Source organism: Rhizobium skierniewicense Ch11, from assembly GCF_023757665.1.
Classification (GTDB): domain Bacteria; phylum Pseudomonadota; class Alphaproteobacteria; order Rhizobiales; family Rhizobiaceae; genus Agrobacterium; species Agrobacterium skierniewicense.
In genome coordinates this window covers 1-57,671 of record NZ_RXPG01000008.1, presented here as the reverse complement: position 1 = coordinate 57,671, position 57,671 = coordinate 1, and the positions used below count along the sequence as shown (strand labels likewise).

The following is a 57,671-nucleotide window of genomic DNA, read 5'->3' as shown; positions in this document are numbered from 1 at the left end:
CCTTCCCAGATGGCATTCACGGGCGCTTCGCGGTAATGGCGGGCAATCGGACGGTCTTCGACATAGCCGTTGCCGCCAAGGCTTTCCATCGCTTCATAGATCAAGGCGGGCGCGATCTTGCAGCACCAGTATTTGACGATGGGCGTCATGACGCGGGCGTAGGCTGCTTCTGCGGGGTTGTTGCGGGCGCTATCAAAGGCTGAGGCAAGGCGGAAAGACAGCGCGGTCGCGGCGGCAACGTCCAGCGCCATATCGGCCAGAACGCGGGTCATGATCGGCTGGGTTACCAGCGGTTTGCCGAACACGTTGCGACCACGGGCAAAGTGCACCGCTTCCGCAAGCGATGCACGCATCATGCCCGACGAGGACAGTGCGCAGTCCAGTCGCGTCAGGGTAACCATATCAAGAATGGTGCGGACGCCGGCACCGGGTTCGCCCAGCAGATAGCCGAAAGCATCGGTAAATTCGACCTCCGCTGATGCGTTGGAGCGATTGCCGAGCTTGTCCTTCAGACGCTGGAAATGCAGCCCGTTCGCGGACCCGTCCTCCAGAAAGCGCGGCACCAAGAAGCAGCCCATGCCATCTCCCATCTGCGCCAGCATGACGAAACCGTCGCTCATGGGCGCGGACAGGAACCACTTGTGGCCGGACAGGCGATAGATGCCTTCGCCCACCCGTTCCGCCGTGGTGCGATTGGCACGCACATCCGTGCCGCCCTGCTTTTCCGTCATGCCCATGCCGATGGTCACGGCGGTCTTCTGCATGGCAGGTTTCTGCGAGGAATCATATTTGCGCGACAGGATTTTCGGCGCCCATTCCTGCTGCACGCGCGGCGATGTCATCATCGCGGCAACGGACGCATGCGTCATGGTCAGCGGGCACAGATGCCCAGCTTCGAGCTGCGACGTGAGATAGAGTTTCGTGGCGCGGGCCTTGTGCTCGTTGCCGCGCGTCTCAGGCGTATTTTCCCACGCACCGCTGTGGAGGCCTGACGACATGGACCGGCGCATCAGCGCGTGCCAGGCGGGGTGAAACTCGACCTGATCCAGCCGCTCTCCGCGTGGACCATGGGTGTGCAGTTTCGGCGCGCTGACATTGGCCATGCGCGCCAGTTCCTGCGCCTCCACCGATGTCACATAGCGTCCGATCTGGTCAAACTCATCGCGCAGCGGACGAGACAGACTGGAGGTCAAATCCACGATCAACGGGTCTGAGCGATAGGCATTGATGCCGGACCAGAGGCTGGGCTGGTTCAAATCGGCAAGCTGTTCTTCTGTCCGGTTCATATTCGTCATCGCGTGGCTATATCGGGATTCGCATTTTATTGCATGTATTAGGTCTGGCACGGCTTATCGCATGCTTGCCGACAAAGCCACCTGTCTTTATAGACCCGGTGACTAAAGCCAGAGCCTTGCCACGTGCTCTCTTACGACCCGGAGGACATTTTCCATGGTCTATTTTCCTCACCGCCACCTGCTTGGCATCAAGGGGCTTTCCCATCAGGATATCACCACTCTTCTCGACAAGGCCGACGAGGCGGTGAAAATCAGCCGACAGCGCGAAAAGAAGACCTCGACACTGCGTGGGCTGACACAGATCAACCTGTTCTTCGAAGCCTCGACGCGCACGCAATCATCCTTCGAGCTTGCCGGAAAACGGCTGGGTGCCGACGTGATGAACATGTCGGTGGGCAATTCATCGGTCAAAAAAGGTGAAACGCTGATCGATACCGCCATGACGCTCAACGCCATGCGGCCGGACGTGCTGGTGGTGCGCCATTCTTCGGCAGGCGCCGCCGCTCTTCTGGCGCAGAAAGTGGCCTGCTCGGTGGTCAATGCCGGCGATGGCCAGCATGAACACCCGACGCAGGCACTGCTGGACGCGCTGACCATCCGCCGCGCCAAGGGCACGCTGTCTGGCATGACAGTCGCCATTTGCGGTGACGTTCTGCATTCGCGTGTCGCGCGCTCCAACATCATTCTTTTGAACCAGATGGGCGCGCGGGTCCGGGTCGTTGCCCCGCCAACGCTGCTGCCCTCCGGCATCGCGGATATGAGTGTGGAAGTGTACCATAACATGAAAGAGGGACTGAAAGGCGCAGATGTGGTGATGATGCTGCGTTTGCAGCGCGAGCGCATGTCAGGCTCGTTTGTGCCTTCGGTGCGCGAGTATTTCCATTATTACGGGTTGGACGCGGAAAAGCTGAAGGCTGCGAAAGAAGACGCGCTGGTCATGCACCCCGGCCCGATGAACCGGGGTGTGGAAATCGCCTCGGAAGTGGCTGACGGCCCGCAGAGCGTGATCGAGAGCCAGGTGGAGATGGGTGTGGCCGTTCGCATGGCCGTTATGGAAACCCTTCTCGTTTCACAGAATCAGGGAGAGCGCGTATGAGCACCGGCACCGTTCTCAAAAATGTTCGCATTATCGATCCGTCGCGCAATCTCGATGAGATCGGCACCATCATCATCGGTGCAGACGGCACCATCCTCGCCGCTGGCAGGGATGCGCAGAACCAGGGCGCGCCTGACGGCGCGACGGTGCGTGACGCCAAGGGGCTGGTCGCCGCGCCGGGATTGGTGGACGCACGCGTGTTCGTTGGCGAACCGGGCGCCGAACACCGCGAAACGATCGAATCCGCGTCACGGGCCGCGGCCGCCGGTGGCGTGACCAGCATGATCGTGATGCCGGACACCGATCCCGTCATCGACGATATTGCGCTGGTGGAGTTCGTGAGGAAGACTGCGCGCGACAAGGCGCTTGTCAATATCTATCCGGCGGCGGCCCTGACAAAAGGTCTGCGTGGCGATGAGATGACGGAATTCGGCATGCTGAAGGAAGCGGGTGCCGTTGCCTTCACGAATGGCCGCAAGGCGTTGTCGGATACGGCTGTCCTGCGCCGCGCCATGACCTATGCCCGCGAGCTGGATGCGGTGATTTCGCTGGAAACCCGCGATCAGTATATCGGCCATGGCGACATGAACGAGGGCCTGTTTGCCAGCTGGCTTGGACTATCGGGTATTCCGAAAGAAGCCGAAATCATTCCGCTGGAGCGCGACCTGCGCATTGCGGCGCTGACCCGCGCCAACTACCACGCCGCCAAGATTTCGGTGCGTGAATCGGCCGAGGCGATTGCCCACGCGAAAGCGCGCGGCGTGAAAGCCACCTGCGGTATTTCCATCAATCACCTGACGCTGAACGAAAACGATATCGGCGAGTACCGAACCTTCTTCAAGCTCTCCCCGCCACTGCGGTCCGAAGATGACCGCATGGCCATGGTGGATGCGCTGAAGGACGGCACAATCGACATCATCGTCTCCTCGCACGACCCGCAGGACGTGGACACCAAGCGCCTGCCGTTTTCCGATGCGGCGAGCGGTGCGGTCGGTCTCGAAACGATGCTGGCGGCGGCACTTCGCCTCTACCACAGTGATCAGGTGCCGTTGATGCGCCTGATCGATGCATTATCCACCCGTCCCGCGCACATCTTCGGGCTGGATGCCGGCACGCTGAAACCGGGTGCCAAGGCTGATATCACGCTTGTTGATCTGGACGAGCCATGGCTAGTGTCTGAGAAAAATCTGGTGTCGAGGTCCAAGAACACGCCATTCGAAGACGCCCGCTTTACCGGCCGCGCCACAGCCACCTATGTTGCGGGCAAGCTGGTGTATTCCATCTGATAGAATGACGTGACAGGACTGAGGGGACAAGCAAATGACCGCATTGACTGACTGGCAGACAGCGCCCGCGCTTCTCGCCCTTGCTGCCCTGATCGGCTATCTGCTGGGATCGATCCCGTTCGGATTGATCCTGACGCGTGCCGCGGGCCTTGGCGATGTTCGCCAAATCGGGTCCGGCAATATTGGTGCCACCAATGTCTTGCGCACCGGCAACAAGAAGCTGGCGGCGGCCACATTGCTGCTGGATGCCTTGAAGGGAACGGCTGCGGTTTTGGTTGCTCACACGCTCTGGGGATACGAAGCCTCGCTGATCGCCGGGTTCTTTGCGTTTCTCGGACACCTGTTTCCGGTATGGCTCGGCTTCAAGGGTGGCAAGGGTGTCGCGGTTTATATCGGTGTGCTGTTGGGCGCTGCGCCCCTGATGATGCTGGCCTTTGCGGCGGTCTGGATCGCGACCGCCTTCCTCACGAAATACTCTTCCCTTTCCGCGCTGGTTGCAATGCTTGTCATTCCGGTTGCATTGTGGATAGTAGGACCGGAGAAGACGGCTCTGCTTGTGACGCTGCTCAGCGTTATCTCCTGGTACATGCACCGGGAAAACATCAGGCGGTTGTTGGCGGGTACAGAAAGCAAGATCGGCAAAAAGGGCTGAGGCCATTCCTCTCGCCCTGACGGGGGCGAAACATGCCGCATGACGGGGAAGCCAAGAGTGGCATTGTGCTCAATGACCGGCAAAGGGTTGCCTGGCTGCGGCTGATCCGTAGCGACAATATTGGCCCCGTCACCTTCCGCGAACTGATCAATCACTTCGGCAGCGCGGAAAGAGCGCTGGATGCCCTGCCCGACCTTTCCCGACGCGGCGGATCGGCACGCAGCCCGCGTATTGCAACCGTTGCGGACGTGGAACGGGAAATCGAGGCGGCAACCAAATTCGGCGCGCGGTTCGTGGGCATCGGCGAGCCGGATTACCCGCCGGCACTGCGCGAGATCGACGGCGCACCGCCGATCATTTCCATGAAGGGATCGGGCCGCACCGCGACGCGTCCATCCATCGGGATCGTAGGGTCCCGCAATTCCTCCATCAACGGCTCGAAATTTGCAGCCATGCTGGCGCGCCAATGCGGACAGGCCGGTTATACCATCGCGTCCGGTCTTGCACGAGGCATCGATGCGGCCGCCCACACGGCCAGTCTTTCCACCGGCACCGTTGCCATGCTGGCAGGCGGGCTGGACAAGCCCTACCCGCCTGAAAATCTACGGCTGCTGGATGAGATCTACGACAATGACGGGACGAGTATCAGCGAGATGCCGTTCGGATGGGAGCCTCGCGCGCGCGACTTTCCGCGCCGTAACCGGCTGATCGCGGGCGTTTCCATGGGCGTTCTGATCGTGGAGGCAGCGGATCGTTCAGGCTCTCTGATCACGGCAAGGCTGGCTGGCGAATTTGGACGATTGGTGTTTGCGGTTCCGGGGTCTCCACTGGATGCGCGATGCCATGGCACCAACCGGTTGATCAAGGACGGCGCGATGCTGGTAACGGAAGCCGCTGATATTCTGGACGCGTTGCGACCGTTGATGGAGCCGTCATTGCCCATTCAGCACATCGCCAAGGAAAGTTCCGAAGACATGGAGGTATCACCACCGCGTGATGATGACCGCAGCATTGTTGCTTCGGCGCTTGGGCCATCCCCCGTCGAAACCGACGACATCATCCGCCACACGGGATTACCCGCCTCGACCGTGTATCTCGTGCTGCTGGAACTCGACATCGCAGGACGGTTAAACCGGCATTCCGCGGGGCGGGTTTCGCTTGACATGGCCGACTGAAAGCTTGCGACGGCCTGACTGAATGTCTCCGGCCTCAATATAAGCCATTTCGATAAGATAACATAACATCTCGGCGCCCTCGCGTTCGGCAACGACACGCAGCTCGGAGAGCATTTGCGTGATATAGGCGAGGTTATCCGTTGTTTGTTCAGCCGCGCTACGGCTGTTGTTGTGTGCATTCGCAACCATGTTGACCTCGATAGAGCCGATAAAATGAACGATCTTTAAAAGAGAAGCATCCAATCCGAGCAACCATAACTTGTTTATCTATAATTGCAATAACCATTTAAATCTCTCAAAGGTTGCATCTTGGTGTAATGGCAGAAAAACGTCCCTTGCCTCTTGACCCAAGCGCATTACCTGTCCATGTCGAAATAAAGAGCGCCCTGTTGCGCGCCGAAAAACCGCAGGGCATGTTAACGGGCAAGTTCCGAAAGAAGAAAATATGAATGTCGTCGTCGTAGAATCTCCGGCAAAAGCCAAGACGATCAACAAGTATCTTGGTCCAGGCTACAAGGTGCTCGCATCGTTCGGCCACGTTCGCGATCTTCCCGCAAAAGATGGCTCGGTGCTTCCCGATCAGGATTTCGAAATGCTGTGGGAGGTTGATCCTGCCTCGCAGAAGCGCATGAAGGAAATCGCCGATGCCGTGAAGGCATCCGACGGATTGTTTCTCGCGACCGACCCGGATCGCGAAGGGGAAGCCATTTCCTGGCATGTTCTCGACCTTCTGAAAAAGAAAAAGGTCATCGGCGACAAGCCAGTCAAGCGCGTCGTGTTCAACGCCATCACCAAGAAAGCCGTTCTGGACGCGATGGCTGATCCACGCGACATCGACGTTCCCCTGGTGGATGCGTATCTTGCCCGCCGCGCGCTGGACTATCTCGTCGGCTTCAACCTCTCTCCCGTTCTGTGGCGCAAGCTACCGGGTTCGCGTTCGGCTGGCCGCGTTCAGTCCGTATCGCTGCGTCTGGTCTGCGACCGGGAATCGGAAATCGAGCGTTTCGTATCCGAGGAATACTGGAACATCTCGGCTCTGTTGAAGACGCCGCGTGGCGATGACTTCGAGGCCAAGCTGGTGTCTGCCGATGGCAAGCGCCTGCAGGGTCGATCGGTCAAGACAGGCGATGATGCGACCCGTCTGAAGACATTGCTGGAAGGTGCGACCTACACCGTGGATACGGTTGATGCCAAGCCGGTCAAGCGCAACCCCGGCCCTCCCTTCACGACATCAACGTTGCAGCAGGCCGCATCGTCGCGCATGGGTTTTTCCGCCTCGCGCACCATGCAGGTCGCACAGCGGCTGTATGAAGGTATCGACATCGGTGGTGAGACCGTCGGTCTCATTACCTATATGCGTACCGATGGTGTGCAGATGGCACCAGAAGCCATCGATGCAGCCCGCAGCGCCATTGGCGAACAGTTCGGTGCCCGTTACGTGCCGGAAAAAGCGCGTCTTTATTCCACCAAGGCCAAGAACGCCCAGGAAGCGCACGAAGCCATTCGCCCGACGGACTTTAGCCGCACACCCGACCAGGTGAAAACGTATCTCGATGCCGACCAGTTGCGTCTTTACGAACTTGTCTGGAAGCGCGGCATCGCCAGCCAGATGGCATCTGCGGAAATCGAACGCACTACCGTTGAAATTCTGGCCGACAACAAGGGCGAGAAGGCTGGCCTTCGCGCCGTTGGTTCGGTTATCCGTTTCGACGGCTTCATTGCCGCCTATACCGACCAGAAGGAAGACGGCGAGCAAAGCGACGATAGCGATGAAGATGGCCGTCTGCCGCAGATCAATGTCCGCGAGGCGCTGGCCAAGCAGAAGATCAACGCCAGCCAGCACTTCACCGAGCCGCCGCCGCGCTATTCGGAAGCGTCGCTCATCAAGAAGATGGAAGAACTCGGCATTGGCCGCCCCTCCACCTATGCGGCGACACTGAAAACGCTGAGCGACCGTGAATATATCATCGTCGACAAGCGCAAGCTCGTGCCACACTCGCGCGGACGACTGGTGACAGCGTTCCTCGAAAGCTTCTTCACGAAATACGTGGAATACGATTTCACCGCCGATCTGGAAGAAAAACTCGACCGGATCTCGGCAGGTGAACTGGACTGGAAGCAGGTTCTTCGCGATTTCTGGAAGGACTTCTTCGCCCAGATCGAAGACACCAAGGAACTGCGCGTCACCAACGTGCTGGATGCGCTGAACGAGGTTCTGGCCCCGCTGGTGTTTCCGACCCGCGAAGACGGCTCCGATCCCCGTATCTGCCAGGTTTGCGGCACGGGTAATCTGTCGCTGAAGCTCGGCAAATACGGCGCCTTCGTCGGCTGCTCGAACTACCCGGAATGCAACTTCACCCGCCAGCTGAACTCGGATGGCGCAGAGGCCGATGCCGCCGCGCTGAACGAGCCGAAGGCACTGGGTGCAGACCCGCATACGGGCGAAGAGCTGACATTGCGCTCCGGTCGTTTCGGACCTTACATCCAGCGTGGCGATGGCAAGGAAGCCAAGCGGTCTTCGCTGCCAAAGGGCTGGGCACCTGACGATATCGACCACGAGAAAGCGCTGGCGCTGATCAATCTGCCACGCGATATCGGCAAGCACCCGGAGAGCGGCAAGATGATTTCCGCCGGTCTCGGGCGCTACGGACCGTTTCTGCTGCATGATGGCGGGTATGCCAACCTCGAAAGCATCGAAGACGTGTTCTCCATCGGCCTAAACCGCGCAGTCACGGTGATTGCAGAGAAGAAGGCATCGCCGGGCCGTGGACGTTCGTCCACGCCTGCTGCATTGAAGGAAATGGGCGACCATCCCGATGGCGGTGCGATTACCGTTCGTGACGGCAAGTATGGGCCTTACGTCAACTGGGGCAAGGTCAATGCCACCATTCCCAAGGCGCAGACACCTGACACGGTGACGCTGGATGAGGCCTTGGTGCTGATTGCCGAGCGCATTGCCAAGACCGGCACCGGCAGCAATGGCAAGCCCGTCAAGGCCAAGAAGGCGGCAGTGCCGAAGAAGGCCACCAAGGCTGCCAGCGCCGATGGCGAGACCAAGGCGAAAGCCAAGCCGAAGGCGGCTGCGAAACCGAAAGCGGCTGCAAAGCCCAAAACAGCGGCCAAGGCAAAGGCAGCACCAAAAGCGAAGAAGGCAGAATCTTGAGCAAAGCACCGCGTAAGACATCCGGCTCGGCGGGCGATGGCTTCGGCCGCACCGGTCGCGGGAAAAAAGTTCTCGAATCTGCTGGTATCATCCACGGCCAGGTTCCCCCACGCGACGTGCTCTTAAAGTTCATTGCCGAGCATCCCGACCAGGCCTCCAAGCGCGAAATCGCCAAGGCTTTCGGGTTGAAGGGCGAAACGCGCATCGAGTTGAAGGCTCTCCTCAAGGAGCTCGAAACCGATGGCATGGTGCACAAGAGCCGCAAGTCGCTGATGCGTCCGGGCGGTCTGCCGCCGGTGACTGTTCTCGACATCACCACCCGCGACAAGGATGGCGGTCTGATCGGTCGTCCCGCGGAATGGCCGGACGAAAACGGCGCAGCCCCCGCCGTCATCATCCGCCAATCCTCTGCCGACCGCCAGAAGGGCAAGACCCCTGTGGGCGGCATCGGCGACCGGGTGCTCGCGAAGATTTTCCCATCCAAGGACGTCGGTGGTCCGGCCTATACCGCTCGCATCATCAAGCTGATCGACAGACGGCAGGGCGGATCGCTCGGCGTCTTCAAGGAAACGCCGGGTGGTGGCGGTCGTCTGATGCCGATCGAGCGTCGCGGCGACGAGATGGTTATAGATCCCGATGGCGTCGGTGATGCCAAGGACGGCGATCTTGTCGAGGTGGAAACCTCCCGCAACAGCGGTCGTTACGGCCTGCCGCGTGCCAAGGTTCTGTCCGTCGTCGGTTCCGTTGCGTCCGAAAAGGCGATCTCGATGATCGCCATTCATGCGCATGGTATTCCGCACATTTTCCCGTCAGACGTGCTGGCGGCAGCGGATGCGGCCAAGCCCGCAACGATGGCGCACCGTGAAGACTGGCGCAAACTGCCGCTCATCACCATTGATCCGGCCGATGCCAAGGACCACGACGACGCCGTCTACGCCGAGCTGGACCCCTCGCCCGACAATCCGGACGGCGTGATCGTCACCGTCGCGATTGCAGATGTATCCTATTACATTCGGTCCGGTTCGGCGCTGGACCGCGAAGCCTTGAAGCGCGGCAACTCGGTCTATTTCCCCGACCGCGTTGTGCCGATGCTGCCCGAGCGCATCTCCAACGATCTCTGCTCGCTGAAAGAAGGCGTCGATCGCCCGGCCCTTGCCGTGCGGATGGTGTTTTCCAAGGAAGGCCGCAAGGCCAGCCATACCTTCCACCGCATCATGATGAAGAGTGCGGCAAAGCTTTCGTACCAGCAGGCCCAGGCCGCGATCGACGGCAACCCCGATGACAAGACCGGCCCGATGCTGGAGCCCATCCTGCGGCCTCTCTGGCACGCCTACGAGGTGATGAAGATTGGCCGCGACCGCCGCCAGCCGCTTGAGCTGGATATGCCGGAACGCAAGATCATTCTCAAATCCGATGGCACGGTTGATCGCGTGCACGTGCCGGAACGTCTCGACGCGCATAAGCTGATCGAAGAGATGATGATCCAGGCCAATGTCTGCGCCGCCGAGACGCTGGAACTGAAAAAGCAGCGTCTGGTCTACCGCGTGCATGACGCGCCGACGATCGCCAAACAGGAGGTGCTGCGCGAATTCCTGACCACCATCGGCTATTCGCTGGTGAAAGGCGGACAGGTTCGCGCCAACTCCTTCAACGGCATTCTGGCGCGCGCGGTCGATACGCCGCACCAGATCATCGTCAACGAAATGGTGCTGCGATCCCAGAGCCAGGCGATCTACAGCCCGGACAATATCGGCCATTTCGGCCTGAACCTGATGAAATACGCGCATTTCACCTCGCCTATCCGCCGTTATGCCGACCTTATCGTGCATCGTGCGCTGGTGGGTTCGCTGGGTCTGGGCGAAGGCGGCATCACGCCACAGGAAGAAGCAACGCTGGCCGATGTGGCAGCCGAAATCTCGACCTTCGAGCGGCGGGCAATGGCGGCGGAACGGGATACGGTCAACAGACTGATCGCGCATCATCTTTCCCAGCGTGTGGGCGAAGAGTTCGAAGGCCGGGTCGGCGGTGTCACCAAGGCGGGACTATTTGTCGCGCTTCCGCAATTTGGTGCTGACGGCTTTGTTCCTATATCTACACTGGGTACCGACTACTACATCTACGACGAGGCGCATCAGGCTCTGACGGGTGAGAAGACCGGACTTGGCTATCAACTGGGCGATGCCGTTCAGGTTCGTTTGGCCGAGGCCGTGCCACTTGCCGGCGCCTTGCGGTTCGAAGTGTTGAACGAGGGCAAGAAAATGCCTGCGGCGACACGGTCCTTCCACAAGACGACACGGCGCAGCAGCGGCCCGACACCCGGCACAAGGCCGCCACGCAGACGCAGATAGCTGGTGTAAAAGGATAAGCACATGACGACGACCGAGACGCAGACAGTGCAGTATGGTGGCAAGCCGGAAGACCGTCCGCTGGGTCGCTCCATCATGCGAGGAATTCTCAGCCGTTGCCCGGCCTGCGGCAACGGCCACCTCTTTCGCGCCTGGCTAAAGCCCGTCGATGAATGCGCGTCCTGCGGTGAAGACATGCACCACCAGCGCTCCGACGACCTGCCGCCCTATATCTCGATCATGATTCTCGGCCACGTTGCGGTTGGCGGTTTCATGATGACGGATACGGTGTTTCTGGTGCCGATGTGGGTGCATTTCGCCATCTGGGTACCGATTACCATTCTCGTCGCGCTGTTGACGATCCAGCCCATAAAAGGCGGCGTCATCGGCCTGCAATGGGCCCTGAGGATGCATGGTTTCAGCAACGAACCCGAAAAAGAACAGATCGACGGCTCGTCTCACTGACAGGGTGCGATGACCTTGCCTTCGGAGAAAACACCCTACCTGCGCCCGAAAGACGCCGCGTCCATCCTTCTTCTGGATCGATCGCGCAGCGACGTGCGCGTGCTTGTCGGCAAGCGCTCCAGTCGCCATGTTTTCATGCCTGATGTCTACGTATTTCCCGGCGGCAAGCGCGATCCATCCGACCGTACCCTGCCCTTCGGAACCGATCTCAGGCCGGTTGTCATCGACAATCTGATGCGTGCGGCCTCTCGGCCTATGACACAATCGGGCGCGCGTGCCCTGGCGTTGGCCGCGCTGCGCGAACTTCATGAGGAAACGGGACTGCGCTGCGGCAAAGACCCAGATCGACCCGACCTCTCGCCGTTGCGCTTCATGGCGCGTGCGATCACGCCGCCGGGCCGTGTCAGGCGATTCGACACCCGGTTTTTCTGCTGTTTCACTGACGAGGCGGGCATCGACCCTAAGGGAATCAAGGATTCTGACGAGCTCCAAGAGCTTGAATGGCTTGACATCAAGGACGATTCCAGTCTGAACATGGCACCCATTACACGCATGGTTCTCAAGGATGTCACAAAGTTCATGATAGGTGACCCTTCATTGCAATCCGAAGGCCCGGTGCGACAATATTTCGAGCGTCGCGGCACTTTCATTCGTGGCTTTCTGTAAAGGTCTACATGTCCCATCCGACTAGCGACGCCGACGATATTCACTGGCCATCGCTCATTGCCGCAATCTCCGCTATCAGCGCCGTTGGCATCGCCATCGGCCTCGGTCTGCCGCTTCTGAGCATCATTCTTGAAAAGCGCGGCATCTCGTCAACGATGATAGGCCTCAACACCGCCATGGCTGGCGTTGCCGCCATGATAGCGGCACCGATGACCAGCCGGCTGGCGCACGAATTTGGTGTCGCGCGCACCATGATGACGGCTGTTGTCGTTTCCGCCATCAGCGCGCTGGGATTTTATTTCGCCGAAGCCTTCTGGATGTGGTTCCCCTTGCGGATCGTCTTCCACGGTGCAACGGCCATGCTGTTCATCCTGTCGGAATTCTGGATCAACGCCGCAGCGCCACCCAAGCGTCGCGGATTGGTTCTTGGCATGTATGCGACCGGCATGGCGGTGGGCTTCGCAGGCGGCCCCTTGCTGTTTTCCGCCATCGGCAGCGAGGGAATAACCCCCTTCCTGCTCGGCTCTGCCATCATTCTTCTGGCTGCAATCCCGATCTATCTGGCGCGTCATGAAAGCCCCAGCCTCGACGAAAAGCCCAACCACCATTTCTTCCGTTACATCTGGCTGGTGCCCATGGCCTCGGCTGCCGCCTTCGTTTACGGCTCGGTGCAGGCAGGCGGGCTGTCGCTGTTTCCGGTTTATGCCACGCGTGAAGGTTTCAGCGAATCGCAGGCGGCGCTGCTTTTGACCGTCATGGCTATCGGCAACATGGCGTTCCAGATCCCCATCGGCATGCTGTCCGACCGCATCAAGGACAGGCGTGTGCTACTGGGCCTGATGGCGCTGACCGGCGTGATCGGTACGCTTGCGCTGCCTTTGCTGGTGGATAACTGGGTGCTGCTCTCGTCGCTGCTTTTGCTGTGGGGTGGCTGTGTTTCGGGCATGTATACGGTGGGACTCACGCATCTGGGTTCACGCCTTACCGGCTCAGACCTTGTGGCAGCCAACGCCGCCTTTATCTTCTGTTACGCCATCGGCACCATAGCCGGGCCGCAGACGGTGGGGATTTCCATGGATATTGCCGGAACAGACGGTTTTGCCTGGGCTTTGGCGATGTTTTTCGGGCTCTACGTCGTGCTTTCCATTGCCAGGTCGGTTTTCGGATCAAATCGGACTTGACTTTTCAGGCGCGATCCGTAGTTTCGCGCCAGATTTAGCCGGGGTCCAACAGGGCCGCGGACTCACTATTTGTTAAAGGCAGGACGACTATGGCGAAAGCTACAACAATCAAGATCAAGCTGCTGTCGACGGCCGACACCGGTACTTTCTACGTCACAACGAAGAACAGCCGTACGTTCACGGACAAGATGACGAAGACCAAGTACGATCCAGTCGTACGCAAGCACGTTGAATTCAAGGAAACGAAGATCAAGTAATTTCCTTGGAATCGCATGCAAAAGACGCGCCCTTTGAGGCGCGTTTTTTTATGGTCGCTCTTGAATTGATCAATTCAACAAGCGGCGTGATCCGACGGAATATGAGATGTGGGGGACCGCTGGAAAAGTGGGTCGACCGGGACAGCAATGACAGCACGAGGAACCGTTCAAGAGCGTCGCCGGTCGACCAACCCCAAGACCCAGGAGATGCGGCGGACCTGAGCACCATGGGGTATTCGCAATGCGTTGGTTCTTTAAGCGGAAAGAACCGCCGCTTTCTCCGAACACCGTTCTGCCTCATCTTGGCGACAACGCCTCAGTTCGCAAACCTTGTGTTCTTGACCAAAGCTTTGCTCAAGACGCGAAGAAAATCAACAAATTCTTAACGCGAGACCCAATTGATCGCCCTACATGGTTAAATTTCCCGTCTTGAAACATAGTATTTCATAAATCAGACAATTTCGATACAAAGATAAACTTTGCTTATCGCATGAAACATATTCTGAAAAATTTCTTTCTTATTTCAAAATGGCAGAGCTACTCTGAAAGAGTAGAGCTCATCTCAAAAAATCGCCTGTGTTCCATTATCCGTCACACTGGGGCTATTTTGCACGATGCCAAGCGCGGTTAAACTGGCCCTTTTTTGGCTTTCGCAATAGTGAAGAGATTACACCGTGATCACAAAAGTGATCTTCCAAAGTGATTGCTGTGGATAACCGTCACGAAAGCCAAAGGCGGTGGAATCGTCAGGCCGCAGCGGCACAGACGCGGTTACGGCCGGCGTTCTTTGCCTCGTACAGAGCTTGGTCTGCATGGCGCATCAGCGCATCGGGCGTTTCCACGGAGACAGCATTGCAGGCGATGCCCAGGGAGGCGGTGATGTGCAGTTCGCGACCGGAGCGCAGCACGAAGGGCCTGCTCTCAATGATAAAGCGCAGCCGCTCCGCAACGGACGCCGCCATCTCCATGTCGGTATCCGGCATCACCACCACGAACTCTTCGCCGCCATATCGGCAGGCGAGATCCGCACCACGCACGGTGGAGCGCAGGCGGGCTGCGAACTCGCGTAACACTTCGTCGCCCGCATCGTGGCCGTAGGTGTCATTCACACTCTTGAAACGATCAATGTCTGTCATGCAGACCGACAATGCCCGTCCACGCGTGGCTGCCCGGTTGAACAGAACCTTGAGATGGTTATCGAGATACCGGCGATTGTTGAGACCGGTGAGATCATCGATCACGGCCATTTCCATGGTCTGGTTGAGATTCTCACGCAGGCGCGTGTTGAAGCGCTTCCGCTTGATCTGGGTCAGCGTGCGGGCCACGAGTTCGTTGGTATCCAGCGGACGCACAATGTAATCATTCACGCCGAGTTCCAGCGCGCGCACGATCATGGCCTCGTCGCCCTGTTCCGTCACCAGCAACAGCGGCAGGAAGCGTGTCCGCTCCAGAGAGCGCAGTTGCGAGCACAGGCGCAAGGGATCGAAATCATCGAAATTGGAGTTGACGATGACCATCTCGTAGTCACCCTCCGCCGCTTCGAACAAGGCATTGCCCGGTTCGGCAAGAGCGCAGACTTCGGCAACGGGCTTCAGCGCCTTGATGATACGCTCCTGCGAGCTGGCGCGGCCATCGACAAGCAGAACACGACCGGGCAGTTCGATCTGCGCGTCTTCACAGATGGGCTCACCGACGCCAATCGTCTTGGCGGCTTCGGCACGAATGCGCAGCTCGTCGCTCATGGTCTTCAAACGCACGAGGCTCTTGACGCGGGAGATGAGCTGCAGGTCATTGACCGGCTTGGTCAGAAAATCATCGGCACCGGCTTTGAGGCCGCGGACCCTGTCGCTGGGCTGATCGAGGGCGGTGACCATGACAACCGGGATATGCGCTGTTACCGGGTTGGCCTTCAGACGCTCGCAGACCTCGAAGCCATCCATGTCGGGCATCATGATGTCCAACAGAATGATATCGACCTGCTCGCTGGCGCAGATCGCCAGAGCCTTTGCGCCATTGTCTGCGGAGATGACATCGAAATATTCCGCCGACAAACGCGCTTCGAGAAGCTTCACATTTGCTGCAATGTCATCAACGACCAGAATTCTCGCAGTCATCAGTTCAGCCCTGTTTTACGCGTCGCCCAGATACGTCTTGATCGTCTCGATGAATTTCGGAACGGAAATCGGTTTCGAGACGTAGGCCTCACATCCACCCTGGCGAATGCGCTCCTCGTCACCCTTCATGGCAAAGGCCGTGACCGCGATCACCGGTATGACATGCAGTTCGTCGTCTTCCTTCAGCCATTTCGTGACCTCCAGCCCGGAAACCTCCGGCAGTTGAATGTCCATCAAAATCAGATCGGGACGGTGTTTGCGCGCAAGCTCGAGCGCTTCCATGCCATTGCGGGTCTGGATGGTGGTATAACCGGACGCCTCGATCAGATCACGAAAGAGCTTCATGTTCAGCTCGTTGTCTTCAACTATCATGACCTGTTTGGGCATGGGACCAGTCCTCGTTTCACTTTGAAACCGCTTCATTGACATATAGGGTGCCAGAGAACCGATTCCATTATCCCCCAGGAGCGGACGGTAGCTGGATTTGGTTGAGAAATAGGTAACTTCGGTAAACAAATGTCGCACGGTACAAAAAACGGCACTATCGGCGCTTCAAATGCGCATGAAATAGCAATCGCCATACTTGGCTGGCTCGCCAGCGAGCCGGATATGCTTGCGCGCTTTCTGGCGCTGACCGGGATGCAGCCGAATATGTTGCGCCAGGCCGTCAACGATCCCGGCTTTCTTGCAGGCCTCACGGATTTCCTCATGAGCCACGAACCAGACCTCATGGCGTTTTGCGAGGCAACTGGACGAAAGCCTGAAGACGTGACCGCCGCCTGGCACCATTATTCCGGACCGGGCTTGGCATCCGGGGAGTATTGACGTCGGAACCCGGGGTCAGCGACGCTTGAGAACGGTCTGAGCGTAGGACTCCAAGACAGTGTTCAGCGCGTCTGATATCCCTTGCCGGTTGCCTTGTAGGCTTCAACGACGGATTTCTTGACCCGCAACGTGATCTGCTGCGTTCCTTCAGGTTCGACATATTTGGCGTTTGCCCAGAATGTTTCGTCAAGCTCCGGAATATCGCTGTAGTCGATAGACCCGTCAGGTAAAGCCTTAAGCTGTTCAAGGTTCAGTTCTTTTTCGTATTTCTTCGTCATAACGCCTCCTTTTGCGGCGATTGGCAATCCTGGCCGAAATCATTCTCGTCCTGCCGGAGCGCTCGGTGTGGATGACGGCCAACACCGCGACACCGTCGATTTGGCCGATCGAATGGTATCTGGTTTCTGTGTACTCGCGGCGCTCATCTATCCATGAAAGAACAGGCCCTTCAAAAATTCAGATGGCCAGCGCGAAACCCAATCCGTGCTTCTCAACATTGCGCCTGTTCTTTTGCTCATCCCATTCGAACATATTCATCGCTAAGGAACTACAATTGTAACTCCTTTTTTTAAAAATACCATGTCTTCCATGATCGAAGATTGCCCACTTGAGGACAGAAAAGCAAACGCTTATAGTGACGGATGTTCTCTCTTTGTTTCCGAGCCATGGCCCCTCCACTTTTGAATTACGATCCCGGTTTCTGCCGTGACTGTCTGGCTGGCCAGCCGGAGGGCATCAGGCGTTGCCGAAGGTGCGGCAGCCCTCGCCTTGTCTATCACGCCGAGCTTTATGACCTCTCGATCGCCCATATCGATTGCGATGCGTTTTATGCTTCCGTCGAAAAACGCGACAACCCGGAGCTCGCCGACAAGCCGCTGATTATCGGTGGCGGCAAACGTGGCGTCGTGTCCACGGCATGTTATATTGCCCGCATCCACGGCGTCCGCTCGGCCATGCCCATGTTCAAGGCACTGGAGGCCTGTCCGCAGGCGGTGGTGATCAAGCCGGACATGGAAAAATATGTGAAGGTGGGGCGGGAAATCCGTTCGATGATGCAGGATCTGACGCCTTTGGTCCAACCCATCTCCATCGATGAAGCCTTTCTCGATCTGTCCGGCACCGAGCGTCTGCACCACGATCCGCCCGCTCGTGTTCTCGCCAGCTTCGCGCGGCGTGTTCAAAATGAAATCGGCATTACCGTTTCAGTCGGGCTGTCCTATTGCAAGTTTCTGGCAAAGGTCGCGTCCGACTTGCAAAAGCCTCGGGGGTTTTCCGTCATCGGCGAGAAGGAAGCCATGTCGTTTCTCGGCCCTCGCCCCGTCACCACCATATGGGGCGTTGGAAAAGCCTTCGCGGCAACGCTGGAGGCGGATGGCATCCGTATGATTGCACAGTTGCAGGAGATGGACGAAGGCGACCTGATGCGGCGCTACGGCTCCATGGGGCAGCGCCTGTTTCGGCTGTCTCGCGGCATAGACGACCGCGACGTCCATACCAATGACCCTGCCAAGAGCGTGTCTTCCGAAACCACGTTCTTCAACGACATCTCACGGCACGAGGATCTCGTTTCCATCGTGCGATCCCTTTCCGAAAAGGTGGCGTGGCGACTGAAGAAGAACGGTGTCGCCGGGCATACTGTCGTTTTGAAAATGAAAACGTCCGATTTCAAATCCCGTACCCGCAACAAGAGGCTGGAAGACCCGACGCAACTGGCCGACAAGATTTTTCGTACCGGCATTTCGCTCCTCGAAAAAGAAACCGATGGGACGAAATTTCGGCTCGTGGGTATTGGCGTTACCGATCTGTGCGAGCCGACGCTTGCCGACCCACCCGACCTCGTCGACAAGCACGCGGGAAGACGGGCCGCCGCTGAAGCCGCCATGGACAAGCTGCGCGACAAATTCGGCAAGGGTGCTGTGGAAACCGGCTATACCTTTGGCACAAAAAAATGATCGACTGACACGGTCGTGATCAACATTTAAAAGTTTCCTTAAATCCCAAGCGTTATTCTGCTGCGTGGAACGGGGGTCCTTGCATTTCAGGGCAGCCCCATACGGCTCCTGTGCCTTTCTTCGAAGGGCATTTGTGTATTGCGTTGGAGTAGACATGATGTTGCGTGCGCTTTTGGGAGCTTGCCTCCTGTCGACTTCCGTGCTGGTACAGGCCGCTCTGGCTGGAGATGCCAAGAGCCTGCAAATCATCGTTTCCAAGGAAGAGCAGACGCTATCGCTTTATGAAGACGGCGCGCTGATCGCGACATCAAAAGTGTCGAGCGGCAAGCCGGGTCATGGTACTCCGAGCGGCATCTTTTCCATTCTGGACAAACGCAAATATCACGAATCCAACATTTATTCCGCAGCCCCCATGCCGTTCATGCAACGGCTGACATGGTCGGGTATAGCGCTTCACGAGGGCCATGTTCCAAACTACCCGGCGTCGCATGGCTGTATTCGCCTGCCGTCTAAATTCGCCAAGCAACTCTTCGGCATGACGGCGCGCGGCGTGCATGTCATCGTTTCCGACAAGGCTGTCGTCCCTCGCCTCCTTGAGCACCCTGCCCTTTTGCAGCCGAAGGACGGCCCACGCGACGGTATTCTGCTGTCGGACGTCGAACTTCGGCCGACAAACTTCGATGCATCCTTGAAACTGGTGGAAGTTGCCGTCAATCAGACGACCAACGCGGTGAAGAACAAGGCGACACCAAAGAAGGACGGCGCACCGCTGCGCATTCTGATTACACGGCGCGGCGAGCGCGAAAAGATCATGGATGTGCAGCATCTCTTGACCAGCATCGGCTTCGACACGGGTGTGGCCGATGGATATGCCGGACAGATGACGGTCAGCGCCATCAATGCGTTCAAGCGCTGGAAAGAGATGAAGACCACCGGTCCGCTCGTGACCGACGCTTTCGTCGATGCACTCTATGCCTCTGCTGGTGCACAGGAAGCGCCGAATGGGCAGTTGATGGTTCGGCGGGACTTCAAGCCGCTGTTTGAAGCCCCCATTCACATCAAGAACCCGGACATGGCGCTCGGCACGCATTTCTTCGAGATGATCGATGTGGATGGTAACGGCAAGGCCGAATGGAACGGACTGACACTGGAAAATCATCTGCCAGCCGCTGCGCGCAAACGGCTGGGCATCGAAAGTGACGGACCGGAAGGGTCCGATCAGCTGAGTGCGGTTCTCGATCGTATCGATATTCCAGCTGATCTCCGAAAAAAGCTGGAAGCCGACCTCACGACCGGAAGCTCAATAACCGTTGCCGATCTCAGCCACGGTTTGGAAACCGGCGACGGCACGGATTTCATCACCATCACGCGCGATTGATCGCTGCCGACAGGCAACGCTTCTGTTGAAGGACGCCTTCGCGACCTGTGTGAGGCCGGGAACCCGAATGTCTGCAACGGCGTTCAGGATCTACAACCTGACGCTTGGAGGCGACCGATGAACATCAAATATGTAGCCGCTGCAATTCTTGGACTGGCCTGTGTATCGGCCGCTGAATCCCCCCAAAATTACAGCGTCTATGCGGGTCCCGATGTGACGAGTGACCCTATTCTCGTGCAGGTCTATGACCGGGCGCTTGTGACATGCACCGCAGAAGCCAGCACACCACCACGCGGAACAGCCTACAACACGACGCTCTATTACAACACCGCGCTCCGCGCTTGCCTTTCCCGCCATGGCTTTATCGATCGCGGCAGGAATGCCTACCCGACCAACAGCCTGTTCTGAAACTGAACCGGGTTAGGCGTACAAGCTGTTGATCTCACATCAGATCAACTCAACGTCGATGACGCCATTTGCGGATCTGAATGCCGCCCCGATCTCCGGCGAAATGCGATACTTGCCGGGGAGTTCCACTTCGATTTCGCGTTGGCCATCGTCCTTGATGACGATGAAATAGACAGATCCATCGCCTCTGTTGAGGTGGTGAACGAGGCTTTTCAGAGGCCCGGAATCGCGCACGTAAACGCGAAGCGCCCGTTGCATCTGGACGGATTTTTCTTCAAGAGACTGTGCCGTCTGGATGCGAAGGCCGATGCCTTCGGGACGTTCTTCCGCCTGCACTGTAATCACAAGTGATTTTCCAACCTCCAGCAATTCGCGGTACTGGGCCAGCCCTTCGGAAAACAGCACCGCCTCATATTGGCCCGACGCATCCGAGAAGGTGACGATACCCATCTTGTTGCCGGTTCTGGTCTTTCGCTCCTGCTTGCCGGTGACGGTGCCGGCCAGACGCCCAGCCGTCGCGCCCTGTTTCACTGCTGCCGTGAAATCGGAAATGTTCTGGACACGAAGCTTGTCGAGGATGGCGCGGTAGGTATCGAGCGGGTGGGCTGTGAGATAGAATCCAAGCACCTGATATTCGCGCAGAAGCTTTTCCGATGCGAGCCAAGGCTGAAAGGCAGGCAGAATGAGTTTTTCGGGACCGGTAGCGGCACCTGAGCCGAACATATCATGCTGGCCGGTGACGCGGCTTTCCTGCGCGCGCTGCGAATAACCGATGATGCGGTCGAGCCCGCCCAGGAGTTCGGCGCGATCTCTGCCGAAGCAATCGAAGGCACCGGCGTTGATCAGGCTTTCCAGCACGCGACGGTTCACCTGTTTCGGGTCGATCCGCAGGCAGAAATCCTCAAGGCTGCTGAAGGGCTTTTCGCCGCGTACGTCGACGATGTGATCGACCGCACCCTCACCCACGCCCTTCAGCGCCGCCAGCGAATAGTAGATGCGGTTTTCACCCGGCTCAAACCGGCGGTGAGACGTCTGGACCGACGGCGCGACGATTTCGATCCCCATGCGGCCCGCGTCCTGGCGGAAATCGTTCAATTTTTCGGTGTTGGCCATATCCAGCGTCATGGAGGCAGCCAAGAACTCCACGGGAAAATGCGCCTTCATATAGGCTGTCTGATAAGAGACGATGGCGTAGGCGGCGGCGTGGGATTTGTTGAAGCCGTAATTCGCAAACTTGGCCAGGAGGTCGAAGATGGTGTTGGACTGCGCCCTCGAGACATCGTTGCGCATCGCGCCTTCGACGAAACGCTCGCGCTGCTGATCCATCTCCTCCTTGATCTTCTTACCCATGGCGCGGCGCAGAAGATCGGCTTCGCCCAGCGAGTAGCCGGACAGAACCTGGGCGATCTGCATCACCTGCTCCTGATAGACGATCACGCCCTGCGTCTCTTTCAGCAGATTGTCGATGGTTGGATGGATCGATTCGATCTCTTCTTCGCCATGCTTGCGGGCATTGTAGACCGGAATATTTTCCATCGGGCCCGGGCGATAGAGCGCGACCAGCGCGATGATGTCCTCGATGCAGTCGGGCCGCATCCCGATCAGCGCCTTGCGCATGCCGGCACTTTCCACCTGGAACACGCCGATGGTTTCACCGCGCGACAGCATCTCGTAGGTTTTCGCGTCCTCCAGCGGAATCGCCGCCAGATCGACGGTCGAACCGCGTCTGGCAGCGAAGTCCACGGCAACCTTGAGAACGGTCAGCGTTTTCAAACCGAGAAAGTCGAATTTGACCAGACCGGCGCTTTCCACCCACTTCATGTTGAACTGCGTGACGGGCATATCCGAGCGCGGATCGCGATACATCGGCACGAGCTTGGACAGCGGCCTGTCGCCAATGACGATACCGGCGGCGTGGGTGGACGCGTGGCGGTAAAGACCTTCGATTTTCTGGGCGATATCCAGAAGACGGGCAACGACCGGCTCCTTGTCTGCCTCTTCCTGAAAGCGCGGCTCCTCCTCGATGGCCTTGGAAAGTGTTGTCGGGTTGGCCGGATTGTTCGGCACCAGTTTGCAGATGCGGTCTACCTGACCGTATGGCATCTCCAGAACGCGACCAACGTCGCGCAACGCGGCACGCGCTTGCAGCGAACCGAAGGTGATGATCTGCGCCACCTGCTCGCGTCCATACTTTTTCTGAACATAGCGGATCACCTCTTCACGGCGATCCTGACAGAAGTCGATATCGAAGTCGGGCATCGATACGCGTTCAGGATTGAGGAAGCGTTCGAACAGCAGCGAGAAGCGAAGGGGATCGACATCGGTGATGGTCAGCGCATAGGCCACCAGCGAGCCCGCACCGGAACCACGACCGGGACCGACCGGAATATCCTGGTTCTTGGCCCATTTGATGAAGTCGGCAACGATGAGAAAGTAGCCGGGAAACTTCATGCGCTCGATGACGCCCAGTTCGAAGTCCAGTCGGTCGCGGTACTCCTGCTCGGTGTAACCCGGCGCCATGCCAAGCGCGGCCAACCGCTGGTCCAGACCTTCAATGGCCTGACGTCGCAGTTCGGCACCTTCGGCGCGATCAGCCTCTTCGGGATCTTCGCTTGCACCGGTAAAACGCGGCAGGATCGGCCCACGTTTCTTGAGCACATAGGAACAGCGTTGCGCGATCTCGACGGTATTCTCCAGAGCTTCTGGAATATCGGCAAACAACGCCATCATCTCGTCTCGGCTCTTGAGATAATGATCAGGTGTCAGACGAAAGCGGCTGTCGTCGGAAACGATGGCGTTATGGGCGACGGCCATCAGTGCATCATGGGCATCATAATCGGAACGTGACGGAAAAAATGCTTCGTTGGTGGCGACCAGTGGCAGGTCGTGCTCATAGGCCAGCGCCATCATGCGGCGCTCATGCGTGCGATCAAAATTGCCCTGACGCTGCAACTCGATATAGAGACGGTCGCCAAACAGGCTTTTCAAAGCCAAGAGGCGTTTCGTCGCCTGGGAAACATGCCCCTCCCTCAAGGACATATCGATGGGCCCGCCGGACGCACCCGTCAGAACGATGAGACCGGAATTGTCGGCCTCCTCCAGCCACGCCCTGGTGATGCAAACGGAACCTGCCGTTTCGCCATCGAGATAGGCGCGGCTGATGAGGTCCACGAGACGCTCGTAGCCTCGCGCATCTGCGGCGAGGACGACGATGGAGGGAAGTTTTGCAAGATTGTTCTGCCCGCGCTTGTCATCGGAGGCATCCTGCATATCGATGGACATCTGGCAGCCGATGATCGGCTGCAAGCCCTCGTCACGCGCTTTTTCGGAAAACTCGAGCGCGATGAAAAGATTATTCGTGTCGGTAATGGCGATGGCAGGCTGGCTATCGGCCAAGGCCTTGGCCATGATCTTCTTCAAGGGCAACGCGCCCTCGAGCAGGGAATAGGCAGAGTGCACCCGAAGGTGAACGAAGCCGGGCGTCTTCAGGGTTTTTTCGGCCATGCTGCCGTTTGCTGAAATCTCGCCCATCTTATACAATCCCGCCATTCTGAGTCCGGGGGATTTTCGGATTTTCCAGAGGCAAAGTCCACTGCCTCAGTTCACCTTTACATGCCATTTCCGTTGGAAACGACGTTGGGACATCACATGGAAGTGAGGATCACCGAGAAGCTGGCAACGAACACGGCGATGGAAGCGAAGGCGGCGATGTCACGGATGATGTCGGTCATTTGTCTCTCCATACTCTTTATGTTCTAACTTTGTTCTCATTTCGTTTCACTGTCAACTGCTTATTTTCATGCTTTGTCTTGTCAACGCAGGGGGACTCGTGGTGGTTCCGCACCTGATTCGTTCCAAACCGTTGACTCCAAAACGAAAAACCCTGCGCAACAGAGTGTTGCGCAGGGTTGGCCAAATGGATGGGAACCTAAGCTGCCAGGTAGCGGCGGCGATCAGAACTCGACGATCTTGCCTTCGTTCAGTGTCACACGGCGGTCCATGCGACCTGCGAGCTCGTGGTTGTGGGTCGCGATCAGGGCGGCCAGACCCGACTGGCGCACCAGTGCTTCCAGTGCACCGAACACGTAAGACGCCGTTTCAGGATCGAGGTTACCGGTCGGCTCGTCTGCCAGAAGCAGAAGCGGCGCGTTGGCGACCGCGCGGGCGATGGCGACGCGTTGCTGCTCTCCGCCGGACAATTCGGAGGGGCGGTGGTCGCCGCGGTGGCCGATGCGCATGTAGTCGAGAAGCGCGCTGGCGCGTTCCTTGGCCTCGGAATGCGGCAGACCCGAAATGAGCTGCGGCATCATGATGTTCTCGAGCGCGGTGAATTCCGGCAGCAAATGGTGGAACTGGTAGACGAAGCCGATATCGCTGCGACGGATCAGGGTGCGCTGTTCGTCGGTGAGATCGCCGCAGGACCTTCCGTTGACGAAGACTTCGCCAGCATCCGGATGTTCCAAGAGCCCTGCCAGATGCAGCAGGGTGGACTTGCCGGTGCCGGACGGCGCGACAAGCGCGACAATCTCGCCACTTTTCAGCTCCAGATCGGCATTCTTCAAAATGGACAGGCTGTGTTCGCCCTGCCCGTAGGTCCGTTCCACGCCCTTGAGCCGCAACGCTGTTTTCTGTGCCATGGTGTGATGCGGTCCTTATTCGTAACGCAGGGCCTGGACAGGGTCGAGCTTGGAAGCCCGCCAGGCCGGAAAGATCGTTGCCAGGAATGACAGGCCCAGCGCCATGATGACGACCGTCATCGTCTCGCTCAGCTGCATTTCCGCCGGAAGCTGGCTGAGGAAATAGAGCTGCGGATCGAACAGCACGGTGCCTGAAATCCACGAGAAGAACTGGCGGATCGATTCCACATTGAGGCAGACGAGAACGCCAAGGCCAACGCCCGCAAATGTGCCGACGATGCCGATGGCCGCGCCCGTCATAAAGAAGATGCGCATGATGGAGCCAGCGCTGGCACCCATGGTGCGCAAAATGGCGATGTCGCTGCCCTTGTCCTTCACCAGCATGATGAGGCCGGAAATGATATTGAGGGCAGCCACCAGGACGATGAGCGTCAGGATCATGAACATGACATTGCGCTCAACCTGAAGGGCGGAAAAGAAGGTCTGGTTTCGCTGTCTCCAGTCGGTGATATAGATCTGCCGTCCCGCTGCAGTCTCCACCAATGGCCTGATGCCATCGACGTTATCGGGGTTCGAGACGAAGAGCTCTATGGACTGAACGATGCCTTCGGCATTGAAATAGAGCTGCGCCTCGGACAGTGGCATATAGATCATCGACGCGTCATATTCCGACATGCCGATCTCGAACACGCCCGAGATGGTATAGGATTTGACACGCGGATTGACGCCCATTGGGGTCACGTCACCCTCTGGTGATATCAGCGTAATCTGGTCGCCTGCCGTCACCCCGAGCGACGACGCAAGCCGGGAACCGACCAGCACGCCTTGCCCCGACATATAACCAACCAGATCGCCAGTCTTGATGTTGCCGGAGACTTCCTTGATCTTCTCGATATCCTCGGAACGGACGCCGCGCACGAGCGCCCCACTGCCCGCACCACCGCGACCGGACGCCAGCGTCTGCCCCTCGACCAAGGGCAGCGCCATGGTCACACCGGGAACCGCCGAGAATTTCTTGGCGAGATCGTCATAGTCCTTCAACGGTGAATCGATGGGCTGCACGATCATGTGGCCGTTAATGCCAAGAATGCGGGAAATCAGCTCCGTGCGGAAACCGTTCATCACCGCCATGACAATGATGAGCGTCGCCACACCCAGCATGATACCGACGAACGAAAACCCCGCGATGACGGAAATGAATGCTTCCTTGCGGCGCGAACGCAGGTAGCGCCAGGCCACCATGCGCTCGAAGGCCGAAAATGGTCGGGCGGCCTTGTCCGTTACGGAAGGGCGTGCACCGTTATCAGCCTCGGCTTTTGCCATGTCGTCTCCTTATCGGCTTTTCAGCCAAGCACCCGGTTCATTGCCGCTTCGACGGTCACGGTTTCGCGTGCGCCGGTCTTGCGATCCTTGACTTCAACCTCGCCAGCCGCGATGCCGCGTGGGCCGACAATGACCTGCACCGGAATACCGATGAGATCCGCTGTCGCGAATTTCTGGCCAGCACGGTCATCCGTATCGTCGTAGAGCACATCCTTGCCGGCGTTGGTCAGCGAATAATACAGCTTTTCACAGGCCGCATCGCAGGCGGCGTCGCCAGCCTTCATGTTGATAATGACGACATCGAAAGGAGCAACCGACTCTGGCCAGATGATTCCGTTCTCATCATGCGATGCTTCAACGATGGCGGGAACAAGGCGCGTCGGGCCAATGCCATAGGAACCCATGTGGACAAGGTGTTCCTTGCCATCGGGACCCTGAACCTTGGCGCCCATCGGCTCGGAATATTTCGTGCCGAAATAGAAGATATGACCGACTTCGATGCCGCGTGCAGACAGGCGTTCACCGTCCGGGATGGCGTCGAACGCAGCCGCGTCATGCATTTCAGATGTTGCGGCGTAATCGGTCGTCCACTCGTTGAAGATACCCTGCAAGCCTTCAACATTGTCGAAATCGGTATCGTCAGACGGAATGCCGCGATCCAGGAAGCTCTTGTGGCAGAACACTTCGGATTCGCCCGTATCAGCCAGAATGATGAACTCATGGCTATGGTTGCCACCGATTGGGCCGGTATCGGCGCGCATGGGAATGGCACGCAGACCGAGGCGAGAGAAGGTGCGCAGATACGCGGTGAACATCTTGTTATAGGAGTGAATCGCGTCCTCCTTGGTCAGATCGAAGGAATAGGCATCCTTCATCAGGAACTCGCGAGAGCGCATGGTGCCGAAACGGGGGCGAACCTCGTCACGGAACTTGAGCTGAATGTGGTAGAGGTTCAGCGGCAGGCTCTTGTAGGACTTCACGTAGGACCGGAAGATGTCGGTGATCATCTCTTCATTGGTCGGGCCATAAAGCATGGCGCGATCCTGACGGTCCTTGATGCGCAGCATTTCCTTGCCGTAATCATCGTAACGACCGCTCTCCTGCCACAACTCGGCCGATTGGAGCGTCGGCATCAACAGCTCGATGGCGCCGGAACGATCCTGCTCTTCGCGAACGATCTTGTTGACCTTGTCCAAGACACGCTTGCCCAACGGCAACCAGGAGTAAATGCCCTGGCTCTGCTGGCGGACCATGCCCGCACGCAGCATGAGGCGGTGTGAGACGATTTCCGCTTCCTTGGGATTTTCCTTTAGGATGGGCAAAAAGTAACGGCTGAGACGCATGGGTGTTTCCATTCTGTGACGACACCCCTCATATGCACGGGAATCGCCGAAATAACGGGATATTTGCGCCGTACATAGCGGTTTCCGCGCCAGAAGGAAACCCGCAGGGCTAGGCCTCTTCACCCTTGTCGCTTGAGTCTTTTCAGAGGCCGACCTGATCGTTTCAGTCCCGAGAAAACGCGCCGAAAACGTGCAGAGCATGCGCGGCAAAATTCTTTCATGGCGGTTTTGCGACAATTTTATGAGACAGCTTTCGCCGCTGAACGGTTTCAGGAGGAATAATTTTGCCGTGTATGTGCGACAAATCGCATCAAGAGGAATTTTTTGCCGACTGTAACAAAAATGCAAAAAAATTAATGACAAGGTTTAACGTTTGGGCTAGTTTCAGCTCACAAAAGAGGCAAGGAGTTTAAATTCTTGTCTATTTCGCGGTCAGTCTTGGGAGGATGAGATCTTAGGCGCGTTCATTCGCTGCCCCGGTAACGGTTACAGATCACGCGAAACTGAAAAACAAGGCTGAAAAGCCTTGTTTTTTTTTGCTTTTTTCAGACAGACCTCAAAACGACCAAAAGCAATTACGGCGAATTTGTGCCTGTCAATATCAGGGCTGCGAGGCATCCTGGCCTGAACCGGTTATACATGACAGTGAGATGACAGAAATCAGTCGTAAACAGGGATAATGCGGGGCAGATCATCCATGGTAAAACCAAAATACCATGTGACCGCATACCAAATAGCGCAAACTGCGAGCGAAATCAGCGTCGTCAACACAACGATCTTGCCACCCCTGAAGCGGGCGGGTGCACTTGCCACTGTCCCCAGCGCAACGTCCCCATCTTCAGACTGCGTGCGCAGGCCGATTGGCAAGACGATGAACAGCACCGTCCACCAGACGATGAAAAAAACCGCGAAAGCCGAAATCCACTGCATGCACTCATCCTCCCATTTCAAAGCGCCTGGGTTCGCTTTCGTTCTCACTCTTGTGCATGCCGCAGGCATGAGAGACGGAAAACCATCCCGCACGCCAGCACGACATCACACCTGCTCCAGCTCTATCAGCGTACCAAAAAAATCTTTCGGATGCAGGAATAGAACGGGCTTGCCATGCGCCCCGATCTTCGGGTCTCCCCCACCCAATACCCTTGCACCATCTGCGGTGAGACGGTCGCGCGCCGCGATGATATCTGTTACCTCGTAACAGATATGGTGCATGCCGCCGGATGGGTTCTTGTCGAGGAACGCCAGGATGGGAGAGTTTTCGCCCAGCGGTTCCAGCAGTTCCACCTTGGTGTTCGGAAGGTTCACGAAAACAACCGTGACGCCATGCTCGGGGAGCGGCTGCGGCTGGGAAACCGCAGCGCCCAACGTATCGCGATACGTGGCAATGGCTGCGGCCAGATCTGGCACAGCTATCGCAATATGGTTGATACGACCGAGCATGTTTTCACTCCGCAAACGGCTGATGAAACCGGCTTACACCTTGGTGACGAAGACAGTGACGATCGGCTTCTTGCCCCAGACCTGATTGGCTGTGGCGCGAACGGCGCGACGGATAGATTCCCGAACGATGTTCAAATCCTTACGGCGCGCACGCGGAATGCTTTCGACGGCACCCAGCACGGCGTCATAGAGCGTATCTTCCATGGCTTCGCCTTCATCGTCGAATTCCGGCAGACCGAAGGGCACAACGTCGGGGTCGCCCTGAAAGTCAAAACGGCTATCAAGCAGAACATTGATCGAAACGTGTCCGGCAAAGGACAGCTTGCGACGATCGCCGATGCCCATTTCCTCGAAATCGCCGAGCAGACGGCCATCCTTGAAGACGCGGCCATGCGGTGCATCATCGATCACCTCGGCTGGGCCGGGCGCGAGGCGCAGGACGTTGCCGTTGCGAACTTTTGGAACTTGTCCAATGCCAGCCTGCTCGGCCAGTTCTTTCTGTGCCACCAGATGGGCGGCTTCGCCGTGTACGGGAACCAGAATCTGCGGCTTGACCCAGGCGTACATTTGCAGAAGTTCACTGCGACGCGGGTGACCGGATACGTGCACCAAGGCTTCGTTATCGGTGATGATGTGAACGCCCTGCTCGATCAAGCCGTTCTTGATATCCTGAATGGCTTTTTCATTCCCGGGAATGGCGCGCGAAGAAAACACCACCGTATCGCCAGAGGTCAAAGCGACATTGCGCATTTCATCGCGCGACAGCTTGGCAAGAGCAGCACGCGATTCTCCCTGTGAGCCGGTGAGGATGACCACGACCTTGTTGCGGGGGATGTAACCGAATTCATCTTCGGCCAGAAATGGCTTGATGCCTTCCATGATGCCGAGATCCTGGGAGACATTGACCACGCGCTTCAGCGACGAGCCAAGAAGGAGCACTTCGCGACCGGCCCTTTCGGCAGCCTGAGCGATCGACCTGATACGACCGACATTGGAGGAGAAGGTGGTGATGGCCACGCGTCCCTCGGCATTTTCGATGATCTGGCGAAGCCCTTCCGATACCTGCTCTTCAGACGGCGAAACACCATCGCGCAGCGCATTGGTGCTGTCGCACATCATGGCCAGCACGCCCTCCTCACCAACGGCACGGAAACGCGCTTCATCGGTGAAAGGCCCGAGCGACGGCGCGTGGTCGATCTTCCAGTCGCCCGTATGAACGGCGTTGCCCAGCGGGGTGCGGATGACGAGAGACATGGGTTCGGGGATCGAGTGGTTGACACCGATGGCCTCGATCTCGAAGGGGCCGACATTGATCCGGTCACCCGCCTTGAACGGCGTGATCGGGATTTCCGCGCGGGTGCCTTCATAGTTGCGCTTGGCTTCCAGCATGCCAGCGGTGAAGCCAGATGCGTAAACCGGAACCTTGAGGCTTGGCCAAAGATCATTCAGCGCGCCATAATGGTCTTCATGCGCGTGGGTGATGATGATGGCCTTGAGGTTTCCGCGCTGCTCTTCGATGAAGCTGATATCGGGCAGCACAAGATCGATACCGGGCAGATCGAGCCCAGCAAAGGTCACACCGCAATCGACCATGATCCACTGGCGCTTGGTTGAAGGGCCGTAACCGTACAGCGCCAGGTTCATGCCGATTTCACCGACGCCGCCGAGCGGCAGGAATACGAATTCGTCTTTTGTCGTCATTATTCTCTTTATCCAATCATGCCTTGCCCCGCGCCACCGAACGATGCACGTGAGCTTGGCGAAAAGCACCGGTTTCTAAAACGCGGCGGTACGGCCGATGCGGGGCCGAGCGGGCGTCCTGCATTTACCGAGCAGCAGGAATGCTCCAGATCACGATGTCAAACCTCGGCGCCGCAGCACCGCGCAGTTCAACCAAAAAAGACATCGCCAGCAGCGATGGCGCGGACAGGTCCACCATCTTCTTCCAGCAGCAGAAAACCCTTATCATCAATTCCGGCAAAACGCCCGTGGATAGAACGATCCGGTAAATTGACAGTGATCGGTTCGCCCATGCCGCAGGCTGCCGCACGCCACAGTCTCATGACTTCGGCTACGCCCTGCCCGCGATCCCACATGTCCAGGATATACGCGACTTCCCGGAAAAGATGGGCAAAAACTTCGTCCGGGCCGCAGGCTGCACCATGTTCGCCGAGCCGTGTCACCGGATAAGCCGGATTGTCCGGCATATGGGCCACATTAATGCCGATACCGATGACGAGCGCCATGCGCCCATCCATCAAAGTCTCGGCTTCCATCAAAATACCGCAGGTCTTCTTGCGTCCGATCAGAATATCGTTCGGCCACTTGATTTCAAGCGGCGCGCCACCGGCGGGCAGCACGGCACCCACAGCGCGGTAGACCGCCAGCGCGAAAGCAAGAGGCAGGGAGCCGATGTGCTCCATGGAAGCGGGATTGATCAGAAGAAGAGAGGCGTAGAGATTGCCGGGCTCCGACACCCAAGGCCTGCCGCGACGACCACGGCCGCCGGTCTGTCTATGGGCGGTGACCCAGAGATTTCCGGGATCACCCGCCCGCGCCCGAGCGAAGCACTCGATATTGGTGGACGATGTTTCCTCAAGAGATTCGTGCCGGAAGTCATCGACTGACACCCGGCCCGTTTTCATGCGTGTATCGCTCAAAAGAACGTCTTTGCTGCAACGGTAACAGCATTGCCCAGCACGCCACCGAAGAGAATGAAGCCGAGAACGAAAAGGCCTGACAGAGCGTAAACGATGCGCAACTCTCCAGCGGCCTTTTCAAAGCCGCCCTTGGCATCATCGAACCACATGACCTTGACGATGCGCAGATAATAATAGGCGCCGACGACCGAGGCGATCACGCCGATGACGGCGAGCGGATAAAGATGCGCTTCGATGGCGGCCAGGAAGACGTAATATTTCCCGAAGAAACCAGCCAGCGGCGGAATGCCCGCAAGCGAGAACATCATGATGGTCATGACGATGGCCATGAATGGATTGGTGGAAGCAAGTCCGGCCAGATCGTCCACATCCTCGACATTGCCAACGTCCTTGCGACGCATGGCGAGAATGCAGGCGAAGGTGCCGAGCGTCATGCCCATGTAGACCGCCATGTAGAGCAGCACGCCTGCAACGCCAGACTGGCTACCGGCGGCAAGACCCACCAGGGCGTAACCCATGTGGCTGATCGACGAATAGGCCATCAGGCGCTTGATGTTGCGCTGGCCGATGGCCGCAAAGGCACCAAGAAGCATGGATGCAATCGAAATGAACACGACGATCTGCTGCCAATCGGCAAAGACTGGCTGGAAAGCATCCACGACGATACGAACAAAGATCGCCATCGCGCCGATTTTTGGCGCTGCGGCCAGAAACGCGGTGACCGTAGTCGGTGCACCCTCGTAGACGTCAGGCGTCCACATGTGGAACGGCACGGCGGAAATCTTAAATGCCAGACCGGCGAGAACGAAGACCAGACCGAAAACGAGGCCCAGCGAGCGTGTCTCGGACGACAGCACGGCTGCGATTTCGGAAAAGCCTGTGTTGCCGGTGAAGCCATAGACCAGCGACATACCGTACAACAGCATGCCGGACGACAATGCGCCAAGGACGAAGTATTTCAGACCGGCTTCGGTCGAGCGCAGGCTTTCGCGGTTGATGGCGCAGATGACGTAAAGCGCCAGCGACTGGAGTTCCAGCGCCATATATAGCGAGATCAGGTTGTTGGCCGAGATCATCAGGAGAATGCCGAGCGTTGCCAGAACCAGCAACACCGGAAACTCGAAACGACCGATCGGCTCCACACGGCTATGGCCGACCGACATGATCATGGCGACGATGGCACCGATCAGCGCCAGCACCTTCATGAAATTGCCGAAGGCGTCGGCGACATAAACGCCGCCGAAGGCAAGGCCGCTTGCCGGCGCAAAAATGATCCACAGACCGACGACGACCAGAAGCGCTACGGCAAGACCCGTAACCGTGTTGGTCGACTTGTCCCCGGAGAAGACCCCAATCATGAGCAGCACCAGAGCGCCGACCGCAAGGATCAGCTCGGGCGTCGCGATGCGCAGACTGGCAAAAAGAATTTCAGCGGTCATGTCCTACGGGTCCTGTCGTCAGTTCAGAGAAAGCGCAACATTCTGCGCTGCCTGCAATGCGGCCGTATAATTATTGATCAGAAGGTCTACCGATGCTGCCGTTGCATCGAAGACCGGTGCCGGGTAGACGCCGAAGAAAATCGTCAGTGCCACCAGCGGATAAAGAATGACCTTCTCGCGTGTCGAAAGGTCGAGCATCGATTTCAGGCTTTCCTTCTCCAGCGCGCCGAAGATCACGCGGCGATAAAGCCACAGAGCATAGGAGGCAGAAAGAATGACGCCCGTTGCCGCAAAAAGCGCAACCCAGGTATTGGCGCGGAAGACACCGATGATCGTCAGGAATTCGCCGACGAAACCGGATGTGCCGGGCAGACCGACATTGGCCATGGTGAAGACCATGAAGGCGACCGCATATTTCGGCATGTTGTTGACGAGACCGCCATAGGCGGAAATCTCACGGGTGTGCAGCCGGTCATAGACAACGCCGACGCAGAGGAAGAGCGCGCCGGAGACGATACCATGCGACAGCATCTGGAAGATCGCACCCTGGACGCCCTGAACATTGGCGGCAAAGATACCCATGGTCACGTAGCCCATGTGAGCAACCGACGAATAGGCGATCAGCTTCTTGATGTCGTCCTGCATCATCGCCACCAGCGAGGTGTAGATGATGGCGATGACGGACAGCGTGAAGACGAAGGGCGCGAAATAATCAGATGCTATCGGGAACATGGACAGCGAGAAGCGGATGAAACCGTAACCGCCGAGCTTCAGCATGACGCCAGCCAGAATGACCGAGCCGGCGGTCGGAGCCTGAACGTGGGCGTCCGGCAACCAGGTGTGGACAGGCCACATCGGCATTTTCACCGCAAAGGCTGCAAAGCAGGCGAGCCATAGCCATGTCTGCATGCCAGCCGGGAAGCCATGCTTGAGCAGCTCCGTCATGTCCGTCGTCCCAGCCTGCCAGTACATCGCCATGATGGCGAGCATGGTCAGGACAGAACCGAGCAGCGTGTAGAGGAAGAACTTGTAGGAGGCGTAAACGCGATCCTTGCCGCCCCACACGCCGATGATGATGAACATCGGGATCAGTGTCGCCTCGAAGAAGACGTAGAACAGAACGGTATCAAGTGCGACGAACACGCCGACCATGACGACTTCCAGGAGAAGGAAGGCAATCATGTATTCCTTGATACGCTTTTCGATGGCGTTCCAGCTGGCCAGAACACAGAACGGCATCAGGAATGTCGTCAGGATGACGAACAGCATGGAGATGCCGTCCACGCCGAGATGGTAGGCGGCGATATCACCGAACCAGGCGTGCTTTTCCACCATCTGGAAGCCCGGATTCGAATTGTCGAAACCGATCCAGATGAACAGCGACAGCACGAACGTGAAGACTGTCGTCAGCAGCGAAACATTGAGAACGTTGCGACGACCGAACGGACCGTTTGCATTCGTCAAAAGCAAGAGCACCACGCCGACGAGCGGCAGGAAGGTGACCGTTGAAAGAATAGGCCAATCGGTCATTACAGGGCACTCCCGAGCATCATCCAGGTAACAAGCCCGGCAATACCGATCAGCATCGCGAAGGCATAATGGTAGAGGTAACCGGATTGCAGACGAACGACACGGTTGGTCACATCAGTCACGCGCGCGGCAATTCCGTTGGGTCCGTAGTGGTCGATGACCGCGACGTCACCTTTTTTCCACAGGAAGCGGCCAAGCGCCTTTGCGGAGCGAACGAAGAGGAAGTCGTAGAGTTCGTCGAAATACCACTTGTTGAGCAGGAACTGGTAAAGGCCACGATGGGTCTCTGCCAGACGCTTCGGTGTTTCCGGCGACTTGATGTAGAAGTACCACGCCGTCACGAAACCAAGAGCCATTGCGATGAATGGGCTCCACTTGACCCACAGGGGAACGTGGTGGAACTCTTCGAGGATTTCGTTGGATGGAAGCGTGAACAGAGCGCCCTTCCAGAATTCCGCATATTCCTCGCCGAAGAAATGTCCTTCGAAGACGACGCCCGCGAGAACTGCACCAACGGTCAGAACGAAAAGCGGGATCAGCATGACCATCGGCGATTCATGGACGTGGTGCATGACGTCTGCGGAAGCGCGCGGCTTGCCGAAGAAGGTCAGAAACGCCAGACGCCAGGAATAGAAGCTGGTGAACAGAGCAGCGATGACAAGAAGCGCGAATGCGAAACCTGCGACAGCATTGTGAGACGCATAAGCGGATTCGATGATGACGTCCTTGGAGAAGAAACCGGCAAAACCGATCATCGTTCCCGGAATACCGACGCCCGTCAGCGCCAGCGTACCGACCGTCATCGTCCAGAAGGTGATGGGGATGTGCTTGCGCAGGCCACCCATGTGACGCATGTCCTGCTCGCCATCCACAGCGTGAATGACAGAACCGGCGCACAAGAACAGCAGTGCCTTGAAGAAGGCGTGCGTGAACAGGTGGAAAACGGCGGCACCGTAGGCGCCAACGCCCAGCGCCACAAACATGTAACCGAGCTGCGAACAGGTCGAATAGGCGATGACGCGTTTGATATCGTTCTGCACCAGACCGACAGTCGCGGCAAAGAAGGCCGTTATCGCGCCGACGAGGGTGACGACCGTCAGGGCATCCGGCGACAACTCAAAAATCGGCGACATACGGGCGACAAGGAAGACACCGGCTGTAACCATGGTCGCGGCGTGAATGAGCGCCGACACAGGTGTCGGGCCTTCCATCGCATCCGGCAACCAGGTGTGCAGCAGGAACTGCGCCGACTTACCCATGGAACCCATGAACAAGAGCAGGCAGACGCCGGTCAGCGCATGCGCCTTGTCCAGCTGCATGCCGAACAGGTTGATGACGACATCGGTGGACGCCGCGCCGTCGGCAGGCAGGTAGGTGCCAGCGGCCGCAAAAATCGTTTCGAAATTAACCGAGCCGAACAGCACGAACAGGCCTGAGATGCCGAGAAGGAAACCGAAATCGCCAACGCGGTTGACAATGAAGGCCTTCATGGCCGCAGCCGATGCGGACGGCTTCTTGTACCAGAAGCCGATCAGCAGGTACGACGCCAGACCAACGCCTTCCCAGCCGAAGAACATCTGCAGCAGGTTGTCGGATGTGACCAGCATCAGCATCGCAAAGGTGAAGAGCGACAGGTAGGCAAAGAAGCGTGGGCGATGCGGATCATGGTGCATGTAGCCGATCGAGTACATGTGAACCAGAGTGGAGACCGTATTGACGACCACGAACATCACGGCCGTCAGGGTGTCGATCCGGAATGCCCATTCGACGTCGATGCCGCCGGACTGGATCCAGCGCAGCACGGTGACCTTGATGACTTCGCCGGGCTCGTGGCTCAAAAGCGCCACGTTGATGAAAACCACCCACGACAAGATCGCCACGATGATCATCAGACCCGTGGTGACATATTCAGACGCCTTGGCACCGATGGAGCGACCGAAAAGGCCAGCGACCAGGAAACCGATCAGCGGAAGAAAGACGATAGCTTTGTAAATCATAGCCTTATCAGCCCTTCATCATATTGACGTCTTCCACGGCAATCGATCCGCGGTTGCGATAGAAGACAACGAGTATTGCAAGACCGATGGCAGCTTCCGCAGCCGCGACAGTCAGAATGAACAGAGCAAAGACCTGGCCGACGATATCGTTGAGGAACGACGAGAAGGCCACCATGTTGAGATTGACCGCGAGCAGGATCAATTCGATCGACATCAGAATGACGATGACGTTCTTACGGTTGAGAAAGATACCGAAGATGCCGATCGTGAAGAGGACCGCGCTGACCGTGAGGTAATGGGAAAGACCGATTTCCATAATATGATTTTCCTTGGATCCGTTCGCGCCTTAGATGCCCTGACCCGGCTTGACCTTGACCGTTGTCACGGCAGTCTTCGGGTCGCGACCAACCTGCGTTGCAATGTCCTGTCGCTTGATGTCGGTGCGATGACGCAGCGTCAGCACAATGGCGCCGATCATGGCCACCAGCAGCACGAGACCGGCAAGCTGGAAGAAGTAGACGTAGTTCGTGTAGAGCACGTCGCCGAGTGCTGCCGTATTGGCGCGCTCCAGCGGGTTCGGGATCGGCATGGTGATGGACTTCGCCGCCTGCGGGTTGAGCACGCTGCCACCCACGACGATGATCAGTTCCGCCGCCAGAATGATACCGATCAACGCACCCACCGGCGCATATTGCAGCACGCCCGAGCGCAACTCTGCAAAATCCACATCCAGCATCATGACGACGAAGAGGAACAGCACCGCCACGGCGCCGACATAAACCACAAGCAGGATCATGGCGAGGAATTCAGCGCCCGTCAGCAGGAAGAGAGCGGCTGCGTTGAAAAAGGTCAGAATGAGGAACAGCACCGAATGAACGGGGTTCTTTGAAGCAATGACCATGAACGCAGACGCCACGGCGACGAAAGCGAAAATGTAAAAGAATACAGCGTGCAGACCCATGTTGGTGCCTTTTTGTCCTCACCGGACAAACGCGACCCTGAAGCCGCATGCCCGTTTCGTTCCCGCCAGCGATAACCGACGGGCATTGACTGTTTTACCCTCTCCGAAGCACTGCCCCGAAGATATCATGCTGCCTTAACGGTAAGGCGCATCCAGAGCAAGGTTGCGAGCGATTTCACGTTCCCAACGGTCGCCATTATCAAGAAGACGCTGCTTGTCGAAATACAGCTCCTCACGGGTTTCCGTCGCAAATTCGAAGTTCGGACCCTCGACGATGGCGTCGACAGGGCATGCTTCCTGGCAGAAGCCGCAATAGATGCATTTTACCATGTCGATATCGTAACGAACCGTGCGGCGCGTGCCGTCGTTGCGGCGTGGGCCAGCTTCGATGGTGATGGCCTGGGCAGGACAGATCGCTTCGCATAGCTTGCAAGCGATACAGCGCTCCTCGCCGTTGGGATAACGGCGCAAAGCATGTTCGCCACGGAAGCGCGGGCTGACCGGTCCCTTTTCAAAGGGATAGTTTACCGTCGCCTTCTGTTTGAAGAAGTGACGCATCGTCAGGAAGAAGGCGCCAACGAATTCCTTGAGGAACAGCGAATTGACGGCTTGTGAAAGACTGGCCATCTCAACCTCCAAATCTACAAGCGAGGACTAAGGACATCTTATGCCCCCGCCGTCAGCTTGAGTACGAATGCAACAATCACGACCATGGCGAGCGACAGGGGAAGGAAGACCTTCCAGCCGAGACGCATCAACTGGTCATAGCGGTAACGTGGAACAAATGCCTTCACCAAGCCGAACATGAAGAAGACCATGCCAGCCTTCAGCGCAAACCAGATGATACCCGGCACCCAGTTGAGGAACCAGACATCAACGATAGGAAGCCAGCCGCCAAGGAACAGGATGGTCGTCAGGCAGCACATCAGAACGATGGCAGCATATTCGCCCAACATGAACATCATGTACGGGGTTGAGCCATACTCTACCATGTGACCGGCCACAAGTTCCGATTCCGCTTCCGGCAAATCGAACGGTGGACGGTTAGTCTCAGCCAGCGCCGAGATGAAGAAGACGATGAACATCGGGAACAGCGGCAACCAGTGCCAATCCAGGAACGACGCCGGAAGACCAAGCGACGTACCGATACCGGAATGCTGGGCATTCACGATATCCGTCAGGTTCAGCGAACCGACGCAGAGCAGAACGGTGACGATGACAAGGCCGATGGAGACTTCGTAGGACACCATTTGTGCGGCAGAACGAAGCGCACCGAGAAACGGATACTTCGAGTTCGAGGCCCAGCCACCCATGATGATGCCGTAGACTTCCAGCGATGAAATCGCAAAGATATAGAGAATGCCGACATTGATGTTGGCAATCACCCAGCCATTCGCAAACGGGATAACCGCATAGGTCGCGAGCGCCAGTGTCACGGCAACCAAGGGCGCCAGCAGGAACACGGCCTTGTTGGCACCGGACGGAATGACCGGCTCTTTCAAAATGAACTTCAAAAGGTCGGCGAACGACTGGAAAAGACCGAAAGGACCGACGACGTTCGGACCACGGCGCAGTTGTACAGCCGCCCAGATTTTACGGTCTGCGAGCAGAAGGAAGGCGATCGACACCAGCAATAAAACAAGAAGCAGCAGGGACTGGCCGACAATAATCAGCGCGGGCCAGACGTAGCTCCAGAAAAACGATTCCATAGTCCCCTACCCTTACTCTGCCGCAGCCTTGAAGTTGTTGCGGGCCAATGCGGAACATTCGGCCATCACGGCGGACGCTCTCGCAATCGGGTTCGTCAAATAAAAATCCTTAACCGGCGAGCCAAAGCCTGCCTTGTTGAGGGTGCCACCCTGGTTCGCCAGCGCTTCAATTCCCGCAACGTCGGCCACGGCAATTTCATCAGCATCGGCAAAATGCGGATGCGCGATGTAAAGCTGGGCACGCAGTGCAGAGAGAGAATCAAACGGCAGCTTATGACCGAGAACGTCGGACAGTGCCCGCAGGATCGCCCAGTCTTCGCGGGCTTCACCCGGTGCGAAACCGGCGCGGTTGCCCATCTGCACGCGTCCTTCGGTGTTGACCCAGATACCGGACTTTTCGGTATAGGCCGCACCCGGCAGAATGACATCGGCGGCCATTGCGCCAGCGTCGCCATGCGAACCAATATAGACGGTCAGCTTTGCGGTCTTTGTCGAGAGATCGATCTCATCCGCACCGAGCAGGAAGAGAACATCCGACGAGGCCACGATCGATGCAGCATTGGCCGACTTGTCCGCCGGTACGAAGCCGATATCCAGACCACCAACGCGGGCGGCAGCTGTATGCAGAACAGAGAAGCCGTTCCATTCAGCCGAGATGACACCCACGGAAACGGCAAGCTTTGCAGCCGCAGCCAGCACGGCCGCTCCGTCTTCACGCGAGATCGCGCCCTGCCCGACGATGATCATCGGGTTCTTTGCTGCCTTTAGCTTTTCAACGAAGCTATGCGAACCGGAAGCCAGGTCAGACAGAGTGTCCGTGCCCGAGCCGAGGTATTCGTATTCGTAACGCAGTTCGCTCGCTTCGCCGATAACCGCAATCGGGAATCCGCCACGACGCCAGCGCTTGCGAATGCGCGCGTTGAGGACGGATGCCTCATAGCGTGGATTGGATCCGATGATCAGCAGCGCGTCGGCATGTTCGATGCCTTCGATCGTTGCGTTGAACAGGTAGCTTGCGCGACCGAGCGATGGATCGAGGGCCGCGCCATCCTGACGGCAATCGACATTGGTCGAACCGAGCGATGCGAGCAGCGTCTTGAGCGCAAACATTTCTTCGACGGATGCCAGATCACCAGCGATAGCGCCGATCTTTTCACCGGATGTGGCGGCAACGGCAGCCGTGATCGCGCCGAAGGCTTCGCCCCATGTGGCAGGCTGCAAGCGGCCATCCTTGCGGACGTAAGGCTTGTCGAGACGCTGGGTCTTGAGGCCGTCCCAAATGAAGCGGCTCTTGTCGGAAATCCACTCTTCGTTGATCGCTTCGTTGACACGCGGCATGACGCGCATGACTTCGCGACCACGGGTATCGACACGGATGGCGGAGCCGAGCGCATCCATCACATCGATGGTTTCGGTTTTGCCGAGTTCCCATGGACGCGCGGTGAACGCGAAAGGCTTGGAGGTCAGAGCACCGACCGGGCACAGGTCAACGACGTTGCCCTGAAGCTCAGACGTCATCGCCTGCTCAAGGTATGTCGTGATCTCGGCATCCTCGCCGCGACCGATCAGACCGAGTTCGGAAATGCCGGCGACTTCCGTGGTGAAGCGAACGCAGCGTGTGCAGTGAATACAGCGGTTCATCACCGTCTTGACGAGCGGTCCGATGTATTTGTCTTCCACGGCGCGCTTGTTTTCGGAATAGCGCGAGCCAGGAATACCAAAGGCCATCGCCTGGTCCTGCAGGTCGCATTCGCCACCCTGGTCACAGATCGGACAATCGAGCGGATGGTTGATGAGCAGGAATTCCATCACGCCTTCGCGGGCCTTCTTGACCATCGGCGTGTTGGTGAAAACTTCCGGCAATTCGCCGTTCGGGCCGCCGCGAATATCGCGTACGCCCATGGCGCAGGAAGCAGCGGGCTTTGGAGGTCCGCCCTTTACCTCGATGAGACACATGCGACAGTTACCCGCCACGGACAAACGCTCGTGGAAACAAAAGCGAGGAACTTCGGCACCAGCCTCCTCGCACGCTTGCAACAGCGTGAAATGATCCGGAACTTCGATCTCTTTACCGTCAACCTTGAGCTTTGTCATGGTCCTACTTACGTCCTGTTGCCTGTCCGTCGCGCATCTGAATGCGGTAAAGGACAAATCCTGATGGCATCCGGCTGAGACTCAAAAAGCGCCAGACACTTTAACGATGTCAGGGACCGGTACACCCGATCCCCGCCCCTCGCAACACCCTTTGGGTGTTACTTTGGCCGGTGTTACTCGGCAGCCTCAAGCACAGCGCCATCATCCATGGCCCTGTAGGTATATTCATCGATCCGCTTTTCGATTTCCGGACGGAAATTGCGGATCAGCGCCTGGACAGGCCATGCGGCTGCATCACCCAGCGCACAGATGGTGTGGCCTTCGATCTGCTTCGTGACTTCGAACAGCATATCGATCTCACGCTTCTGCGCGTTGCCCTTCACCATGCGCTCCAGCACGCGCCACATCCAGCCCGTACCTTCGCGGCAAGGGGTGCACTGGCCGCAGCTTTCGTGCTTGAAGAAGGCCGCGATCCGGGCGATGGCCTTGATGACGTCGGTGGACTTGTCCATGACGATCATGCCGCCCGTGCCGAAAGACGACTTTACGTCGCGCATGCCGTCGAAGTCCATGATGGCGTCCTTCATGTCCTCACCGCGAACGATGGGGCACGATGCGCCGCCTGGAATGACGCCGAGAAGATTGTCCCAGCCGCCACGAATACCACCACAGTGACGCTCGATCAGTTCCTTGAAGGACAGGCCCAGCGCATCTTCGAAGGTGCAGGGACGCTCGACATGGCCAGAGACCATGAACAGCTTCGTGCCGACGTTGTTCGGACGGCCGATGGAGGAGAACCACGAGGCACCACGACGCAAGATAGTCGGTGCAACGGCGATCGATTCGACGTTGTTGACCGTGGTCGGGCAGCCGTAGAGGCCCATATTGGCCGGGAACGGAGGCTTGAGGCGCGGCTGGCCCTTCTTGCCTTCCAGGCTTTCGAGAAGCGCCGTTTCCTCACCGCAGATGTAAGCGCCTGCGCCATGGTGAACGTAGACGTCGAAATCCCAGCCGTTCTTGTTGTTCTTGCCGAGCAGACCGGCGTCGTAGCATTCGTCGATGGCAGCCTGAAGGGCTTCGCGTTCGCGCATATATTCACCGCGAACATAGATGTAAGCGGTGTGTGCGCTCATGGCGAAGCCGGCGATCACGCAGCCTTCGATCAGCGTGTGCGGATCGTGGCGCAGGATTTCGCGGTCCTTGCAGGTACCGGGCTCTGATTCGTCGGCGTTGACGACGAGATAATGCGGACGGCCGTCGCTTTCCTTCGGCATGAAGGACCATTTCAGGCCAGTCGGGAAGCCAGCACCACCACGACCACGAAGGCCGGATGCCTTCATTTCGTTGATGATCCAGTCACGTCCCTTTTCGATGATCTGCTTTGTGCCATCCCAATGACCGCGCGCAAGCACACCCTTCAGCGAGGTATCCTTGAGGCCGTAGAGATTGGTAAAGATGCGATCCTGATCTTTTAACATGCTTGACCTCTCTACAGCGGCTTCTTGCCGAAGACCCTGATATATTCGGCTTCGCCACCCTTGGCGAGCGCCTCGGCCTGACGTACCCAATCATCGCGATCGATACGGCCCTTGAAATTCAGATAACCATCGACCCACTCACGTTCCTCGGCAGACCAACCGGCAACCTGCATGTATGTGAAGATGCCGAGCTCGTTGAGCGTCGCCTCGATCTTCGGACCGACGCCGGAAATCAGCTTCAGATCGTCGGCCTTTGCAGGACGCTCGATCTTGGCCGGACGGTTCTTGTCTTCCAGCGATGGCTTGAGAGAGGTTTTCGTCTCGCCAGACCCTTCCTTGGCCGCATCCTTGGCATTGCTTTCGGACGCCTTGGGATCGGTAACAGGTGTCTTCAGCTTCGCGTCGGACTCTGCTGCAGTCGTTGTCGGCTTCGCCGCTTCGGACGGTACAGGTGCCGCTGCTGGCGCCGCGGCAGCAGGCGCCTCAACTGGCTTGTCGAGATTGGAACGATCCGGCTTTGTCTCTTCGGTCAACGTCGTGAGCGGGCCGATTGGAGCCGACAGGTGACGGTCGATCTGCGGACCCGGCTTGACGGTGTCGCCCTTGCCTGCTTCGAACGTGTCGATGATCTCTTCCAGGCGCTCGGGCGTCAGGTCTTCATACGCGTCCTTGAAGATGATGACCATCGGTGCATTGACGCAGGCACCCTGACATTCGACCTCTTCCCATGACAGCGTGCCGCTCTCATTGGGCGTCAGTGGATCATGGTGGATCTTGTGACGACAAACGTCCATCAGCGCTTCGGAACCGCGCAGCATGCAGGGCGTGGTGCCACAGACCTGAATGTGAGCCCTTGTGCCGACAGGCTTGAGCTGGAACTGCGTATAGAAGGTCGCAACCTCGAGCACACGGATATAAGCCATATCCAGCATGTCCGCGATTTTTTCGATACAGGCGCGGGTAACCCAGCCATCCTGCTCCTGTGCACGCATCAATAGCGGGATCACCGCTGACTGTTGGCGTCCCTCAGGGTATTTCTGGATCGTTTTTTCCGCCCACGCGATGTTGTCCGCGTTAAACGCGAAACTCGCGGGCTGGACCTGATCTTCAGCTAGTCGACGAACGGACATACTTCCTCACGCCTCATCAGTTTAACGACTCGCACCGCGATCTCGTCACCGTGACGAACTCGCAGGCATAGGCCGTTTTGTCTTTTTGCATGAACACAATGAATTTTCCGCCATTGGGAAGCGAGGATTTGATCTCGTATCCCTGCGACAGAAGTTGTTTGACAGATGATGAACCGCCGCTCGCCTGCGAAGACACACCGTCGTCCGCCGTCTGGGCGAAAACAGGTGCGGTCGCGGCGACAAGAGCCAACATGGCCAGCGGCAAACGCATCAGCGATCAACCTCCCCGAACACGATGTCCAGAGAGCCGAGAACCGCCGTCACGTCGGCGAGCTGGTGGCCCTTGCAAAGGTAATCCATCGCCGCCAGATGCGCAAAACCCGGAGCGCGAATCTTGCAGCGATACGGCTTGTTCGAACCATCGGCGACCACATAGACGCCGAACTCACCCTTTGGCGCTTCGACGGCTGCGTACACTTCGCCGGCTGGAACGTGATAGCCTTCGGTGTAAAGCTTGAAGTGGTGGATCAGCGCTTCCATCGAACGCTTCATCTCGCCACGCTTCGGCGGCACGACCTTGCCATCGAGAGACGAAACCGCGCCGATGCGGTGCTTGCCCTGCAAAAGCTCGACGCACTGCTTCATGATCTTGATCGATTCGCGCATTTCCTGCATGCGGATCAGATAGCGGTCATAACAGTCGCCATTCTTGCCGACGGGAATGTCGAATTCGAGATCGGAATAGCACTCGTAAGGCTGCGCACGGCGCAAGTCCCATGCAGCACCCGAACCGCGAACCATGACGCCGGTAAAGCCCCAGGCAAACGCATCTTCCAGCGACACAACACCGATATCGACGTTACGCTGCTTGTAGATGCGGTTATCGGTCAAAAGACCTTCGACATTGTCGAGGAAGGTGATGAACGGATCGCACCATTTGCCGATATCATCCACCAGTTCAGGCGGCAGATCCTGATGGACACCACCTGGGCGGAAGTAAGCCGCGTGCAGACGAGCGCCAGACGCGCGCTCATAGAACACCATGAGCTTTTCGCGCTCTTCGAAGCCCCAGACCGGCGGCGTCATGGCGCCGACGTCCATGGCCTGGGTCGTGACGTTCATGATGTGCGAGAGAATGCGGCCGATTTCCGAAAACAGAACGCGGATCAACTGACCACGCATCGGAATTTCCAGACCGAGAAGCTTTTCCACGGCGAGCGAGAAAGCGTGCTCCTGGTTCATCGGCGCAACGTAATCCAGGCGGTCGAAATAGGGCAGCGCCTGAAGATAGGTCTTGGTCTCGATCAGTTTTTCGGTGCCGCGGTGCAACAGGCCGATATGCGGATCGACCCGCTCCACGACTTCACCGTCGAGTTCGAGGACGAGACGCAACACGCCGTGCGCGGACGGGTGTTCCGGGCCGAAGTTGATCGTGAAATTGCGAACGTTATGTTCTGTCATGGCTTGGCCTTTTCATCGCCCGGAAGAACATAGTCTGTTCCTTCCCAAGGGGAGAGAAAGTCGAAATTACGGAATTCCTGCTTCAGTTCGACCGGCTCGTAGAGAACGCGCTTCAACACGTCGTCATAGCGCACTTCCACAAAGCCAGTGACCGGAAAATCCTTGCGCAGCGGATGACCTTCAAAACCATAGTCGGTCAGGATGCGGCGCAGATCGGAATGGCCTTCGAAGGGAATGCCATACATATCCCATGCTTCGCGCTCGAACCATTCCGCGCCGATAAACACAGATGTCGCGGATGGCACGGCTTCGTCTTCTGCCGCCTGAAGCTTGATGCGGACACGCAGGTTCTGGCGTGGCGACAGCAGGTGGTAGACGACATCGAAGCGCTTTTCGCGGCTCGGCCAGTCGACACCACAGATGTCGATGATATTGACGAAACCGCACTGCACGTCATCACGCAGGAACGTCAAGAGCGCGAGAATGTTATCCGGTGTCGTAGTCAGCGTCAGCTCGCCGTAGGCAATGACGGACGATTCCAGCAGGGAACCGCGCACCTCATTCACATAGGCCGAGAGATCATTGAGAGCTTCGCTCATTTATCAGTCCTCTGCCCTTAACGCTCGATCGTACCGGTACGCCGGATCTTCTTTTGCAGCAAAAGCACGCCGTACAGCAGTGCTTCCGCCGTGGGGGGACAGCCCGGCACATAGATATCGACCGGCACCACACGATCGCAGCCGCGCACGACGGCGTAGGAATAGTGATAGTAACCGCCGCCATTGGCGCAGGAACCCATGGAAATGACGTAACGTGGCTCCGGCATCTGGTCATAGACCTTGCGAAGCGCGGGCGCCATCTTGTTGGTCAGCGTGCCCGCAACGATCATTACGTCCGACTGGCGCGGTGACGCGCGCGGGGCAACGCCGAAGCGTTCCATGTCGTAACGCGGGCCGGAAGCCTGCATCAGGCCTTCAACGGCGCAACAGGCCAGACCAAACTGCATCCACATCAACGAACCGGTGCGCGCCCAGGTGATCAACTCATCCGTGGACGTGACCAGAAAACCCTTGTCGGCAAGCTCGTCGTTGATTTCGGTAAAATAGCCATCATCACTGCCAACAGGCTTGCCTGTGGCCGGATCGATGATGCCCTTGGGCTTTTGTGCGACAAGCGTGGTGTCGTTTGAAACTACGCCCATTCGAGTGCCCCCTTCTTCCATTCGTAGATAAAGCCGATGGTGAGAACGCCGAGGAACACCATCATGGACCAGAAGCCAAACCAGCCGATTTCACCGAAGGACACGGCCCACGGGAATAGGAACGCGACTTCCAGATCGAAGATGATGAACAGGATCGACACCAGATAGAAGCGAATGTCGAACTTCATACGGGCATCGTCGAAAGCATTGAAGCCGCACTCGAATGCGGAGAGCTTTTCCGGGTCCGGATTCTTGTAGGCAACGGCAAAAGGCGCAATCAACAGCGCCAGACCGATGACAAGCGCGATACCAATGAAGATTGCGATCGGAATGTAGGAACTGAGGAGTTCAGTCATTGTCTCTTCCTTGCCCGACCGAGCGTCGAGCATGCCCTGTCTGGACAGTGGAATCCATAGGGCCGAAATTATGTTGCAACGCCGCTGTGGTTATCGCAGCCACGCTCTCTCTGCAAGAGATTAAGTGTCATTTCAAGCCAATCGTGACCGGGATATGTCATTCTATCGGCGCAATATACCAGCCGCATCAAGCCGAAATATCGCTAACCACTTCAATCGATTAGAGAATATCGCAATTGCGAGAGAACGCGAAGCTTTCCATAAATTTGTACGCAAAACGGCAGGAAAACGGCCAAGGAAACATGATCAAAACAGGCAAGAAATGCTATAGCCGGACGCGATATGAAGACGCGATTCACACGTCGTGACGACTGCTGAACTACGGAGGGGAAGAGAAGGACGTCACGGAGACAAAATTCCCCGCATGCTCTATTTTGGGAGCAAACAATATGTTTGTAGAGGAATAAAATGGCGCGAGTGACGGGGCTCGAACCCGCGACCTCCGGCGTGACAGGCCGGCACTCTAACCAACTGAGCTACACCCGCGCATTTTAAGGATCATTGCGATCCGTAGACTTCGAGGAAGGAATGGCGCGAGTGACGGGGCTCGAACCCGCGACCTCCGGCGTGACAGGCCGGCACTCTAACCAACTGAGCTACACCCGCACATTCCCAAAAAGACTGGCCGAAACCCGCCTTACGAACTCGCCTCGGCTGTTCGTTGAGCGGCTAACTAAGGCGTTCGTGTTGGAGTGTCAAGCAAGTTTCACGACAAAAGAATAGGCTAGTGCATTTTGCATTCTCAAACGTCTGATCAAGCCGGGTTTCCCCGCGTTTTGCGCTCTTCTTTTTTTTTAGCCAGTGGAAGTGAGACTTATCCACAGACGCAAAGTTTTCATCCAAAACCAATCCCAGGCTGCCCCTCTGCCCCGTCACAGCCCATGGAGATTCGCGCGCCCTTTCGACACTGATGGGGGCTCGGCATGCTGCGGGGGCAATTCCCCGTCCACACAAAATTCGAAAAAAACAAAAAAACTTCACAAAGGCTCTTGCGGTTTTTTTCCGTTACCAATACATCACGGCCACCGACGCGGCAGACATGATCTGCGGGACGCGACGGGCGATTAGCTCAGTTGGTAGAGCGCCTCGTTTACACCGAGGATGTCGGCGGTTCGAGTCCGTCATCGCCCACCATTCTCCAAAGATTAAATATTGGAACACTGAAGCGGCTCATGGTCCGCCTGCGCGTGGAGCCGTTGATCCACCTCAATCCCATGAACATAGAGACTTTATCCGCGTGAAACCCATAGGTTTCGACGATTTTCTCCCTATATTTCAGCAAATGGTAAGAGTGTTCGTTTTGGCACATAGCAAATGCTTGTGAGCACTCAATTATGACGGATGATATTTAGGGTTTTTCAATAATTTCGCGCACATATTAGCGTACCGACTTCATGATGAAGGCGGATCTGTGGGATGTAACCATGTTTATAAACTCTGTCGTCACGCTGGCGCTGATTGCGCTGCCTATCTATGTCTTTTTTCGCTGGGTTCAGTACGACTCGGAAAGGCAGGACAGGCAGAAATAGGGACATCAATCCTCCCCTGCCCTTCCCCGCCAATTTCAGCCGTCCGCTGGATGTCCCGATGTGGTGAACGCGCCGCCTTGGTAGATCACAGCCGGATCTTTCGGGTCTTCCTTGCCGAATTCAGCAATAATCTCAGCGCGCCATTTCGATGAGCTATCCCTTGGTTTCCAACCCAGGAAGGATGTGTTGCTGTTGTCCCACCAGCTCTCGCGATTGTCGGACGCGCCATAGACAATGGCGTGCCCGAGACGCGGGGCGTCGAAACCGTGGGCGCACAGCGACACCAGATCGCCGATACTGAGCCATGTCGCCAGCATGCGGGTGTTGAGCGGCTTCGGCGTGCAGGAGCCGATCCGCACCGACAGGGTTTCCTGTCCGAACTTGTCGAAATAATAGCTTGCGAGATCCTCACCGAAGCATTTTGAGACGCCATAGAGGGTGTCGGGCCTGACAGGCGAATGGCTGTCGAGCTTCTGGTCTCGCGTGTGGAAACCGATCGTGTGGTTGGAACTGGCGAAGATGATGCGCGGCTGGCCATTGTGGCGTGCAGCTTCATACAGGTTGTAGACGCCCTCGATGTTGCCTTTCAGGATCAACTCGAACGGCCGCTCCACCGAGATGCCACCAAGGTGGATGATACCATCAACACCAGCGACGGCCTGATTGACCTCGGTGCGATTGGAAAGATCGCATTTCACGAAGCTTTCATGCGCGGCGAGATCGCTGATATCGACCATGTCCGACAGCACGACAGTTTCCGCCAATCCGGTCAGAAGTGGACGAATGACTGTGCCTACACCGCCTGCGGCGCCGGTCAACAATAGTTTTTTCAGCATGCTTCCTCCCCATCGAAATCAAAATCGTCAGTCGGTTTGTGATCATACATAATTTTGTTCGTTATCTTACCTCTACGCCTAAGAGGTCTATTTGTTCAAGGCCGAGGATTTTGCCTGTATCCCTGTCGATGGCACCAAGAATACTTTTCCAGAACGGCATTTTCCGCTTTCTCCTTCCTGAAAATCACGACGCCAAACCTCTCAACTCATATGATAAATTCTTGACGAAGATCATATCTCGATTATCATCGCGACAAAGATACAATCGGAGAGACACGTTTCATGGCTATGGATCCGCAAGAACTCAAGGTCGCGCTCGGCGCGGGGCTTCTTTCCTTCCCCGTCACGCCCTTTACCCAGAATGGCGACTTCAACGAAAAGCCTTATCTGGATCATGTCGGCTGGCTGTCCGGTTTCGATGCATCCGTGTTGTTTGCGGCTGGTGGAACGGGTGAGTTCTTTTCTCTGGCGCCAGACGAAGTCGCAACCGTCGTCAAGGCAGCGAAGTCTGCTGCCGGGTCCGTTCCCATCGTTTCGGGCTGCGGTTACGGCACCAAGATGGCCATACAGATCGCTCAGGGCGCTGAAGAAGCAGGGGCGGACGGCATCCTCTTGCTGCCGCATTATCTGATGGATGCCTCGCAGGCAGGACTGTACGCGCATATTAAGGCTGTGTGTGATTCCATCTCCATCGGCGTCATGGTCTACAACCGAGACAATTCCATTCTGACGGCGGAAACGCTCCAGAAGCTCTGTGACAACTGCCCCAACCTCGTGGGCTTTAAAGATGGGTCCGGTGACATCGGCTTGGTGCGCAAGATCACGGCGACGATTGGCGACCGCCTGACCTATCTCGGTGGCATGCCGACAGCCGAATTGTTCGCTGATGCCTATCTGGGCGCGGGCGTGACGACTTATTCGTCTGCCGTTTTCAACTTCGTGCCGGAACTTGCCCAGACATTCTACAAAGCCTTGCGTGCAGGCGACAGGACGACCACCGACCGCATTCTCATTGATTTCTTCTATCCGTTCATGGCGATTCGTAATCGCCAGAAGGGTTATGCAGTGTCCGCGATCAAGGCAGGTGTACGCCTTCTTGGCTTTGATGCCGGACCGGTGCGGGCACCACTGACGGATCTGACCGAGGAAGAAGTCGAAATGCTGAAGACCCTGATGGAGCCCTACACGTCATGAAGATCGATGCGGTTCGGACTCACCTGCTGGATTATAAGCTTGGCCATGCCTTTGAAAGCGCGTCGATGCGCTTCGACCGCCGTATTCACTGTCTTGTCGAGATCATCTGTGACGACGGAACCGTAGGCTGGGGCGAATGCCTCGGCCCAGCCAAACCGAATGCGGCCGTTGTTGCCGCATACACTCCTCACCTGATCGGCAAGGATCCGCTCGATATCGAGGTCATCTGGCATCAGCTTTATAATCTGCTGCGCGATCAGGGTCAGCGTGGCCTGACGGTCACGGCATTGAGTGGTATCGATATCGCGCTGTGGGATATCAAGGGTAGGCGTTTCGGCACGTCGATTTCGCGTCTGCTGGGTGGTCGCTTCCGTGAAAGCGTAAAAGCATACGCCACCGGGTCTTTCCGCAAGGACGGCGTCGATGCCGTATCGGACGTTGCGGCGGAAGTCGCCGGATATGCGGCGCAAGGGTTTCACGCCGTCAAGATCAAGATCGGCTTCGACGTGGCGGAGGATGTCGCGGTCATCAAGGCCGCGCGAGAATCGGTCGGCCCAGATGTGCGTATCATGATCGATGCCAATCATGGCTACGATGCGCTGGAAGCGATCGAGGTCGGCAAGGCGCTAGCACCCTTAGGCATCGATTGGTTCGAAGAGCCCGTGGTGCCCGAGCAACTGGATGCCTATCAGGCCGTTCGCGCTGGCCAGCCCATTCCGGTCGCTGGCGGTGAAACATGGCATGGCCGTTATGGCATGCGCGCACCGCTGGAAAGCCGGGCAGTCGATATTCTCCAGCCTGACCTTGCTGGAAGCGGCGGTTTTTCCGAAACCAGGCGCATCACCGATCTTGCGACGCTCTACGGTGTTCGCGTGGTTCCGCATGTCTGGGGCACAGGCGTCGCAATCGCTGCGGCTTTGCAGTTCATGGCCTATCTGCCGCCAGACCCTGCCCGGCGCAACCCACGCCCGCCTATTCTTGAATTTGACCGGACCGAAAACCCCTACCGTCAGGCGGTGCTGACCAGCCCGCTGGATCACGTCGACGGCGTGGTGCAGATACCGGATGGACCTGGTCTGGGCATTGAGATCAATCGCGACGCGCTTGAGAAGTATTCGTTGAAGGACGCGTAATCTTCAAGGGAAGGAATGACGATCAAAAAAGCCGGGCGTCCCATTCGACGTCCGGCTTTTTGTTTGATGTATCGGTACTCTCGATGTCGTCATCCCTGCCTTCATGGCGCGGATGACGCGGTATGTCACGGATCAGTTCTTGCCCTTCAGATCGACCGGGAAGAACAGCGTCTCACCGGACGAATCGTCCACGCCGTCATTGTCCGTCACTGCAAAAGCCTTGCCGGACTTGTCGAAGGCGAAACCTTCCAGCTTGTCGACGACGTAACCGTTTGTCTGAGCCTTCAAATCTGGCAGGAAGTCGTGGACTTGGGTTTTCCTGACCAGCGGCAGTTCGCCGCCGATCTTGGCAGGCTTCAGCTCGGACAGATCGACGCTGTAGAGCTTCTTGATCTTTGCCTTGTCACCAATCTGGTTGTCGCGCTCGACGATATAGACCTTGTCGCCGTGGGCGGTGATTTCGGAAAGACCGACCCAACCTTGCGCGGTCTTGTCCAGCGGGTAGTGCACGGCGCCCCATTCCTTGGACTTCAGATTGTAGGACACGAGCTTGACCATGCCCTTTTCTGCCTTGCCCCAGTCTCGCTGGACGGCCATCCACAGGGTGGCGTCGTCGCCTGTACCAATCATGGTGATGCCTTCGAAACCGAATCGGGTCTCGTCTTCCAGCAATTCCTTGGGAAGCGCAATTTCGGCCTTGATCTCGCCCTTAGCATTGACGTTGTAGACGGCATGCGGCACGAGCTTTTCGCTGTTGCCTTCGGAGGCAACCCAGAAGCCGCCCTTGCCATCGAGCGTGATGCCCTCCATATCCAGCTTCTGCGCTGCCAAGCCATCGCGCTTCACCCGCGACACACTGGTGATGAGGGCCGGTTTTTTGGTCGCATCGATCGTGTAGATGGAAGGCTGGTTACCGTAAACGGAGTCAGAGATGGCATAGAGGATGCCGTCCTTGTCGGCATCGCCGACGAGACCGGAAACGGCGCCCCAGCCGATGGGCGCTCCGTCGACCGTCTCCGACACGAGCTGCGGATAGGCCGCCTCGCCTTCGGCACGCGCGTAGATCATGACATGTGAACGAGCGCCGCCATCTGCCACCAGATCGGCCTCATTGGCGGTGATGAGAAGGTTGCGCGCTGGAATGGCAACGGCACCTTCCGGCGAGATGCCGGATGGAAGCAGTTGTGTCAATTGCGGCTCGCTGCCGGTGTCCTTGTAGACGCCAACGACGGAGGCGCGCTCTGCCAGAACGAAGATATACGTGTCACCGCCGAACGTCGCCACCTCCAGGCCTTCAGGCTCGATGCCCTTCGCCTTGGAACGCTTTTCGGGGTAATGGCCGATGGCAGCAACGGCCTGTTCCAGCGAAGCGCCCGCCTCATAGATCAGCTTGCCGGTCTTGTCGAAGATGGTGAAACCACGTGATCCGCCTTCCCAATCGCCCTCGTTGGCGATGACGATGCGGTTATCGTCCAGCCACTTCACGGCATCTGGCTCGCGCTTTCGGCCTTTTTGGCTGTCGGTAAACGTCAACTGGCCATCTGTCTTGGCATCGATGCCTTCCAGATCGACCGTGCTGGCCGAGAAATGGCTCGTGACCTTGCCGCTCTTGCCATCGACAATGACGATATGGTTGTTCTCCTGAAGTGTCAGGGCGATCTCACCCCTGGAATTGATCGAGACGAATTCCGGTTCAGGATCCTCAGGCGCGATGTCCGCTAGACCGGTGACATCGATCTTCTTCAGTGTCGAGCAATCTGCAGCGCCATTCTTTAGGCCAACTGTGACCAGGAAGCCAGCGGGCATTTGCGGTAGAGCGCCGTCATTCACCTTTTCATCGCGCTCGTTTTCGATAGCGATTGCCACAAAGCTCTTGTCCGGGGAAACGGCAACCGAATCGGGCTGGCCGCCGAGATCACAGCTCGCCTCGATGGTTTTGGTGGCGATATCGACCGTCACGAGCTTGCCAGATGGCTTGGTGAAGCTCTCCGACGTATTGACGCCAGCCAGCACCTTCGAGCCGGTCGCAACCACCGAGGTCGGCTCGCCATCCATCATCAACGCCCCAAGTGCCTTCGGCGTCTTTGGATCCTGGATGTCGATGAAGCCGATACCACCCAGAGGGCTGTCCGAATAAATCAGCGTGTTGCCGTCTTCGCTTGCCGTAATGATTTCGGCAGATGTGACCGTCTTCTCGTCCTTATCAGAGGGAAGGTTCAAAGCCACGGGGAACGAGGCGATGCGGTTGAAAACCGGCTCAGCTGCCGCAGGACATGCAGCAGATGCGAAAAGTGCTGCGGTGAGTGCCGCACTGGAAAAGCGAAATGTCATAGTGTCCCCTTCAATGCATTTGTAGATGCCTGCAAGGGCTTCTGCGGCATGCACGTGACAGCCACGTGACAATAAGAACCTGCTGAAAAACAAAAAGCCCGGCATAGCCGGGCTTTCTGCATTTTATTCGGCCGCATTTTGTAAATCTTACAAAGAGCCAAATTTTCCTCGTGTCTCTTGGATATCAAGCCCGCGCGCCGCACGCACGGACCGTCCAGAAAAAATTACGAGTTAACCGCGTCCTTCAGGCCCTTGCCTGCAGAGAACTTGGGAACGTTGCGAGCCGGGATATCGACTTCTGCACCCGTAGATGGGTTACGGCCCTTGGAGGCTTCGCGGCGGCTTACGGTGAAGCTGCCGAAGCCAGCGAGACGGATGTCGCCACCAGCCTTCAGTTCGCCCTGTACAGTTTCGAATACAGCATCCACAGCGGAAGCAGCATCAGCCTTCGTAAGACCAGCCTTTTCGGCAACTGCAGAGACGAGCTCGTTCTTGTTCATGTTTCCACCCCTTTCAATGGTTTGAAACGACTCAAATAAAGTCGGCGCAGAATACGAATGCATTCGCGCACCGCAACTCAAAAGCGCTGGAATGGCCTGAAAAACAAGGGGTCTACCGATATTTTCACAAAAAAAGACCGGCATTTCTGCCGGTCCTGGACTTAAGTTGTGCCTTAAGAGCATCACCGTGGCGTGAATGCCTCAATGAGCAATTGTTTGTCCGGCGTCGTCAACGCCCTCGACCGTGGCGACCAAGGGTGTCTCAATACTGCCATCCCACTCGATCGCCTCCGGCTGGCGGATCAGCGCATGCTTGATAACCTCACCCATCCGCGACACCGGAATGATTTCCATTCCGTTTTTCACGTTGTCGGGAATCTCTGCGAGATCCTTGGCGTTCTCTTCGGGAATGAGCACTTTCTTGATACCGCCGCGAAGCGCAGCAAGAAGCTTTTCCTTCAGACCACCGATCGGCAGAACGCGACCGCGCAGCGTGATTTCACCCGTCATGGCGACGTTCTTATCCACGGGAATGCCCGTCATGATCGACACGATCGCCGTTGCCATGGCGACACCGGCAGATGGTCCATCCTTCGGCGTCGCACCCTCCGGTACGTGCACGTGGATATCCGACTTGTCGAAGCGTGGAGGCTCGATGCCGAAGTCCACGGCGCGGGAGCGGACATAAGACGCCGCAGCCGAGATGGATTCCTTCATCACTTCCTTCAGATTGCCGGTCACCGTCATGCGGCCCTTGCCGGGCATCATCACGCCTTCAATCGTCAGAAGCTCACCGCCGACTTCGGTCCAGGCCAGACCAGTGACAACACCAACCTGATCTTCGCCCTCGGCTTCACCGTGACGATATCTCGGCACACCCAGGTAATCGTTGATGTTTTCAGCCGTCACGGCCACAGACGTCGACTTGCCCTTGATGATTTCGGTCACAGCCTTGCGGGCGAGTTTCATCAACTCACGCTCAAAGCTACGAACGCCTGCCTCACGGGTATATTGCTGGCTGATGGCCATCAAGGCATCGTCGCTGACGGAAAACTCTTCCGGGCGCAGCGCATGTTCCTTGATTGCCTTCGGCAGGAGGTGACGCTTGGCGATTTCGCGCTTTTCGTCTTCCGTGTAACCGGCAATGCGGATCACTTCCATGCGGTCCATCAATGGACCTGGAATGTTCAGCGTGTTGGCGGTTGTCACGAACATCACGTCCGACAGGTCATATTCCACTTCGAGATAGTGGTCCATGAATGTCGAGTTCTGTTCCGGATCCAACACCTCCAGCAAAGCGGAAGACGGATCGCCGCGGAAGTCCTGGCCCATCTTGTCGATTTCATCGAGCAGGAAGAGCGGGTTGGACTTCTTGGCCTTCTTCATCGACTGGACGATCTTACCCGGCATGGAGCCGATATAGGTCCGGCGGTGGCCGCGAATTTCAGCCTCGTCCCGAACACCACCCAGTGCCATACGCACATATTCACGACCCGTCGCCTTGGCGATAGACTTCGCAAGCGACGTCTTGCCAACGCCGGGAGGACCGACGAGGCACAGGATCGGGCCACGAATCTTTGTCGCGCGCGCCTGCACGGCAAGATACTCGACAATGCGCTCCTTGACCTTGTCCAGACCGAAGTGGTCGAGTTCAAGGGTTGCCTCGGCAGCGTTCAGGTCTGTCTTGATCTTCGACTTCTTAGCCCATGGCAGACCAAGCAGCCAATCCAGATAATTGCGCACGACGGTTGCTTCCGCAGACATCGGGCTCATCTGACGCAGCTTTTTCATTTCCGCGTCGGCCTTTTCCCTGGCCTCCTTGGAAAGCTTGGTCTTGGAGATACGATCTTCCAGTTCGGCCATTTCGTCACGGCCATCCTCGCCGTCGCCGAGTTCCTTCTGGATCGCCTTCATCTGCTCGTTCAGGTAATATTCGCGCTGTGTCTTTTCCATCTGGCGCTTGACGCGCGAACGGATCCGCTTTTCGACCTGAAGGACGGAGATCTCACCTTCCATGAAGCCGAGAGCCTGTTCCAGACGCTGTTTGACGCTGAGGGTTTCCAGCATCTGCTGCTTTTCGATCATCTTGATCGGCAGATGCCAGGCAACCGTGTCGGCGAGCTTGGAATTGTCATCGATCTGGCTCGCGGTGCCGACGACTTCGGGCGAAATCTTCTTGTCGAGCTTCACATAGCTTTCAAATTCCGACACGACGGAGCGCGACAGGGCTTCCAGCTCGACAGGATCTTCCTCTGTCTCGCGCAAAGCGATGGCCGTGGCTTCATAGAAGTCTTCACGGTCAGTATATTCTTCGATCTGGGCGCGACCCTTGCCTTCAACCAGAACCTTCACCGTGCCATCGGGCAGCTTCAGAAGCTGCAAAACATTGGCCAATGTGCCGACCTTGTGGATCGCGGATGGATCTGGATCGTCATCACTCGCATTGATCTGAGTAACCAGCATAATCTGCTTGTCAGACCCCATGACTTCCTCGAGCGCGCGAATGGATTTTTCGCGACCGACGAACAGTGGAACGATCATGTGCGGGAAGACGACAATGTCGCGCAGGGGAAGTACGGGATATGTACCACCAGATGCAGCAGACGGAATGTTTGTCATATCATTTCCTTTCAATGGTCCCCTTTTGGGGGACGCCTGCCGGACTTTCTTGGGGAGTTTCCGGCATATTCTGTGTTGTGACTAAAAGTGGGTTTCGTCACTGTCATTTTCAAGTCACAAGAGGAGATAGCCTTGGCCATTGGTGCAGGCTGAAATCTCACACACGCACGACGTCACAATACGCTTCACATTTTTCCGCATTCGCCCGCCACGCCGAATCGGAAAACACAGCAAACATTCAAAAAAACGTTATATCACGCTGCAAATCACATAAAAACTCTATCGGAAACGCCATTCCGCTCCAAACAATAATTCGAAGGAAATCAAAATACCGGGACGTTTCCAGTGAATAACAGACAAAAAGACCCGCCAGAGGCGGGTCAGACTGCTGACAAACCCGCCGATTTTTGTCGGTGGGTTTTTGCGTTTTTGGGCTTCTCGTTCAGGTGGTG

General features: G+C 57.4%; 49 protein-coding genes and 3 tRNA genes (1 of these 52 running past the window's edge). 17 read left to right on the top strand and 35 right to left on the bottom strand.

Going from position 1 to position 57,671, the window contains the following annotated elements:
* On the bottom strand, nt 1–1,295 hold the 5' portion of the coding sequence (locus EKM04_RS08240; protein ID WP_183897707.1) for an acyl-CoA dehydrogenase family protein. 358 nt of this gene lie to the left of the window's left edge; only the first 1,295 of its 1,653 coding nucleotides appear in the window; the start codon lies at nt 1,293–1,295; the stop codon falls past the left edge of the window.
* 154 nt (nt 1,296–1,449) lie between these two features.
* Between EKM04_RS08240 and EKM04_RS08235 the strand changes: the two genes are divergently transcribed.
* From EKM04_RS08235 to dprA, 4 genes are read left to right on the top strand one after another with little or no spacing between them, the layout of a single operon-like run.
* Nucleotides 1,450–2,391: an aspartate carbamoyltransferase catalytic subunit gene (locus EKM04_RS08235; protein WP_183897706.1), complete on the top strand. Its 942-nt coding sequence runs from the start codon at nt 1,450–1,452 to the stop codon at nt 2,389–2,391.
* Nucleotides 2,388–3,677, top strand: a complete 1,290-nt coding sequence (locus EKM04_RS08230) for a dihydroorotase (RefSeq protein WP_183897705.1) — start codon at nt 2,388–2,390, stop codon at nt 3,675–3,677. Before EKM04_RS08235 ends, EKM04_RS08230 begins: the two co-directional genes overlap by 4 nt.
* A 34-nt stretch (nt 3,678–3,711) precedes the next feature.
* Entirely contained in the window at nt 3,712–4,329 is a 618-nt protein-coding gene (gene plsY / locus EKM04_RS08225; protein WP_183897704.1) for a glycerol-3-phosphate 1-O-acyltransferase PlsY, read from the top strand.
* Nucleotides 4,330–4,361: 32 nt separating this feature from the next.
* The gene (gene dprA, locus EKM04_RS08220) at nt 4,362–5,504 is read left to right on the top strand and encodes a DNA-processing protein DprA (protein WP_183897703.1); all 1,143 of its coding nucleotides are present in this window, start codon (nt 4,362–4,364) and stop codon (nt 5,502–5,504) included.
* Here dprA and EKM04_RS08215 read toward each other — a convergent pair.
* Complete coding sequence (locus tag EKM04_RS08215; protein WP_174152801.1) at nt 5,457–5,693, bottom strand: hypothetical protein; 237 nt, start codon at nt 5,691–5,693, stop codon at nt 5,457–5,459. The two genes, dprA and EKM04_RS08215, sit on opposite strands and share 48 nt — an antisense overlap.
* A gap of 256 nt (nt 5,694–5,949) precedes the next feature.
* Between EKM04_RS08215 and topA the strand changes: the two genes are divergently transcribed.
* From topA to rpmG, 6 genes are all read left to right on the top strand, one after another.
* Nucleotides 5,950–8,667 carry a type I DNA topoisomerase gene (gene topA / locus EKM04_RS08210; protein ID WP_183897702.1) on the top strand — a complete coding sequence of 906 codons (2,718 nt, stop codon included), beginning with the start codon at nt 5,950–5,952 and terminating at the stop codon, nt 8,665–8,667.
* Nucleotides 8,664–11,015 (top strand): ribonuclease R, encoded by a 2,352-nt coding sequence (gene rnr / locus EKM04_RS08205; protein ID WP_183897701.1) that lies wholly within the window; start codon nt 8,664–8,666, stop codon nt 11,013–11,015. Before topA ends, rnr begins: the two co-directional genes overlap by 4 nt.
* A 21-nt stretch (nt 11,016–11,036) precedes the next feature.
* Nucleotides 11,037–11,477: a DUF983 domain-containing protein gene (locus tag EKM04_RS08200; protein ID WP_174152743.1), complete on the top strand. Its 441-nt coding sequence runs from the start codon at nt 11,037–11,039 to the stop codon at nt 11,475–11,477.
* 9 nt (nt 11,478–11,486) lie between these two features.
* Nucleotides 11,487–12,143: an NUDIX hydrolase gene (locus tag EKM04_RS08195; RefSeq protein ID WP_183897700.1), complete on the top strand. Its 657-nt coding sequence runs from the start codon at nt 11,487–11,489 to the stop codon at nt 12,141–12,143.
* 8 nt (nt 12,144–12,151) lie between these two features.
* Complete coding sequence (locus tag EKM04_RS08190; protein ID WP_183897699.1) at nt 12,152–13,324, top strand: MFS transporter; 1,173 nt, start codon at nt 12,152–12,154, stop codon at nt 13,322–13,324.
* Nucleotides 13,325–13,413: 89 nt separating this feature from the next.
* Nucleotides 13,414–13,581 (top strand): 50S ribosomal protein L33, encoded by a 168-nt coding sequence (gene rpmG / locus EKM04_RS08185; RefSeq protein ID WP_003496403.1) that lies wholly within the window; start codon nt 13,414–13,416, stop codon nt 13,579–13,581.
* 746 nt (nt 13,582–14,327) lie between these two features.
* On the opposite strand, the gene EKM04_RS08180 is transcribed toward rpmG, so the two are convergent.
* A complete protein-coding gene (locus tag EKM04_RS08180; RefSeq protein ID WP_183897698.1) occupies nt 14,328–15,695 on the bottom strand; it encodes a PleD family two-component system response regulator in 1,368 nt (455 codons plus the stop codon).
* Nucleotides 15,696–15,710: 15 nt separating this feature from the next.
* On the bottom strand, nt 15,711–16,082 hold the full coding sequence (locus EKM04_RS08175; RefSeq protein ID WP_034854043.1) for a response regulator: 372 nt from the start codon (nt 16,080–16,082) through the stop codon (nt 15,711–15,713).
* A 129-nt stretch (nt 16,083–16,211) separates the two neighbouring features.
* On the opposite strand from EKM04_RS08175, the gene EKM04_RS08170 reads away from it, so the two are divergent.
* Nucleotides 16,212–16,520, top strand: coding sequence for a DUF3572 domain-containing protein (locus EKM04_RS08170; RefSeq protein WP_174152739.1), 309 nt, complete (start codon nt 16,212–16,214; stop codon nt 16,518–16,520).
* Nucleotides 16,521–16,582: 62 nt separating this feature from the next.
* Here EKM04_RS08170 and EKM04_RS08165 read toward each other — a convergent pair whose 3' ends face one another.
* The gene (locus tag EKM04_RS08165; RefSeq protein ID WP_234911047.1) at nt 16,583–16,798 is read right to left on the bottom strand and encodes a BrnA antitoxin family protein; all 216 of its coding nucleotides are present in this window, start codon (nt 16,796–16,798) and stop codon (nt 16,583–16,585) included.
* Complete coding sequence (locus EKM04_RS23020) at nt 16,764–16,976, bottom strand: BrnT family toxin (RefSeq protein WP_350310108.1); 213 nt, start codon at nt 16,974–16,976, stop codon at nt 16,764–16,766. The genes EKM04_RS08165 and EKM04_RS23020 overlap by 35 nt, the downstream gene beginning before the upstream one ends.
* A 209-nt stretch (nt 16,977–17,185) precedes the next feature.
* Between EKM04_RS23020 and EKM04_RS08160 the strand changes: the two genes are divergently transcribed.
* The 3 genes from EKM04_RS08160 to EKM04_RS08150 all read left to right on the top strand — a co-directional run bounded on the left by EKM04_RS08160 (nt 17,186) and on the right by EKM04_RS08150 (nt 20,258).
* On the top strand, nt 17,186–18,472 hold the full coding sequence (locus EKM04_RS08160) for a DNA polymerase IV (RefSeq protein WP_183897697.1): 1,287 nt from the start codon (nt 17,186–17,188) through the stop codon (nt 18,470–18,472).
* A gap of 154 nt (nt 18,473–18,626) precedes the next feature.
* Nucleotides 18,627–19,850: a L,D-transpeptidase family protein gene (locus tag EKM04_RS08155; RefSeq protein ID WP_183897696.1), complete on the top strand. Its 1,224-nt coding sequence runs from the start codon at nt 18,627–18,629 to the stop codon at nt 19,848–19,850.
* Nucleotides 19,851–19,967: 117 nt separating this feature from the next.
* Nucleotides 19,968–20,258 (top strand): hypothetical protein, encoded by a 291-nt coding sequence (locus EKM04_RS08150; protein ID WP_183897695.1) that lies wholly within the window; start codon nt 19,968–19,970, stop codon nt 20,256–20,258.
* A gap of 39 nt (nt 20,259–20,297) precedes the next feature.
* On the opposite strand, the gene dnaE is transcribed toward EKM04_RS08150, so the two are convergent.
* The 25 genes from dnaE to EKM04_RS08025 all read right to left on the bottom strand — a co-directional run bounded on the left by dnaE (nt 20,298) and on the right by EKM04_RS08025 (nt 47,683).
* Nucleotides 20,298–23,789 carry a DNA polymerase III subunit alpha gene (dnaE, locus tag EKM04_RS08145; protein ID WP_183897725.1) on the bottom strand — a complete coding sequence of 1,164 codons (3,492 nt, stop codon included), beginning with the start codon at nt 23,787–23,789 and terminating at the stop codon, nt 20,298–20,300.
* A 422-nt stretch (nt 23,790–24,211) separates the two neighbouring features.
* Nucleotides 24,212–24,895, bottom strand: coding sequence for an ABC transporter ATP-binding protein (locus EKM04_RS08140; protein ID WP_174152733.1), 684 nt, complete (start codon nt 24,893–24,895; stop codon nt 24,212–24,214).
* A 15-nt stretch (nt 24,896–24,910) separates the two neighbouring features.
* Nucleotides 24,911–26,218 carry a lipoprotein-releasing ABC transporter permease subunit gene (locus EKM04_RS08135; protein ID WP_174152732.1) on the bottom strand — a complete coding sequence of 436 codons (1,308 nt, stop codon included), beginning with the start codon at nt 26,216–26,218 and terminating at the stop codon, nt 24,911–24,913.
* A gap of 20 nt (nt 26,219–26,238) precedes the next feature.
* The gene (gene proS / locus EKM04_RS08130; protein WP_183897694.1) at nt 26,239–27,561 is read right to left on the bottom strand and encodes a proline--tRNA ligase; all 1,323 of its coding nucleotides are present in this window, start codon (nt 27,559–27,561) and stop codon (nt 26,239–26,241) included.
* A gap of 660 nt (nt 27,562–28,221) precedes the next feature.
* Nucleotides 28,222–28,491, bottom strand: coding sequence for a DUF1467 family protein (locus tag EKM04_RS08125; RefSeq protein WP_183897693.1), 270 nt, complete (start codon nt 28,489–28,491; stop codon nt 28,222–28,224).
* A gap of 105 nt (nt 28,492–28,596) precedes the next feature.
* A complete protein-coding gene (gene mce, locus EKM04_RS08120) occupies nt 28,597–29,001 on the bottom strand; it encodes a methylmalonyl-CoA epimerase (protein ID WP_183897692.1) in 405 nt (134 codons plus the stop codon).
* Nucleotides 29,002–29,034: 33 nt separating this feature from the next.
* Nucleotides 29,035–30,702 (bottom strand): ribonuclease J, encoded by a 1,668-nt coding sequence (locus tag EKM04_RS08115; RefSeq protein ID WP_183897691.1) that lies wholly within the window; start codon nt 30,700–30,702, stop codon nt 29,035–29,037.
* Nucleotides 30,703–30,890: 188 nt separating this feature from the next.
* Entirely contained in the window at nt 30,891–31,646 is a 756-nt protein-coding gene (locus EKM04_RS08110; RefSeq protein ID WP_183897724.1) for a biotin--[acetyl-CoA-carboxylase] ligase, read from the bottom strand.
* A gap of 11 nt (nt 31,647–31,657) precedes the next feature.
* Entirely contained in the window at nt 31,658–33,100 is a 1,443-nt protein-coding gene (gene nuoN / locus EKM04_RS08105; protein WP_174152727.1) for an NADH-quinone oxidoreductase subunit NuoN, read from the bottom strand.
* 18 nt (nt 33,101–33,118) lie between these two features.
* Nucleotides 33,119–34,630 carry an NADH-quinone oxidoreductase subunit M gene (locus EKM04_RS08100; protein WP_174152726.1) on the bottom strand — a complete coding sequence of 504 codons (1,512 nt, stop codon included), beginning with the start codon at nt 34,628–34,630 and terminating at the stop codon, nt 33,119–33,121.
* Nucleotides 34,630–36,627, bottom strand: coding sequence for an NADH-quinone oxidoreductase subunit L (gene nuoL / locus EKM04_RS08095; protein WP_183897690.1), 1,998 nt, complete (start codon nt 36,625–36,627; stop codon nt 34,630–34,632). The genes EKM04_RS08100 and nuoL overlap by 1 nt, the downstream gene beginning before the upstream one ends.
* A 7-nt stretch (nt 36,628–36,634) precedes the next feature.
* Nucleotides 36,635–36,943 carry an NADH-quinone oxidoreductase subunit NuoK gene (nuoK, locus tag EKM04_RS08090; protein ID WP_042619655.1) on the bottom strand — a complete coding sequence of 103 codons (309 nt, stop codon included), beginning with the start codon at nt 36,941–36,943 and terminating at the stop codon, nt 36,635–36,637.
* Between the two features lie 30 nt (nt 36,944–36,973).
* Complete coding sequence (locus EKM04_RS08085; protein WP_174152724.1) at nt 36,974–37,588, bottom strand: NADH-quinone oxidoreductase subunit J; 615 nt, start codon at nt 37,586–37,588, stop codon at nt 36,974–36,976.
* Nucleotides 37,589–37,723: 135 nt separating this feature from the next.
* Complete coding sequence (gene nuoI / locus EKM04_RS08080) at nt 37,724–38,215, bottom strand: NADH-quinone oxidoreductase subunit NuoI (protein WP_042619657.1); 492 nt, start codon at nt 38,213–38,215, stop codon at nt 37,724–37,726.
* A 38-nt stretch (nt 38,216–38,253) separates the two neighbouring features.
* The gene (nuoH, locus tag EKM04_RS08075; RefSeq protein WP_174152723.1) at nt 38,254–39,297 is read right to left on the bottom strand and encodes an NADH-quinone oxidoreductase subunit NuoH; all 1,044 of its coding nucleotides are present in this window, start codon (nt 39,295–39,297) and stop codon (nt 38,254–38,256) included.
* A gap of 12 nt (nt 39,298–39,309) precedes the next feature.
* A complete protein-coding gene (gene nuoG / locus EKM04_RS08070; protein WP_183897689.1) occupies nt 39,310–41,391 on the bottom strand; it encodes an NADH-quinone oxidoreductase subunit NuoG in 2,082 nt (693 codons plus the stop codon).
* A gap of 173 nt (nt 41,392–41,564) precedes the next feature.
* On the bottom strand, nt 41,565–42,869 hold the full coding sequence (gene nuoF / locus EKM04_RS08065; RefSeq protein ID WP_183897688.1) for an NADH-quinone oxidoreductase subunit NuoF: 1,305 nt from the start codon (nt 42,867–42,869) through the stop codon (nt 41,565–41,567).
* Between the two features lie 11 nt (nt 42,870–42,880).
* A complete protein-coding gene (locus tag EKM04_RS08060; protein WP_183897687.1) occupies nt 42,881–43,999 on the bottom strand; it encodes an NADH-quinone oxidoreductase subunit E in 1,119 nt (372 codons plus the stop codon).
* Nucleotides 44,000–44,015: 16 nt separating this feature from the next.
* Nucleotides 44,016–44,270, bottom strand: a complete 255-nt coding sequence (locus tag EKM04_RS08055; protein WP_174152720.1) for a hypothetical protein — start codon at nt 44,268–44,270, stop codon at nt 44,016–44,018.
* Complete coding sequence (locus EKM04_RS08050; RefSeq protein WP_067652762.1) at nt 44,270–45,460, bottom strand: NADH-quinone oxidoreductase subunit D; 1,191 nt, start codon at nt 45,458–45,460, stop codon at nt 44,270–44,272. Before EKM04_RS08050 ends, EKM04_RS08055 begins: the two co-directional genes overlap by 1 nt.
* On the bottom strand, nt 45,457–46,059 hold the full coding sequence (locus tag EKM04_RS08045; RefSeq protein ID WP_174152719.1) for an NADH-quinone oxidoreductase subunit C: 603 nt from the start codon (nt 46,057–46,059) through the stop codon (nt 45,457–45,459). Before EKM04_RS08045 ends, EKM04_RS08050 begins: the two co-directional genes overlap by 4 nt.
* 17 nt (nt 46,060–46,076) lie before the next feature.
* Complete coding sequence (locus tag EKM04_RS08040; protein ID WP_183897686.1) at nt 46,077–46,661, bottom strand: NuoB/complex I 20 kDa subunit family protein; 585 nt, start codon at nt 46,659–46,661, stop codon at nt 46,077–46,079.
* Nucleotides 46,652–47,017 (bottom strand): NADH-quinone oxidoreductase subunit A, encoded by a 366-nt coding sequence (locus EKM04_RS08035; RefSeq protein WP_042619792.1) that lies wholly within the window; start codon nt 47,015–47,017, stop codon nt 46,652–46,654. Before EKM04_RS08035 ends, EKM04_RS08040 begins: the two co-directional genes overlap by 10 nt.
* A 469-nt stretch (nt 47,018–47,486) precedes the next feature.
* Nucleotides 47,487–47,563 (bottom strand) — tRNA-Asp (locus EKM04_RS08030).
* Between the two features lie 43 nt (nt 47,564–47,606).
* Nucleotides 47,607–47,683: transfer RNA gene (locus EKM04_RS08025), tRNA-Asp, on the bottom strand.
* A gap of 452 nt (nt 47,684–48,135) precedes the next feature.
* On the opposite strand from EKM04_RS08025, the gene EKM04_RS08020 reads away from it, so the two are divergent.
* A tRNA-Val gene (locus tag EKM04_RS08020) sits at nt 48,136–48,211 on the top strand.
* Nucleotides 48,212–48,641: 430 nt separating this feature from the next.
* Here the strand turns inward: EKM04_RS08020 and EKM04_RS08015 are convergent.
* A complete protein-coding gene (locus EKM04_RS08015) occupies nt 48,642–49,442 on the bottom strand; it encodes an NAD-dependent epimerase/dehydratase family protein (protein WP_183897685.1) in 801 nt (266 codons plus the stop codon).
* Between the two features lie 288 nt (nt 49,443–49,730).
* Between EKM04_RS08015 and kdgD the strand changes: the two genes are divergently transcribed.
* Together kdgD and EKM04_RS08005 are read left to right on the top strand one after the other, a co-directional pair.
* Complete coding sequence (gene kdgD / locus EKM04_RS08010; RefSeq protein ID WP_174152799.1) at nt 49,731–50,636, top strand: 5-dehydro-4-deoxyglucarate dehydratase; 906 nt, start codon at nt 49,731–49,733, stop codon at nt 50,634–50,636.
* Nucleotides 50,633–51,769 carry a mandelate racemase/muconate lactonizing enzyme family protein gene (locus EKM04_RS08005; protein ID WP_183897684.1) on the top strand — a complete coding sequence of 379 codons (1,137 nt, stop codon included), beginning with the start codon at nt 50,633–50,635 and terminating at the stop codon, nt 51,767–51,769. The genes kdgD and EKM04_RS08005 overlap by 4 nt, the downstream gene beginning before the upstream one ends.
* 132 nt (nt 51,770–51,901) lie before the next feature.
* Here EKM04_RS08005 and EKM04_RS08000 read toward each other — a convergent pair whose 3' ends face one another.
* The 3 genes from EKM04_RS08000 to lon form a co-directional block, all read right to left on the bottom strand.
* The gene (locus EKM04_RS08000) at nt 51,902–54,100 is read right to left on the bottom strand and encodes an esterase-like activity of phytase family protein (protein ID WP_183897683.1); all 2,199 of its coding nucleotides are present in this window, start codon (nt 54,098–54,100) and stop codon (nt 51,902–51,904) included.
* A gap of 224 nt (nt 54,101–54,324) precedes the next feature.
* A complete protein-coding gene (gene hupB / locus EKM04_RS07995) occupies nt 54,325–54,663 on the bottom strand; it encodes a DNA-binding protein HupB (RefSeq protein ID WP_459559276.1) in 339 nt (112 codons plus the stop codon).
* 138 nt (nt 54,664–54,801) lie between these two features.
* Entirely contained in the window at nt 54,802–57,219 is a 2,418-nt protein-coding gene (gene lon, locus EKM04_RS07990; protein ID WP_183897682.1) for an endopeptidase La, read from the bottom strand.
* Between the last annotated feature and the right edge of the window lie 452 nt (nt 57,220–57,671).

What these genes read in the sequence shown, in the direction of transcription:
- EKM04_RS08115 (WP_183897691.1), bottom strand. Translation starts at nt 30,702, where the DNA reads ATGACGACAAAAGACGAATTCGTATTCCTGCCGCTCGGCGGCGTCGGT.
- nuoL (WP_183897690.1), bottom strand. Translation starts at nt 36,627, where the DNA reads ATGATTTACAAAGCTATCGTCTTTCTTCCGCTGATCGGTTTCCTGGTC.
- EKM04_RS08050 (WP_067652762.1), bottom strand. Translation starts at nt 45,460, where the DNA reads ATGACAGAACATAACGTTCGCAATTTCACGATCAACTTCGGCCCGGAA.
- nuoF (WP_183897688.1), bottom strand. Translation starts at nt 42,869, where the DNA reads ATGTTAAAAGATCAGGATCGCATCTTTACCAATCTCTACGGCCTCAAG.
- EKM04_RS08135 (WP_174152732.1), bottom strand. Translation starts at nt 26,218, where the DNA reads ATGGCAAAAGCCGAGGCTGATAACGGTGCACGCCCTTCCGTAACGGAC.
- EKM04_RS08215 (WP_174152801.1), bottom strand. Translation starts at nt 5,693, where the DNA reads ATGGTTGCGAATGCACACAACAACAGCCGTAGCGCGGCTGAACAAACA.
- kdgD (WP_174152799.1), top strand. Translation starts at nt 49,731, where the DNA reads ATGGATCCGCAAGAACTCAAGGTCGCGCTCGGCGCGGGGCTTCTTTCC.
- EKM04_RS08180 (WP_183897698.1), bottom strand. Translation starts at nt 15,695, where the DNA reads ATGACTGCGAGAATTCTGGTCGTTGATGACATTGCAGCAAATGTGAAG.
- lon (WP_183897682.1), bottom strand. Translation starts at nt 57,219, where the DNA reads ATGACAAACATTCCGTCTGCTGCATCTGGTGGTACATATCCCGTACTT.
- EKM04_RS08005 (WP_183897684.1), top strand. Translation starts at nt 50,633, where the DNA reads ATGAAGATCGATGCGGTTCGGACTCACCTGCTGGATTATAAGCTTGGC.
- EKM04_RS08085 (WP_174152724.1), bottom strand. Translation starts at nt 37,588, where the DNA reads ATGGGTCTGCACGCTGTATTCTTTTACATTTTCGCTTTCGTCGCCGTG.
- hupB (WP_459559276.1), bottom strand. Translation starts at nt 54,663, where the DNA reads ATGCATTCGTATTCTGCGCCGACTTTATTTGAGTCGTTTCAAACCATT.
- EKM04_RS08230 (WP_183897705.1), top strand. Translation starts at nt 2,388, where the DNA reads ATGAGCACCGGCACCGTTCTCAAAAATGTTCGCATTATCGATCCGTCG.
- EKM04_RS08060 (WP_183897687.1), bottom strand. Translation starts at nt 43,999, where the DNA reads ATGTCCGTTCGTCGACTAGCTGAAGATCAGGTCCAGCCCGCGAGTTTC.
- EKM04_RS08100 (WP_174152726.1), bottom strand. Translation starts at nt 34,630, where the DNA reads ATGACCGATTGGCCTATTCTTTCAACGGTCACCTTCCTGCCGCTCGTC.
- rpmG (WP_003496403.1), top strand. Translation starts at nt 13,414, where the DNA reads ATGGCGAAAGCTACAACAATCAAGATCAAGCTGCTGTCGACGGCCGAC.
- EKM04_RS08195 (WP_183897700.1), top strand. Translation starts at nt 11,487, where the DNA reads ATGACCTTGCCTTCGGAGAAAACACCCTACCTGCGCCCGAAAGACGCC.
- EKM04_RS08055 (WP_174152720.1), bottom strand. Translation starts at nt 44,270, where the DNA reads ATGCGTTTGCCGCTGGCCATGTTGGCTCTTGTCGCCGCGACCGCACCT.
- EKM04_RS08190 (WP_183897699.1), top strand. Translation starts at nt 12,152, where the DNA reads ATGTCCCATCCGACTAGCGACGCCGACGATATTCACTGGCCATCGCTC.
- dprA (WP_183897703.1), top strand. Translation starts at nt 4,362, where the DNA reads ATGCCGCATGACGGGGAAGCCAAGAGTGGCATTGTGCTCAATGACCGG.
- nuoH (WP_174152723.1), bottom strand. Translation starts at nt 39,297, where the DNA reads ATGGAATCGTTTTTCTGGAGCTACGTCTGGCCCGCGCTGATTATTGTC.
- proS (WP_183897694.1), bottom strand. Translation starts at nt 27,561, where the DNA reads ATGCGTCTCAGCCGTTACTTTTTGCCCATCCTAAAGGAAAATCCCAAG.
- EKM04_RS08175 (WP_034854043.1), bottom strand. Translation starts at nt 16,082, where the DNA reads ATGCCCAAACAGGTCATGATAGTTGAAGACAACGAGCTGAACATGAAG.
- EKM04_RS08045 (WP_174152719.1), bottom strand. Translation starts at nt 46,059, where the DNA reads ATGAGCGAAGCTCTCAATGATCTCTCGGCCTATGTGAATGAGGTGCGC.
- nuoN (WP_174152727.1), bottom strand. Translation starts at nt 33,100, where the DNA reads ATGACCGCTGAAATTCTTTTTGCCAGTCTGCGCATCGCGACGCCCGAG.
- EKM04_RS08015 (WP_183897685.1), bottom strand. Translation starts at nt 49,442, where the DNA reads ATGCTGAAAAAACTATTGTTGACCGGCGCCGCAGGCGGTGTAGGCACA.
- EKM04_RS08125 (WP_183897693.1), bottom strand. Translation starts at nt 28,491, where the DNA reads ATGCAGTGGATTTCGGCTTTCGCGGTTTTTTTCATCGTCTGGTGGACG.
- nuoK (WP_042619655.1), bottom strand. Translation starts at nt 36,943, where the DNA reads ATGGAAATCGGTCTTTCCCATTACCTCACGGTCAGCGCGGTCCTCTTC.
- nuoI (WP_042619657.1), bottom strand. Translation starts at nt 38,215, where the DNA reads ATGGCCAGTCTTTCACAAGCCGTCAATTCGCTGTTCCTCAAGGAATTC.
- EKM04_RS08170 (WP_174152739.1), top strand. Translation starts at nt 16,212, where the DNA reads ATGTCGCACGGTACAAAAAACGGCACTATCGGCGCTTCAAATGCGCAT.
- EKM04_RS08000 (WP_183897683.1), bottom strand. Translation starts at nt 54,100, where the DNA reads ATGACATTTCGCTTTTCCAGTGCGGCACTCACCGCAGCACTTTTCGCA.
- EKM04_RS08155 (WP_183897696.1), top strand. Translation starts at nt 18,627, where the DNA reads ATGATGTTGCGTGCGCTTTTGGGAGCTTGCCTCCTGTCGACTTCCGTG.
- EKM04_RS08150 (WP_183897695.1), top strand. Translation starts at nt 19,968, where the DNA reads ATGAACATCAAATATGTAGCCGCTGCAATTCTTGGACTGGCCTGTGTA.
- EKM04_RS08035 (WP_042619792.1), bottom strand. Translation starts at nt 47,017, where the DNA reads ATGACTGAACTCCTCAGTTCCTACATTCCGATCGCAATCTTCATTGGT.
- topA (WP_183897702.1), top strand. Translation starts at nt 5,950, where the DNA reads ATGAATGTCGTCGTCGTAGAATCTCCGGCAAAAGCCAAGACGATCAAC.
- EKM04_RS08200 (WP_174152743.1), top strand. Translation starts at nt 11,037, where the DNA reads ATGACGACGACCGAGACGCAGACAGTGCAGTATGGTGGCAAGCCGGAA.
- nuoG (WP_183897689.1), bottom strand. Translation starts at nt 41,391, where the DNA reads ATGACAAAGCTCAAGGTTGACGGTAAAGAGATCGAAGTTCCGGATCAT.
- plsY (WP_183897704.1), top strand. Translation starts at nt 3,712, where the DNA reads ATGACCGCATTGACTGACTGGCAGACAGCGCCCGCGCTTCTCGCCCTT.
- EKM04_RS08160 (WP_183897697.1), top strand. Translation starts at nt 17,186, where the DNA reads ATGGCCCCTCCACTTTTGAATTACGATCCCGGTTTCTGCCGTGACTGT.
- EKM04_RS08165 (WP_234911047.1), bottom strand. Translation starts at nt 16,798, where the DNA reads ATGACGAAGAAATACGAAAAAGAACTGAACCTTGAACAGCTTAAGGCT.
- mce (WP_183897692.1), bottom strand. Translation starts at nt 29,001, where the DNA reads ATGCTCGGTCGTATCAACCATATTGCGATAGCTGTGCCAGATCTGGCC.
- dnaE (WP_183897725.1), bottom strand. Translation starts at nt 23,789, where the DNA reads ATGGGCGAGATTTCAGCAAACGGCAGCATGGCCGAAAAAACCCTGAAG.
- EKM04_RS08110 (WP_183897724.1), bottom strand. Translation starts at nt 31,646, where the DNA reads ATGAAAACGGGCCGGGTGTCAGTCGATGACTTCCGGCACGAATCTCTT.
- EKM04_RS08140 (WP_174152733.1), bottom strand. Translation starts at nt 24,895, where the DNA reads ATGGCACAGAAAACAGCGTTGCGGCTCAAGGGCGTGGAACGGACCTAC.
- EKM04_RS08235 (WP_183897706.1), top strand. Translation starts at nt 1,450, where the DNA reads ATGGTCTATTTTCCTCACCGCCACCTGCTTGGCATCAAGGGGCTTTCC.
- EKM04_RS08040 (WP_183897686.1), bottom strand. Translation starts at nt 46,661, where the DNA reads ATGGGCGTAGTTTCAAACGACACCACGCTTGTCGCACAAAAGCCCAAG.